Genomic DNA, 55,811 nt, shown 5'->3' with positions numbered 1-55,811 from the left:
CAACTGGCTCTCGCGCCCCACCCTCACCGGCCTCTGGCACACCCTCCTGCCGCAGCTGGCCACCCCCAAGGCGCTGACGCAGCTTCAGGCCGCCGGCACGGAAGCCGTCATCAACGCGACCGGGCCCGCCCCCGCACAGCCCGCCGCCCACGCGTCCGGCGGCTGAGGACCGACAGCAGAACCGGGCGGCGGAGCGCCGCCGCCCTCGGGCCCGCAAGCTTCTTGCGGGCCTTTGCCATGCCCGGGAACCCGGCGCTGGAATCGCCCCTTCCATCCCGCCCGGCAGAGCATCCACCCTGGTGACGCGTGTATGGAAAGTCGTTCACCCTTGACAAACAGGATATCCGGTTTGTTAGCGTCCTGGCATCGGATCACGGAGGATCCGTCGCCACGAGCGGCGGCCTCCGGACAGCTTTCCGATGCCGTGCAGGGGTGACGAGGGGGGCTCGTGGCCCGTTGGCGCCGTGCGCCCGCAGCGGCATCGGCCGGACACTCAGGGGGAAATCGTGGACGCCAGCAGGCAGCGGTCCTGTCCAGCCCGCCGCCCGGACATCCTCCGCGCGCCCGGCGTCGCAGCCGGGACGCGCGCGGTGCGTCAGCCGGAGGCCGCGGCCTCCGCCTCTTCGCGCTGGACCCGGTGCGCCCGCCAGACCCGTGCACCGCGGTCGGGGGCGGTGTCCAGCATCCGCAGGGCGCCCGGCACCGCGACGCTCGGCAGGAACGTGTCGTACAGCAGCGCGATCCGCTCCTCCAGGGAGTCGCCCTCGGGGTGCGCCGTCGCCAGGATCTCGACGCCCGTCCAGGCGCTCACGAACAGCATCGCCGTCCGCTCCGCGTCCACATGGGGCAGCAGTTCCCCCTGCTCCTTGGCCGCGGTCAGCTGCCCCGCGATGAACTCGATCCACCCGGGCCAGGACGTGCCGAACAGGTCCCGCGCCTTGCGGTCGGCCGACAGCCGGATCGCGGCGCTCAGCAGGGGCTCCGCGGGCAGCCGGTGCGCCAGCACCATGCCGACGTCCACCCACTCCTGCAGGCGCGACTCCTGGGGCAGCACGCCCTCCGTCGTCAGCGCCTCGCTCAGGACCCCGCGCGCCAGCTCCTCCTTCGACGCGAAGTGGAAGTACAGCGCACCCTTGGTGACACCCGCACGCCCGAGGATCTCCGCGATCGTCGCCGACTCGTATCCGAACTCGTCGAAGACCTCACCCGCCGCCTCGAGAATCAGGCGACGCGTGTGAATCGCCCGCGCCTGCTTCGCCATTGACTACCTCCCGTTCACCGGCAACACGCCGATACGAACGCCCGGCCGGCCACGGCCGCCGGGTGCGCCCCGCCGGACGCACCGGGCGGGCCCCGGAATCGACGGCCAGGGCAAGCACGAGCGACAACCCTAAAGCAAACCGGATAGTCCGTATCTTATCACCGGGCCGGTTAACAACCGGGACGCACGAATCCACTCCGAGGAGAGACGTGTCTCAGATCCTGCTCCGCCCCGCAGCCGACGCCGCCCACAGCGCCCCGCGGCAGTTCGCCGACCACGTCACCGAGTACCGGCTCGTCCGGCTGGAGGCCGACGGAACCAATGCGTCCGGCGGGCTGCAGGTCTCGCCCCCAGACCTTAGCGCCCGCGGCGCACACCCCACGCACAACGGCGACGCCACCGGCGCCGGAACCCACGAAGGAACCGCCGGCGGGCCCGCCGCCAAGGAGCTCGTGCACCTGAGCTTCGAGGACGCCGTGTTCGTGACCCGCTGGGAGCAGCAGGACCCCACGCACTACACCGTCACCGGATGCTGGCCCGCCCACACGACGCACCACGTGCCCGGCCACGGCACGCACTACGAGACCCTCACGGTCGCCCAGACGATACGCCAGGCCGGTCTCCTCCTCGCCCACACCGCGTTCGAGGCCCCCCTCAGCCACGCCACGCTCCTCCACACCTTCAACTACACCCTCAACCCCGGCGCGGACCTCGACACCGAGCGGGCCACCCCGCTGCACATCGACGTCACCGCCACCCCCACGACCGTGCGCAACAAGCGCGTCACCGCCCTCCACCTCAGCATCACGGTCACCGCCGCGAAGCCCGGCACGAGGCCTGCGGCCGCTGACGGCCGGGCCTCCGGCCCGGTCCTCGTGACCGCCGAGACCACCTTCGAGTGGATTCCCCCGGCGGTCTACCGGCGGCTGCGCGGAGCGCACCATCAGCCCCCCTCGGAGCTGCCGCCCCTCACCCCGCACCTCCCGCCGGCGAGCGTCGGCCGGGACAGGGCGGACGAGGTCCTGCTCGGCCCCGCGGACCAGCCCGGCGGGTGGCAGCTGCGCCACCCCTTCGGCAACACGGTCTTCTACGACCACGCCGTCGACCACGTCCCCGGCCTCGTGCTGATCGAGGCCGCCAACCAGGCCGCGTTCACCGCGACCGGTCCCGTGGACGGCGCAGGCGCCGGCTCCTGCGCCTGCTACCCGGCGGCGGGCTCCGGCTACCGCCCGCAGCCGGCCACCACGCACACCACGTTCCACCGGTACGCCGAGTTCGACGCCCCCATCGGCATCACCACCGAGCGTCACACGACGGCGCGCACGACGACCCACACCACCGTCGGGCTCCAGAACGGCGAAGCCGTCTTCACCACCACGCACACCGGTCCGGCGGCCTGACGCGTGGGCCCGGCGGCCGTGCTCCGGCCGCCGGGCCCTCTCCCCCTGCGCGTCACGCCGCCCGAAGGCGCCGTCACACCATCGTGAAGCCGCCGTCCACCGGCAGGACCGCGCCCGTCACGAACGAGGCCCGGTCGCTGCACAGCCACGCGGCGGCCTCCGCGATCTCCGCCGGCTCGGCCGTACGGGCCTGCGGCGTCAAGCGGTGCAGCTCCGGCTCGATGTGCGGGTTCCGCTCGAACCAGCCGGCGATGATCTCGCTCCGCGTCGTGCCGGGGGCGACCGTGTTCACCCGGATGCCGTGCGGCGCGTACTCCGCCGCCGCGGCCTTGGTCAGGCCGATCACGGCGTGCTTCGAGGCGACGTACGGAGCGGCCGCGGGTATGGCCAGCATGCCGGCGACGCTGCTGTTGTTGACGACGGAGCCGCCCGTCCCCGACGCCACCATGGCCGCGAGTTCGTGGCGCATGACGTTCCAGACGCCCCGTACGTTCGTGTCCATGATGGCGTCGTAGGCGTCGTCCTTCATCAGGTGCATCGGCTCCTGGTCCCAGCCGATGCCCGCGTTGTTGAAGGCGGCGTCGAGGCGCCCGTGCCGCTCCACCGCGCACTCCACCGCCCGCCGCGCGTCGTCCGCCACGCGCATGTCCCCGACGACGTACGCGGCGTCGCCTCCGCTCCCCCGGATCTCCTCGCACAGCGCCTCCAGGCGCTCGCCCCGGCGCGCCGTCAGCACCACCGCGGCGCCCTCGCGCGCGAACACCTTCGCCGCGGCAGCGCCGATACCGCTGCTCGCCCCCGTAATCAGCACACTCTTGCCGGCGAGAAATCCCTGATGATCAGTCATGGCCGAATCCTGCCATCCCGAACCGGCCGTTCTTGCCCGCCCCCCGTGCCCCGAGTGGCGCAGCGGTGGCTGACCGGGCGGCGGGAAGGGGAAGGAGGCCGACGTGCCCGTGCTTCGTGACCCCCTGACGATGCTGGTGAGGCGCGGCCGGGAACCGGCGGTCGTGCAGACGGTGCGGTCCACCGCAGCCGCGGTGATCTCCTATGTCGTGGCGCTGCGGCTGAGCAACGAACCGGCCCCGCTGACCGCCCCGCTCACCGCGCTCCTGGTCGTCCAGGTCACCCTCTACTCCACGCTCACCACGAGCGTGCGCCGGGTCAACTCCGTCGTGGTCGGCGTCCTGATCGCGATCGGCTTCAGCGTGCTCGTGGGGCTGACGTGGTGGAGCCTCGGGCTGATCATCCTCGCCTCCCTCGTCATCGGGCGGTTCGCGAAGGCGGGCGAGTTCGTCCCGGAGGTCGCGATCAGCGCGATGCTCGTGCTGGGGGTGACGCGGGTCGCGGAGACCGCCTGGGACCGCGTGCTGGAGACCCTGATCGGCGCGGTCGTCGGGCTGCTGTTCAACGTCCTGCTCGTCCCACCGGTGTGGGTGCAGCCCGCGGGCGAGGCGATCGAGGACCTCGCGCGCCGGATGCGGCGCCTCCTGCAGGACGTCGGGGAGGAGATCACCGGTCACACGCCCGTGGAGGAGGCCGCGGCCCGGCTGCACGCGGCACGGCGGCTCGACCACGACATCGTCGAGGTGGACGCCTCGCTCCGGCAGGCCGAGGACAGCCTCCGGCTCAATCCGCGCGTCAAGGAGGGGCTCCTCTACCGGGTCGTGCTGCGCACGGGCCTCGACGCCCTGGAGATCACGGCCGTCGTGCTGCGCGTGATCTGCCGGACCCTCACCGACCTGGCCGTGCACCGCGCGCAGGAGCCGCTCTTCCCCGGGGACACCGCCGCCGCCCTCGAAGAGCTCTTCGGGCACATGGCCCTGGCCGTGGAGAACTTCGCCGTCGTCATCACCACGCACGTCACCACCAGCGCCGAGCACGCCGAGGAACACCTCACGCGGGAGCTCGACGCCGCCCGCCGCACCCGCGGCCGGGCCGCCGACCTGCTGCTCCACCAGGTCCAGCAGCACCCCCGGCAGTGGCAGCTGCACGGGGCGCTGCTCGCGGAGATCGACCGCATCCTCGACGAGCTCGACGTGGAGAAGCGCACCGAACGGCTCACGGAGGAACTCGACCGCCGCGCCCGGGAACAGCGCGAGCGCTACCCGCGTCTCCACCGCGTCGTGCAGCGCCTCCGCAAGAGTCGCTACGGCCGCCGCAGCACCCTCGGCTAGCCCGCGGTCCCCTCCCGCCCCCTCCATGGACCGCGACGTTCCGCAACCCTGGCGTGACAGCGCGCGGCGATCTACGATCGCAGGCGGCCGGGCACATGTGCGAGGGGGGCTCGTGGTACTGCCATTGACCGCCTTGGGGGCCGCCGTGCGGACCGGGGGACCGCGATGACCCGGCGCCGATACCGGGTCATGTGCCCGCCCGTTCCTACGACTGCGGGAGAAACGACTGAGATGCACTGGAGGCATCTGCGCCGCCGATGCCAGAAGGTGATCGGCGGGATTCCTGTGCCCGACCCTTTCTCCGCACAGGACCTGTGCGACCGCCTTGCCGCCGAGCGCGGCCGTCCGCTGCGCCTGCTGGCCCTGCCCACCCCGACCGTCCCCGGGACGCCCTCCGGGATGCTGCTGTCCGTCGAGACCGAGGACTTCATCCTCTACGACGGGCAGACCAGCCCGCTGCACCAGGAGCACATCATCGTCCACGAGATCGGGCACCTGGTGTGCAACCACCGCTCCGCCCTCGACGACACCCGGCTGTACCGCCACCTCGACATCACCGATCCCACGTCGGTGCGCCGGGTGCTGCCGCGGATCCGCTACGGCGACGAGCAGGAGCAGGAGGCGGAGATGATCGCCACGCTGATCCTGGAGGCGGCCGGGCGGGTGCCCGCCCCGACGCTGCTGTCGGGGATGCTCGGCGGGCTGGAATCGGCGATGGGGCTGCGGGTGGGCCGGCCGACGGGAGCGTCGTGCTCACCTGGATAGAGAAGCTCGCCTGGATCGAGAACGCGGGGATCGCGGCCCTGTGGTCGGCGGCGCTCGTACGGGCCCCGCAGGCGGTCCGCCACCGTGAGCAGCGGCCGCTGTGGTTCGCCGTCGTCATGATCGCCCTGGCGATGTCGATGCACCTCGAACCCGTCACGGCCGTGCTGGCCCGGCTGGTGCCCGGGGCGCACTGGGTGGATCTGACGACCCATCTGTTCAGCATCGTCGACGCGGCGGCCGTCCTGTGGTTCATCCACGGCGCGGCCGGCCGCCACCGCCGCACCGGGGTGGTCTTCGGCACCGCCGCGGCCGTCATGGTCGCGCTCGTCCTGCTGGACGTGCTCGGGCCGGTGCACGAGAGGAACCGGATCGCGCCGTCCCGGGCCACGCCGAGCGTGCCGGACGCCTACTGGTGGGTGTTCTTCGCCTTCCACCTCACGGCCGACACGGTCTGCGGCCTCGTGTGCTGGAGCCACGGCCGCCACGACGCGCCGCGCCTGCTGCGCTACGGGCTGCGCCTGTTCGGCTCCGGCATCCTGCTGGCCTCGGTGCTGTGGCTGCTCAAGCTCGTCTACCTGTACACGCGGTCGCCGGTGTTCGCCCCGCTGTTCTCGCCGGTCACCGGTGTCGAGGCCGTGTGCATGGCGCTCGGGGTGGCCCTCCCGGTGTTCGCCCGGGTCCGGACCCACCTGCAGTACCGCAGGTCGTACCACGGCCTGGAACGGCTGTGGCAGGACCTCACCTCGCACACCCCGGACGTCGTGCTGCGCCCGGCCAACCGCATCGGCGCCGCCGCCGTCCCCCTCCAGCTACGGCTCTACCGGCGGGTCATCGAGATCCGCGACGCGATGATCGTCCTGCGCAACTACATCCCGCCCGCCACGCTCGACTCCATCCAGCAGAGCGTGAACGGGCGGTCCCTGCCGGCCCACCTGATGGACGCGCACATCACCGCGTGCTGGCTCACGGCGGCGCTGCGCAACAAGCGCGAGGGCCTGAAGCCCCACGCCCAGACGGTGAACCTCACCGGGCCCGGCGACGAGGACGGGCCTTCGGATCACAGTCTGACCCACGAGATCGACCACCTCCTGCTGGTCGCGGCCGCCTACCGCGCCGGCACCACGACCGCCCCGCCACGCGCGGGGAAGTAGAGAAGAGGAAGGACGGCGGAACCACCGTGCTCATCGCCTTCACCCTGACGCCCGTCGGCGTCGGAGAGAGCTTCCCCGACGAGATAGCCGACGCCGTGGAAATCATCCGGGCGTCCGGACTGCCGTACCGCTCGGACTCCATGTACACGATGATCGAGGGAGAGTGGGACGAGGTCATGGACGTCGTCCGGCGGGCGACGGAGGCGGTGGCCGCGCGGGCGCCACGGGTCCAGCTGGTGCTGAAGGCCGACGTGTGGCCCGGGAGGCCCGGCCTGCTGGACGGGAAGATCAGCGCGTTCGAGCGGCACATGGACGACCGCGGACAGTGAACGTGTGCGCATGGCGTCGGGTGGACATCCGTGTTGCGATGGAGGAAGGAAGAACCTGCCACGACGGGAGGAGCGATCATGGCACGGAACAAGCCGCTCAAGGCCCGCGACATCATGACGGCGGGCGCGAAGTGCGTCGGCGAGCACGAATCGCTGCTGGACGCGGCGAAGATGATGCGCGAGCTGCACGTGGGCGCGCTGCCCATCTGCGGTGACGACGACAGGCTCCAGGGCTTGGTCACCGACCGGGACATCGTCATCCGGTGCGTGGCCGACGGCGTGGACCCGGCGAGTGTGGAGGCGGGTTCGCTCGGCGGGGAGCTGCACTGGATCGACGCGGACGCGTCCGCGACGGACGCCCTGGCCGCCATGGAGCAGCACCAGATCAAGCGGCTGCCGGTGATCGACGTGCAGAACGGCCACCGCCTCTGCGGCATGATCTCGGAGGCGAACCTCGCGCAGAACCTCTCCGACAAGCAGATCGCGGAGTTCGCGTCGAAGGTGTACGCGGGCGCGCACTGATGCGGCGGGTGGTCCGCGGCGCGGAAGCCGCGGCCCCGGGCATCAGAGGCGGGCACCCGCCGGCGGGGCGGGTGCCGCCGCTGTCCTGAGGTGGGACATGGCCCTCTCGCACAGGTCCGCCGCGTCCGGGTCGGTGGAGGTGACGCTGAAGAACAGCCTGCCGCCGAAGCCGATCAGGATGACCAGCGGGGCACCGGAGAGGCTGGTGTGGGCCGCGCCGTGAAAGGCGGTCAGGCGCAGGTCGCCGTACGTGTCCGGGATGGACGTGAGGAAGTTGCTCAGGGACACGTCGAAGCGTGCTCCCTTGTTCTCGCTGCGGCGCAGGAGCCGTGTGATCATCCCGTCGGGCAGGGGCATCAGGCGGAACCCCGCGACGAGCGGGCGCAGTTCCTCCGGCCTCAGGCGCCGGTGGAGGCGCTCCCTGAGCTCTCGTGCCCCGTTCCAGAGGTCGTCGTGGGGGCGGCCCGGCGGCACGGACAGCAGGAAGCTGGCCGCGTAGAGGCCGACGGACTCCTCGGGCACGGGCGCCAGGATGCGGCGCAGGTCCGCCGCGACGGCGATGCGGGCGGGTCCGGGGGTCCGGCGGGCGCGCGCGAAGGCCGTGCAGAGGGCGGCGTGCACGGTGGTCCGCTCGGCGCGGCAGCGGTCGAGCAGCGCGGTGGTCTCCGCCTCGTCCAGCGTCCAGGTGCGGCAGGTCAGGTCGGTGGCGGGGCCCGTCGGCAGGGCCGGGGCGCCGGCCTGGCGGGGAAGGCGCAGGGAGCGGGAGAGCTTGACGAGGTCGGCGGGGCGGACGCGGGGGCCGGGCAGCAGACCGTCCGCGGGCGGGGCGGCGACGGCGGGCCCCCGGCCGGTGGGGGCGGCCAGGTGCTGGAGGACGTCGCGGAACACGACGGCCGCGGAGTGTCCGTCCGCCACGAGGTGGTGGAAGACGGCGACCAGGTCGAAGGAGTCCCCGCCGTCGACGAGGACGAACCGGGCCAGGGGCCCGTCGGCGGTGGCGAAGGGGCGTCGGAGCTCCTCCTCCAGCACGCGGGCGATCGTGCGGCCGGCGACGGGGTACTCCACGCGCAGGGGCGTCTCGGGTACGCCCCGGGTGGTGAACCAGGCGCGCCAGGGGCCGCCGCGCTCGACGCGGGAGCCGAGGAGGGGGTGCCGGGCGCGGACGGCGGCGATGGCGTCCCGCAGGCGGCCGGGGGTCGTGGCGCCTTCGACGTGCACGGCGCCCGCGACGGTGGCGGGCAGCGCTTCGCCGGCCGCCCACACGGCGCGTTCGTACGGGGAGAGGGGTCGGCGCACGGTCATGTGCTGCTCCGGATGTCGAGGAGGGCGGGGCTCGGGGTGGTGCGGAGCCCGTCGGGCCAGGTGATGCGCGGGGTGAACGCGGGGAGGGTGCCGGGGGCGGTGGTCCAGGAGGGGTGGCGGGCCTCGCCGATCTTGTCGGGGTTGAGCATGCCGGTGCGGCCCAGGGTGCGGGCGGCGGCCAGGGCCAGGGGTGCGGGGAGGTGGACCACGCGGGGCGGGCGTCTGCCCAGGGCGGCGGCGACGGCCGCGCCGATGTCGCTCCAGAGGTGTTCGACGCCGTCGCCGACGTGGTGGACGGCGCCGGGCCGGCCGTGCCGGGCGGCGGCGAGCAGGGCCCGGCACAGGTCGTCGACGTGGAGGAGGGAGTAGCGGCGGGGGCCGCGGGGGCCGACGGCGGGGAGCAGGCCGGTCCGGGCGGCAGCGGCGAGGCGGGGCAGGAAGTGGCGGTCGCCCGGTCCGTAGACGATGGGGGGCCGGACGGTGACGGCCGGGAGCCGGGGGCCGGCGCGGCGCAGGGCGTCCTCGCCGCCGAGTTTGCTGCGGCCGTAGGCGGAGACGGGGGCGGGGGTGTCGTCCTCGTGGCGCAGCCGGCCGGGGCCGCTGGCGGCGAGTGAGGAGCAGTACACCAGCCGGGGCGGGCGGGGCTGGGCGGCGAGTGCGGCGGCCAGCCGGCGGGTGCCGCCGGTGTTGACGGTGGCGAGGGCCCGGGGGTCGGCGGCGTGGGTGAGGGCGGCGAGGTGGACGACGACGTCGGCGTCGGCGGTGGCCTCGCGCAGCCCGGCCCCGGTGACGAGGTCGACGACCGCGGTGCGGGTGCCGGGCACGGGGCGGCGGGGGTCGCGGACGAGGGCGGTGACGTCGTGGCCGAGCGCGGTGAGGTGCGCGACGAGGTGGGTGCCGACGAATCCGGTGGCGCCGGTGACGGCGTACCTCATGAGGCGGCCGGGGCGGGGCCGAGGGGGCGGTGGTAGAGGCGGTGGGTGCGGGTGTGGACGGCGCCCATGGCCCGGGCGTGGCGGGCCGCGTCGCGGTTGTCCTCCAGGATCCAGGAGAACTCGTTCTCGGTGTATCCGAGGCGGGCGGCGGCCTGCTGGGCCTTGCAGAAGAGGGCGGCCATCAGGCCGCGGCCGCGGTGTTCCTTGGTGACGCCGGAGGTGGAGGCGCGGGTGCGGGTGATGCGGCGGCGCGCCGCCGTGATGCGGGCGAAGCCGATCGGCAGGCCCCAGGTGGTGAGGCGGCCGCGGGCCGGGGCCAGGGCCTGGTTGGCGTCGGGGAGCCAGAGGGTGAAGCCGGCGGGTTCGCCGCCGACTTCGGCGATCTGCAGCAGGCCGGGGACGAGGAGCGGTTTGAGGCTGCGGCTCAGGTGCCGGAACTCGGCGTCGGTGAAGGGCACGGAGGCGTAGTTCTCCGCCCAGGCGTCGTCGTAGATGCGCCGGACGGCGGCGAGGTCGGCGTCGTAGCGGCGGGGGTCGAGGGGGCGGATGCGGATGGCGGGATCGGCCAGGGCGCGCTGTGCGGCGCGGCGGATGACGGCGGGGGTTTCGCCGTCGGCGGGCACGGGGCCGGTGAAGGTGTGGAGGTCCTTGGCCTTGGTGAAGCCGCAGGCGGTGAACAGGTCGGCGTAGTAAGGGGGGTTGTGCGGCATGCGGACGGTGGGCGGGCCGTCGAAGCCGTCGACGAGCAGGCCGCATTCGTCGTTGGTGGTGAAGCTCAGGGGCCCGAGGACGCGGTCGGCGCCGCGGTCCGCGAGCCACCGGTCGGCGGCGGCGAACAAGGCCCCGGCGACGGCCGGGTCGTCGGTGCACTCGAAGAAGCCGATGTGGCCGGTGCGTTCCTGGTGGCGCTGCTGGTAGCGGGGGTCGATGTGGGCGGCGATGCGGCCGAGGGGGGTGGTGCCGCGGCGGGCGAGGAAGAGCTGGGCGGTGCCGGTGGCGTGGAAGGGGTTGCGGCGGGGGTCGAGGCAGGCGCGCAGCTCGTGTTCGAGGGGGGCGACCCAGTGGGGGTCGTGGCGGTGGAGCGCGTGGGGCAGCCGGATGAAGGCGGTGGTGGCGGCGCGCCCGCGCACCGGGGTGACGGTCACGTCGGTCATCGGGCGGTCTCCGGGGCGAGGGGCTGACGGGGGCGGGCGAGCACGGGGGCGGCGGGCGGCGGGGTCCGCCGGGCGGTCGCGAAGGCTTCGGCGATGCGGTCGACGTGGGCGTCGGTGTGGGTGGCCTGGAGGGTCACGCGGATGATGCTGGAGCCTTCGGGGACGGCCGGCGGGCCGACGGGGTTGGTGTAGACGCCCGCGTCGAGCAGGTGCTGCCACAGCCGGACGCAGTCGGCCGGGTCCCCGGTGCGCACGGCGATGACCGGCCCCGGGGGCGGGGGCGCGCCGGGTGGGGCGGGGTCGGCGTGCGCGGGGCCGGTGTCGTAGCCGAGGGCGGTGAGCCGGGTGCGCAGGCGGGAGGCGAGGTCCAGGACGCGGTGGCGGCGCCAGGGCTCGTCGATGCTGATCTCCAGGGCGCTCATGGCCGCGGCGAGGGCGGGCGGCGGCATGGAGGCGGAGAAGAGGATGGCGCGGGCGGCGTAGCGCAGGTGGGTGATGACGCGGGCGGGTCCGGCGAGGAACCCGCCGGTGGAGCCGAAGCACTTGGAGAACGTGCCGGTGAACAGGTCGACCTGCTCGTGGACGCCGAGGAGCTCGGCGGCGCCGCGGCCCGAGGGCCCCAGCAGCCCGATGTCGTGGGCGCCGTCGACGAGGGTGCGGGCGCCGTGGCGGCGGGCGGCGGCGGTCAGGGCGGGCAGCGGTGCGAGGGCGCCGTCCATGGAGAACATGCCGTCGGTGACGACGGCCTTGGCCGCGGCGGGGTCGGCGTCGGCGAGGAGCCGGTCGAGGTGGGCGGGGTCGGCGTGGCGGTAGCGCAGGCGGTGCGCGGCGCCGAGGCGGATGCCGTCGATGAGGGAGGCGTGGTTGGCGCTGTCGCTGAAGACGGCGTCGCCGGGGCCGAAGAGCGCGGCGAGGGCGAGGTTGGCCTGGAAGCCGGTGGTGACCACGGCGGCGTCCTCGGTGCCGAGGAAGTCGGCGACGGCGGCTTCGAGTTCGCCGTGGAGCGGGAGGGTGCCGTTGAGCGTGCGGGCGCCCGAGCAGGAGCTCCCGTACGTCTGGAGGGCGGTTGCGGCCGCGGCGGTGACCCGGGGGTCGGTGGCCAGGCCGAGGTAGTCGTTGCAGCCCGCCATCACGACCTTGCGCCCGTCGACGACCGCCTCGCCGTCGCGTGCCCGCAGGGGGCGGTAGTAGGGCCGTACGGGCGTGGCGTGGACGGCGCGCAGGAAGGGGGAGGCCGGGGCCTTGTCGAAGAGGTCGGGGCGGGGATTGCTGTCGGGCATGAGGTGAGGAGGCTCTTCCGTCGGCGGAGTTGAGCGGGAAGGTACACAGGGCGGGGCGGTGTGGAAGGAGCGCGGTGGTGCGCCTGGCAGCCTGCCCTGCGGGGGCGTGCGGGGCCAGGACGTGGGGGCTGCTTTCACTCACGCGTGGTCGTCATTGGCTTTTCCGCTTTTCCCTCTATACGATCGCCCGCCCACCGGGCCCGGTCCGGGCGGGACGCTGCCGCGGGGCCTCCTGATGGGGCTTCGGCTGATCGGCGCAAAGCCCCGGGCGAACGAATTGCGGGGTGCCGGGGGCGGGCGCAAGGTGACCGTAACGATCGCCCGTCCTGACGATCGCCCGTCCTGCCCGAAGGAGTTCGTTCATGGGTGCTTCCCGCAGAACCGCTCTCATGGTCTCCGGCGCCCTGTGCGGTGCGCTGGCCCTTGGTGCGGCCGGCACCGCCGGCGCGTCGGCCGGTTTCCCGCCCCCGAAGCCGCCCACGTCCCCCGCGGCGTCCAAGGCGCCGGCACCCTCGCCCGAGTCGCTGCGCGAGGCCGCCTCCGGCGGGGCCCGGGCCATCGACCGCAACGTGGTCGGACAGCGGGCCGCGGAGGCGCTCAAGGCCTGCCGGACGGCCGGGCAGGGTGCGGCGGAGGCTGCTGGTGAGGCGCGGCGGGGCCCGTCGTGCGCGCAGGTCGAGGAGCATCTGGACGGCCTGAACCGGGCCCGGGCGGTGCTGGCCGAGGAGGCCGCGGCCGCGCACCCTGACCTGGAGAGGATGACGACGGCCGCCACGGACGCGGCCGCGGCCACGGCGCACCTGGCGAAGGACGGGGTCGAGGTGTCCAAGCGGGGCCCGAGTCCCGGGCACGGGCATGGGCACGGGCACGAGCGGTACGACGGCGGGGGCCCGGGACTGCTGGCGCTGGTGACGAACGTGCTGGGCGGCCTGGTGGGCGCGCTCGGCGGCGTCGTCGGCGGGCTCACGGGGCTGATCGGCGGAGTGCTGGGAGGCATTCTGGGCTGAGCGCGGATCCGCCGGCGCGGGCGGCACGGGCCTTACGGGGGCCCGGGCCGCCCTCTCGTGCGCGCCGGGCTCCCTCGCTCTCCGGGGCTTCGTGTGCGGCATGCTCTTCGTTTCTCTTGACACCTCAACAGTTGTCATGGACATTCTCTTCGCTTGGTCCGGTCCAACCCCCCCACCGCGCACACCGTGCCCGTCCGGAGGAGCCATGAAGAGAGCCCGCCCGGCCGACGCGCCGTGGTCCGAGGCGAGCCCGCAGGGCCGCGACTTCCTCTGCCCGCCCCTGAAGTTCCTCCAGGCAGGCGCCAACGACCACTGGACCGTCCACCAATAGCGACGCACAGTAATCAACCCGCCAGAACTCCTGAGCGGATGACACAGAAAACCGAAGGTGCGCCAGGGGAAGAGGACTACCCGGCCCCGGCCGCCATTACACGCTGCGTCACCGGAGCGAGGGAGACATCCACCGATCCGCCCTCCCCGGCCCCGCGCGTCCCCCGAGAGTTACCCCCATGAGCCTCACCACCGCAGGCAAAACCCCGGGCCCCGTCCGCTTCTACCTCGCGTGCGACCACCACGGCTGCACCACGCACACGACCTTCGACCTCGTCATCACCGACCCCGGCCCCTCGCGCGACGACGACCTGTGGGGGCACCTCCTGCACCACACGCACACCGCCTCGCCCCACATCGAGGAGCTGGGCTGGTCCTACGTCCACGGCAACGGCTACACCTGCCCCACGCACCGGGTACCGGCCCTGCCCAGCGCCTCCTGACGTCCCGTCGGAGCGCCCCCCGGCTCCGGCCCCGCCCAGGGGCCGGGCCCGGGCCGGCAGCGCCGTCCGCGCCCCCGCTCCCGGCGGGCCGCCCGGTGGTGGCATGCTGACGGCGTGAGCAGACCGGAAATCCACGTCACCCTCGCCCCTGAGCTGCGGCTCTTCGTCAACTCCGAGCTGCGCCGGAAGCGGGCGCCCGTCGCGGTCGACGCGTCCTCCTCCCTGGGGCACGTCGTCGAATCGCTCGGCGTTCCGCTGACCGAGGCCGGCACGCTGCTCGTGGACGGCCGCGCGGTGCCGGTGTCCCACGTCCCCTCCGCGGGGGAATCCGTCGAGGTGCGCGCGGTCGTACGCCCGCAGCGGGTGCCCGGCGCGCCGCTGCGCTTCCTCCTCGACGTGCACCTGGGGACGCTCGCGCGCCGGCTGCGGCTGCTGGGCGTGGACGCCGCCTACGAGAGCGAGGACATCGGCGACCCCGCCCTGGCCGCGCTGTCCGCGGCGGAGCGCCGGGTGCTGCTCAGCCGCGACCGGGGGCTGCTGCGGCGGCGCGAGATATGGGCCGGCGCCTACGTCTACAGCGACCGGCCCGACGAGCAACTGCGGGACGTCCTGAGCCGGTTCGCCCCCGCGCTGGCCCCGTGGACGCGCTGCACCGCCTGCAACGGGCGGCTCGCGGACGCCGAGAAGGACACGGTCGCGGAGCGGCTGGAGCACGGGACGCGGCGCACGTACGACGTGTTCGCCCAGTGCACCGCCTGCGGGCGCGTGTACTGGCGCGGGGCGCACCACGCACGGCTGGAGGCGATCGTCGAGGACGCCGTGCGGGAATTCGGCGGCTCCGCCGCCTGAGGGCGGCCCTTGCGCGTGCCGTACCGCTGAGGACCGCTTGACGGAATGTAGCGTGCTGTGCGGAGGACGGTCATGCTCAAAGGATTCAAGAACTTCGTCATGCGCGGCGACATCGTCACCGTCGCCGTCGGCCTGATCATCGCACTGGCGCTCAGTACGCTCATCAAGGCGTTCACCGACTTCGTCATCAACCCGATCATCGCCCGGTTCCAGGGCGGTCATTCGATGGGGCTGGGGTGGCAGCTGGGCCGGGCGGGCAACAAGAACACCTACCTGGACCTGGGTTCGTTCCTCTCGGCGGCCGTCTACTTCCTCGTCTTCATGGCGGTGGTGTACTTCCTGATCGTCGTCCCGTACAAGCACGTGCAGGCGCGGCGCGGGGTGGTCGTCTTCGAGGAGCCCGGCCCGCTCAAGACCTGCCCGGCGTGTCTGTCGGAGGATCTCCCGGCGGCAGCGCTCAAGTGCCTGCACTGCGGCAGCGACCAGCCCTCTGCCGCCGCGCCCGCCGGGGGCACGGCGCCCACGGGCCGCTGAGGCCCGGGGCGTTCGGGACGACTCGGGGCGCTCAGGGCCAGGTGCGTTTGCGGGCCTGGGCGCGGGCGCGGCGCTCCTCGGTGCGGATGCGGCGCTCCTCCGCGGCCCGCCGCACCCCCTCGGCCCGCCGCTCCGCATAGCCGTTGGGCTCCACGACGTGGAAGCACTGGCCGCAGACGTAGCCGCCTTCGGGGCCCTCGATAACCGGATTCAGACAGTCCTTACACAGCATCACGACAGCATTCGGCCGGGAAACAATGACATGACCCATTATTCCGCCCGCCACCCGAGGCGGCGGCACAATCCGTTACCTTCAGCCACCCGGAGTAATCGGCGCGGGGAAGATACGACGAAGAGGGCGGCCGGTGGAGGCTGCCCTCTTCGTCGGTGACGGCGTCTCAGCCCATGGCGGCACGGGTGGCCGGGGCGTTGTCCAGGGGGGTGCGGTCGACGTCTCTGCACAGCGGGACGGCGCCGGCGCCGGCGTTGCCGACGTAGGCCGCCGAGACCCAGGTGTTGCGGTTGCGCAGCAGGTACCAGATGTTGTTGCCGCCGATGGTCTGGGCGCGGACCTTGCACTTCAGGGTGATCTTGGCGCCGCGGGCCACGGTGCCGCGCACCGCCGAGTCCGTGCTGGGGTACATGCGTTCGTTGACGCCCGAGGCGCTGACGATCTTGCCGGCGGGCTGCTGGGGGACGGGTGGGACGCCGGGGCCCGAGGCCGCCTGGGCCGAGCCGGCGACCAGCAGCGAGCCCGCCAAGGCGGCCGCAGCGATGGCATCCGTCGAGAACTTCTTGCTGCGGACTGCGAATGTCCTGGGCATGGGGGGCTCCCTGGTCTGCGGAGTGAATGACGCAATGCCGTCGTACCACGCCGCAATCTTCGATAAACCAGGGCAATTCGCCCTCACTCTTTCGTGTCTGCGGACCCCTCGTCCGGCCCCTTCCGGGCCCGGCTGGGCTGGACGCGCTTCGGCTCGCCCTTCATCTTCGGGTGCTCCGGCGGGTACGGCAGATCGCCCAGGCCGTGCTCGCGCTCGTCCCGGTCGGCCAGCTCCAGGGCGTACTCCAGGCCGCACGGCCCGTCCTCCATGCCCGCGTGCACGTCGCCCACGGCCTCGAACCGGGCCGGCATGGTCGCCAGGTCGAAGTCCTCGGGCACCGCTCCGCCGGTCACCTCGTCCCACGTCAGCGGCGCGGACACCGGGGCGTGCGGGCGGGGCCGCACCGAGTAGGCGCTGGCGATGGTGCGGTCACGGGCCGTCTGGTTGTAGTCGACGAACACCTTGGCGCCCCGCTCCTCCTTCCACCACGCCGTGGTGACCTCCTGCGGCATCCGCCGCTCCAGCTCCCGGGCGACGGCGATGGCGGCCCTGCGCACCTGCACGAAGGTCCACCGCGGCGCGATGGGCACGAAGACGTGCAGCCCCCGGCCCCCCGACGTCTTGGGCCAGCCGGTCAGCCCCAGGCCGTCGAGGACGTCGCGGAGTTCGACGGCGGCCCGGACCGCGTCGGCGTACCCGGTGCCCGGCTGCGGGTCGAGGTCGATGCGCAGCTCGTCGGGGTGCTCGGTGTCCGTCCGGCGCACCGGCCAGGGGTGGAAGGTCACGCAGCCGAGGTTCGCGGCCCACACCACGGCCGCCGCCTCGCCCGGGCAGATCTCGTCGGCGTAGCGGCCGCTGGGGAAGGCGATGCGCCCGGTCGGGATCCACTCGGGGAGGTTCTTCGGCGCCCGCTTCTGGAAGAAGGACTCCCCCCGCACCCCGTCCGGGTAGCGCTCCATCGTGGTCGGACGGTCCTTCAGGGCCCGGACGATGCCGTCGGCGACGGCGAGGTAGTAGCGGGCGAGGTCGTACTTGGTGTAGCCGCGCTCGGGGAAGTAGACCTTGTCCGGGTGCGACAGCCGTACCGTCCGCTCCCCCACGGTGAGCTCCAGCGCCTCCTGTGCCATGTCCTCACGCTAGGCGGCCGCGCCGGGCCGCGCCCGCGGGCGGCTCCGCGGAGAGGCGGCCGGAGCCCGGCGCCCGCACAATCGCGGTCATGGATCTCCCCGTGATGCCGCCGCTGCAGCCGATGCTCGCGAAGTCCGTCGCGGCCATCCCGCCCGGCATGCTGTACGAGGCGAAGTGGGACGGCTTCCGGGCGATCGTCTTCCGCGACGGCGACGACGTCGAGCTGGGCAGCCGCTCCAGCAAGCCCCTCACGCGCTACTTCCCGGAGCTGGTGGAGGTCTTCCGCGCACAGCTGCCGCCCCGCTGCGTGCTCGACGGGGAGATCGTCATCACCCGTGGCGGGCGCCTGGACTTCGACGCCCTGCTCGAACGCATCCACCCCGCCGCCTCGCGCGTCCGCCATCTGGCCGAGGTCACCCCGGCGAGCTTCATCGCCTTCGACCTGCTCGCCCTCGGCGAGGAGTCCCTGCTCGCGACCCCGCAGCGGGACCGGCGCGACGCCCTGACCACGGCGCTGCGGGGAGTCTCGGCCCCGGTGTACGTCGCGCCGGCCACGTACGACCTGGAGACGGCGCACGCGTGGTTCGAGCAGTTCGAGGGGGCCGGGCTCGACGGGGTCGTCGCCAAGCCGCCCGGCTCCCCGTACCGGCCCGGCGAGCGTGCCATGGCCAAGGTCAAGCACGAGCGGACGGCCGACTGCGTCGTCGCCGGGCTGCGCCCGCACAAGAGCGGGCCCGTCGTGGGCTCGCTGCTGCTCGGCCTCTACGACCCGGCCGGGCGCCTGCAGCACGTCGGCGTCTGCGCCTCGTTCCCCATGCGCCGGCGCCAGGAGCTCATGACCGAGCTGGAGCCGCTGCGGATGCCCACGGCCGAGGGGCACCCGTGGCAGGAGTGGACCAGCGAGGAGGCGCAGGCGGCCGGCCGGCTGCCGGGCGGCCCCAGCCGGTGGACCGGCACCAAGGACCTGTCCTGGGTGCCGCTGCGGCCCGAGCGGGTGTGCGAGGTCGCCTACGACCACCTGCAGGGCGACCGCTTCCGGCACACCACGCAGTTCCGCCGCTGGCGCCCCGACCGCGAACCGCACCAGTGCACGTACGCCCAGTTGGAGGAGCCGGCGGACTACAAGCTCGCCGACGTCCTCGCGCTGTGACGGACGGCGGCCCGCCGGACGGCGGCCCGCGCTCAGAGCGTGCGCAGGGCGGGGAGCAGCTCCTTCCTGGCCCACTCCAGGTACGGCTCCTGGTGCCCACCGCCGATCTGCACGAGCGCGACCTCGGTGAACCCCGCGTCGGTGAACGCCCGTACGGCCTCCACGAAGCGGTCCACGTTGGAGCCGCAGGGGATCCCCTCGGCGACCTGTTCCTTCGTGACGGAGGCGGACGCGGAGGCGAAGGAGGCGTCGTGCGGCAGCTCGGCGTTGACCTTCCAGCCCAGCCCGAACCAGCGGAACTGCTCGTGGGCCCGCTCGACCGCCGCGCCGTGGTCGGTGTCGTAGCAGACGGGAAGCTGCCCGATCCGGGGCTTCCCGGCGCCGCCGTGCCGGTCGAAGGCCTCCAGCAGCTCGCGCTTCGGCTCCGTCGCGATGACCAGGTCCGCCGCGCCCCCGGCCAGCCGGCAGGAGTGTTCGCCCGAGACGGCGATCCCGATGGGCGGGGCGGGCACGGGGACGTCCCACAGCCTCGCGTGGTCGACGTCGTAGTGGGTGCCGTGGTGGTTGACGAGGTCCCCCGCGAAGAGGGCCCGGATGATGAACACGGCTTCTTCGAGCATCTCGTGGCGGACGCTGACTCCGGGCCAGCCGTGGCCCACGACGTGCTCGTTGAGGTTCTCGCCGGAGCCGAGCCCGAGCCGGAACCGCCCCTGGGACAGCAACTGGAGGGTGGCCGCCTGCTGGGCGACGACCACCGGGTGATAGCGCGTCGTCGGACAGGTGACGTAGGTCATGAGCGGGATCCGGGACGTCGCCTGCGCCGCGGCGCCCAGGACGGCCCACGCGTTGGGCGAATGGCCCTGCGAGGCGAGCCAGGGGAAGTAGTGGTCGGAGGTGACGGAGAAGTCGAACCCCGCCTCCTCCGCGCCCACCACGTGCGCGACGAGGTCCCGGGGGCCCGCCTGCTCGGTCATCATCGTGTAGCCGATCTGCACCATGCGGCTCGGCTTCCCGGGGACGGCACGCACGTAACTGACGATGTGTCGACAGAGCGATTCGCGGCGTCCCGTTCGGCGTAACCCGACGTGTCTGACGGACCGGCACCTGCCACCGTGTCTGAAATGGACCGATCAGCCAATATGAAGTGCGGGGGATCGATGCCATATGACGCTCGGCGGCCCGGAGCCCGGCCCCACCAGGACCGGGCGCCCGCGGCCGGAAGGAAGAAGGCGCTGCGGTACGGAGCGGCCCTCGTGGCGGCCGCCTGCGCGTGCGCCGCGGCGATGTCCCTGGCCTGGCCGGCCAAGGGGGCGCTGACGGACGACGAGGAGAGCCTCGACGCCGCGTCCCCCTTCTGGGTCGAGCCACGGGGGCCCGCCGCCCGCCAGGTGGAGGTGTGGCGGGAGCGGGGGCGCGAGGACGACGCGCGGGTCCTGCAGCGCATCGCGCGCGAACCGGTGGCGGTCTGGCTGACCGGCGACGACCCCAAGGCGCAGGCCGAGAACGTCACCCGTCAGGCCGAGCGCGCCGGGGTCATCCCCGTCCTGGTGGCCTACAACATCCCGCAGCGCGACTGCGGTCAGTACTCGTCCGGCGGCGCCCCCGACGCCGCCCACTACCGCACGTGGGCCTCGCGGGCGGCGGCCGGGATCGGCGCGCGCCGGGCCTGGATCGTCCTCGAACCGGACGCGCTCGCCCAGTGGGCGTCCGGCTGCGTGCCCGCCCCGGCGGCCAAGCAGCGGACGGCGCTGATCGCCCAGGCCGTGCGGACCTTCAAGGCCCGGCCCGGGGTCTCGGTCTACATCGACGCCGGCAACCCCGGCTGGATCAAGGACCAGAACCTGATGGTGACGGCGCTCACCGAAGCGGGGATCGCGGAGGCGGACGGCTTCGCGCTCAACGTCTCCAACTTCCACACGACGCCGGTCACACGCGCCTACGGCGACCACCTCTCGGCGCTGCTCGGCGGCGCTCATTACGTCATCGACACGAGCCGCAACGGCAACGGGCCGCTGCCCGAGCCGCCTCACAAAGACAAGGGCAAGGAAAAGGGCAGGGAAAAGAAGAAGGACGACCGGCCGAAGGGCGGCCCGTCCAAGAAGCGGCCGTCCAAGGGCCGGCCGCACGCCCCCGCGGCCGAAGCCCGGCGCGCGGCGGGGAGGGTGGACCCCGACGAGGAGCTGGAGGAGCTGGAGGACCTGCGGGAGCTGGAGGAACTGGACGGCGCCGAGGAGGCGGAAGCCGGCGTGACGGAAGGCGACGAAGGCGAGCAGGAGCCCGAGGGCGAGGGCGAGCCGGAGGCCGGGCACCAGGCGGTGCACGAGGCCGAGCCCCAGCACGCGCAGGAGGGCGAGCACGAGCCCGAGTCCTGGTGCAACCCGCCCGGGCGCGCCCTCGGCACTCCTCCCACGACCGCCACCGGGAACCCGCGCATCGACGCGTTCCTGTGGGTCAAACGGCCCGGCGAGTCCGACGGCGCCTGCCGCGGCGCGCCGCCGGCCGGCCGCTGGTGGGCGGAGTACGCGCTCGAACTCGCCCGCGCCACGCCGGGGCGGCCCACGCGCCCGTCGCTGGAGCCCGGGGAGCCGGAAGTGCCGATCACACCGCCGGCCGCGCCTCCCGGGACCGCTGCCGGGCTCCCGCCCGCCGAGGACGCTTCGGCGCCCCCGGCCGCCTCCGGCCCCGCGACGGCGCCCGCACCGGTGGCTCCCGCTCCCGTGCCCCCGGCTCCTGTACCGGCCCCGCCGACCGCAGCGCCGTCATCCGGACCGGGCAGCGGGCAAGGCGGTGGCCCGGGCAGTGGGCCGGCACCCGCCGGGCCGCCCGTGGACCCGCCCGACGGGTGATCCGGGGGCCCTCGGCGGGGCCGGCCCAAACGGAGGGGGCCGGACCGGCCGGGCTCAGTAGTGCCAGCGCGGCTTGCCGCTGCCGCCGCAGCTCATGAGCCGGCCCTGTGCGTCGTGCGTGCTCGCCCCCACGTCGGCCGTGCGGCAGTACTGGCCCGCCTTGTAGCAGTTGCCCGCGCTGGAGCGGAGCTCGCACGTCGTACCGGCCTCGCGCGGGGCCTGCGTGTGCTCCGACGAGCCGGCCGCGCCCGTGTGCCCGGCGGCCGGCGGCGTCGCGGGCTTGCGGGACGGCTTCGGCAGGACCGGCGACGGCGCACCGCCGCGGGACGGCAGCGCGGTCGGGGACGCCGAAGGCGCCTGCGAAGGCGACGGCGAGGAGGGGGCCGCGGACGCCGGTGCGGAGACGGAGGGCGAGGGCTTCTTCGCCGGTGACGCATCCTCGTCGCCCCCGGTGCAGCCGGCCAGCGCCAGAACGCCGGCGAGGGCGACGGCACAGGCGACGGCCCGGCGGCGGCGAAAGGCCGGGAGGGATATGCGGGAAGACATGCTCGGGCAACTCCACGATCGGAACGGTCAGGAAGGAAGCCGCACTTCGAAATCCGTGACTCCGCTTTTCCGCGGGCACGCAGTTCGCTGCCGACACGTGGGGGGAACTGCCTAGGCGGGCCCACATTAGCGGGATGTCCCCGGCGAGTGAACCAAGATCGCAGGAAATCGGGCCGGAGAAGCGGAGGGGCCGGCAGCGCCCTGAAGAGTGCATTCGTCGGCAAAGCACAACAACCGGGCGCTGCCGGGGTTCTGGAATGATGGGCCCGTGGACGAAGAAGTCATCCCGGTGCTTTATGTCGAGGACGCGAGGACGGCGGTCGCCTGGTACGCGCGCCTGGGATTCGCCGAGCAGTGGGAGCACCGCTTCGAACCGGGCCTTCCGGCCTTCGTCGAGGTGGCCCGCGGGCCGGTGCGGCTGTTCCTGTCGGAGCACGAGGGCGACGCCCGGCCCGGCACGCTGGTCTATCTGCGGGTGCGCGATGTCGACGCGGTCGCCGCCGAGTTCGGCGTTCCCCCGCAAAACGCCCCATGGGCCCGGGAGATCGAGCTGCGGGACCCCGACGGCAACCGGCTGCGGGTGGGCACTCCGACCGCCCGTTGACCGAATATCGACGTTTCGGCCCGGCGCGCCCCGTCCGGGGCTCCTCCCGACTTGGAGCTGTTGATCAATGGCACTAGCATCGAACTGGTTGCCTAAGTCAACTGCTGGCAATCGCCTTGCCGCATCAGGAGGAATGACGCATGACCGCCACGGCGCAGCAGTTCCGCACATACGTGGAGCGGAACCTCGACATCCTGGGAGCCGACCCCACCAGGACAGCCGTCGTCCACCACGACCGTCGCGTCACCGCCGGTGAACTCCGCGACCTCGTCCACCGGATGGCACGCGCGTTGCGCGCCCGGGGCGTGCAGCCCGGGCAGGTCGTCACCCTGCTCAGCGGCAACCTGCCCGAGACGATCGCCGCCCGCTACGCGGCCAACCTGATCGGCTGCGCGGTCAACCACCTCTACAACAAGCTGTCGGCCGACGTCCAGGCCACCATCATGCGCGACGTCGAGACCCGCGCCCTCATAGCCGACCCCGCTTATGCCGGACGAGCGGCCGAGCTGGCGGAGCTGACCGGCGTCCAGGACGTGCTCCTGCTCGGTCCGGGCACGGAGGGCACCGACCTGCTGGAGCTGGCCGCCGGGCAGCCGGCCGAGCCGCTCTCGGGCCTCGCCCGCCCCCAGGACATCTGCATGATCCGCCACACCGGCGGCACCACGGGCCACCCCAAGGCCATCTGCACCGCCTTCGAGCGGCTGCCCGGCTTCCAGGACGACGTCGACGAGATCCTGGAGCCGGAGGGCCGCAGCGACGACGGAATGCGGCAGCTGGTCTGCACGACGCTCGCCCACGCCGCCGGCCTGCTGGCCGACGTCACCCTCCGCACGGACGGCGGCACGGTCGTCCTCCTCGACGACTTCGACGCGGCGGAGGCCCTCGCGACCATCGAGCGCGAGCGCATCACCCACATGTTCCTGCTGCCGCCCCTGCTGTACCAGCTGATGGACCACCCGGACGCGGACCGCACCGACACCTCCAGCCTCCGCAACGTCACCTACGGCGGCTGCCAGTCCTCCCCGGCCCGCCTCGCCTCGGCCGTGCGGCGCTTCGGGCACGTCCTGACCCAGTTCTACGGGCAGAACGAGGCCGGCGGCATCAGCGTGCTCGGCCCGGAGGACCACGATCCGGACAACCCGGCCCGGCTGCGCACCGCGGGCAAGGCCATGAACGGCGTCGAGATCGCGATACGCGACGAGTCCGGCCGCGACCTGCCCGCCGGCGAGCACGGCGAGGTCTGCGTGCGCTCGGAGCACATCATGACCGGGTACTGGAAGCAGCCCGAACTGACCGCCGAGGTCCTGCGGGACGGCTGGCTGCACACCGGTGACATCGGCTTCCTCGACGAGGAGGGCTACCTGACCATCGTCGACCGGATCAAGGACATGATCGTCGTGGTCGGCGGCCACGTGTACACCACCGAACTGGAGGACCTGCTCAACACCCACCCGCAGGTGCTGCAGAGCGCGGTCTTCGGCGTCCCGGACGCCAACCGCATGGAGCAGGTGTACGCGGCCGTCGTGCGGACCCCCGGCAGTGAACTCGACGAGAAGGAGCTCCGCGAGTTCGTCGGCAACGAGCGCGGCGCGATGTACGAGCCCGCCCACGTCTCGTTCATCGACGCCCTCCCGCTCACGGATGCCGGAAAGCCGGACAAGAAGCTGCTCCGGCGCGAGGCGGAGGCCGCGGCGGCGACGCGCTGACGAAGCGCTGACCACGGCGGTCGGATGCGCGGGGGCCGTGCGGCCGGCCCCCGCGCAAAAACAATTGGGCCGTACCGCTCCCCGTGAGCAAGAATCCCCTGACCACGGATCAGCTCCGACCCTCCCGCCGGAAAGCCGCAGTTCGCTCCGATGCAGTTTCAGCCAACCGATGTCGTCGCCCGCGTCACGCTCCGGACTTCCTCAGCGGATTGCGCGGACGCGGCCTTGAGGGAATTCCGCCCGCTCGCGGACGAGCTCCGGCCGCTGGCCGCCGACGCCTGGGCCACCGACCCCGACGATGCCGGTGAGGGATTCACCGTCGAATTCCTCCTGGTGCTTCCCGCGCCGGAGAGCGACGACGTCGACGAGGTGCTGCGCACCGCTGCCGCCCCGCTGCTCGAACGGCTGGGGTTCGACGCCGGGAGTCTCGACGTGGACGTCGAGGACCGGGACGCCGTCGTGTGGGCCGACGACGGCGGCCGGCCGGACGCCGTGACGGTGTGCGGGGCGTCCGGGGTCTGCATCCGGATCGGACGCGATCCCGACGAGCCCCGCGGATTGGCCGTCGACCAGTCGTCCGTCCTGACGGACGACGAAGCCCTGGAGCTCATGGAGACCATGGCTTCCCTGTTCGGCCTCGTGGTCGTCCTCCATGCGGAGGTGGCCGGGCTCGACGCCGCATCAGCACGGGAGCTCGTACGGGAACAAGCCCGGCGGCTGCGGGTGCGGTTCCCCCGTCCGGGTGTGCCGGAAAGCGGCATTCAGGTGGTGGACGCTCCCACTGGCGGAGAGGCGCTCCGGTTTTCCGTCGCCGTCGTCCCCGGAGACGAGGATCCCGAGCGGCCGGCGGCCGCCGTGGCGGTCATGACGGCCGCCCAGGACGCCCTCGGCGGCCGGAACTGGGAGCCGGTGGCCACGCTGGTCTCCCGCTCCGGGCCCTGTCTGACGTCCGGCCGCCGGCCCGCCGTCCCGCCCCGCGCGGGAATCACCGGCATGCGGCTGTTCGTGGCGCAGGGCCTGGTCATGTCGGAGCTCGCGGAGGAGCAGCCCTCGGGCGGGTGAGTCGCCCCGGACGGGTGGTTACGGCGCAGGATCCGGCGCCGGCGCCTCCCCGCCCTGCTCGGCCCGCAGCTGGGCGGCCACCGTGTCGGTCCGGGCCCGCAGTGCGAGCACCCGCTCGCCGGTCTTCGTGCCGTGCAGCGGGGGCTCGGCGGGGAGGACGGGGACGCCCTTGGCCTGTGCGGTGAGGACGAGGCTGTGCATGACCTCGGCCTGCTGGGCCAGCAGGGCCGTGCTGAACATGTTGGCGCGCAGCGTCTTCTTCATGCCGAGCGCGCCGCGGTAGGTGATCTCGCAGGCGACGTCGACGGTCTCCAGCCGCTTTTCGCCGGCCTGTTCCAGCGCGGCGAGCATGACGGACGCGAGGCCTTCGACGACCTTGGTGACGACCCACTTGCGCCCGGGGAGCATGGGCAGCAGGTCCCGGATCCGGTCGATCTCGGCGTCGAGCGCCTCCGTGGTCATGGCGCTGAACGCGTCGTGCAGCTGGAGGTGGACGACCTTGTCCCAGGGGATGTCCTCGCCGTCGAAGCCGACCGAGTCGGGTCCGAAGCGCAGGGCGCCGATGCCGTCCAGCGGACGCAGCGCCTTGGCGGTGACGGCGGGGACCTTGGGGTGGCGGCAGATCAGGGCGCCGAGGGAGAACTCCCACTCCACGGGCGTGGGCGCGGCGGGGGCGGGCAGTGAGCGCAGGACGGAGAGGACCCAGTCGCCGGAGGCGTTCGTGCCGGTGCGCCCGGCGTCGACGCCGCGCTGGACGGCGTGGGCGACGTCCTTGCCGAAGGCGGTCGCCGCCGTTCCCACCTGGTCGCCCAGGTTCTTCACCCGGTTGAGTATGCCCATGCTCTGACCCCGTTTCACCTGCGATGTTTCGTACGGCGGCGACACTTTACCCAGTGATCGGGGGGCAGGTTACCCAGTGACCGAACCCGCGGTTCGGCACGGTCCCGATGGGGCGGGGCACACGTACGGACCCGCGCTACGGGGCGGCCGTGCTCACCTGCGCCAGGGGTCTCGACTAGCCTGTGGGCACAATGAACCGTTTGATGACGCCGTGGGGCGAGCTGGTCCTGACCCGTTTCCCCGAGGACCCGCGCGACCAGCTCCGCGCCTGGGACGCCGCCGATGAGTACCTGCTCCAGCACCTGGCGGGGAGCGCGGAGAGCGCCGACGGCCCCACGGACCTGTCCGGCACCGTGGCCGTCCTGGGCGACCGGTGGGGCGCGCTGACCACCGCCCTCGCCCGGCAGGGCGCCCGGCCCGTGCAGATCACCGACTCGTTCCTGGCCCGGCAGGCCACGCTGCGGAACCTGGAGCGCAACGGCGTCGACGCCGGAGCCGTCACGCTCCTGTCGACCAGGGACACCCCGCCGGACCGCATCGACGTCCTGCTGGTCCGGGTGCCCAAGAGCCTCGCGCTCCTGGAGGACCAGCTGCACCGGCTCGCGCCCCGGCTCCACGCCGGGAGCGTCGTCGCCGGCGCGGGCAAGGTGACCGAGATCCACACCTCGACGCTCAAGCTGTTCGAGCGGATCGCCGGTCCCACCCGCACCTCGCTGGCCGTGAAGAAGGCCCGGCTCATCTTCTGCTCGCCGGACCCCGCGATCCCGCGGTCCGGGAGCCCTTGGCCGCACCGCTACGCCCTGCCCCTGGGCATCGGGCCGGCCTCCGGGCTGACGGTCGCCAACCACGCCGGCATCTTCTGCGCCGACCGCCTCGACATCGGCACCCGGTTCTTCCTGCGCAACCTGCCGCAGCGGCGCGGCCCGGAGCGCGTCGTGGACCTCGGCTGCGGCAACGGCATCGTCGGGACGGCCGCGGCACTGGCCAACCCGCAGGCCGAGGTGATGTTCGTCGACGAGTCCTACCAGGCGGTGGCGTCCGCCGAGGCCACGTTCCGGGAGAACGCGGGCCCGCGGGCGAAGGCCGAGTTCCGGGTGGGTGACGGCCTGGCGGGCGTGCCCGCCGAGTCCGTGGACCTGGTGCTGAACAACCCGCCCTTCCACTCCCACCAGTCGACCACCGACGCGACGGCCTGGCGCATGTTCACCGGGTCGCGCGCCGCGCTGCGCCGCGGCGGCGAGCTGTGGGTCATCGGCAACCGGCACCTGGGCTACCACGTGAAGCTGCGCAAGCTCTTCGGCAACTGCGAGACCGTGGCGAGCGACCCGAAGTTCGTCGTCCTCAAGGCGGTTAAAAACTAAACGACTTGGAGCCGGACGACCCCACTGGCGGGCAGTGACTCAGATCACTGCCCGCCAGTGGTTTAGGGCTTCTGAGGGCCCCTGCGACCATGGCATGATCATGCTGTTACCGGCGGGTAGCCGTCCGGTTTCCCGCCCATGCCGTGTGATGCGGGCCGAGGTGTCGACCCCTTCGGCCCGCCCCCACCTCACGCCCTCAAGGATCGAATTTGCGCAAGTCCGCACGATTCATGGCTTTACCCGCCATCACCGCTGCCTCCCTGCTCGCCACCGGGTGCTCCGCGGCCTCCGGGCCGTCCGGCAGTGACCCCGGCTCCGGCACCGAGAAGGCAGCAGCCGCCCGTCCGCCCGCCGCGGAACCCCAGCTCGCCGTCCGGGCCGCGCCCGAGGGCGCGGGCGCACCGAGCGCGGTGGCCCGTCCCTCCGGCTCCGGAAAGACGGCGCAGAAGTCCGCGCTGAAGGTCGCCTCATTCGACAAGAGCAGCGGACGCGCCGTCATCTCCGGCGCCGCGAAGCCCCCGAAGGGCCTGGCCCCCGGCCGCACCCCGGCTCCGTCCGGCTCGGCCGGTGCCGGAAGCAGCGCCGCGCCCGGCAAGAGCGACCAGGTGGACGTCGGCGACATCATCGCCAGCGCGCCCGCCCCCGGCGCCCCCGACGGTGTCCTCGCCAAGGTCACCAAGGTGCTCGGCAAGACCGAGCAGGGCACCGAGGTCAACACCGCTCCCGCCACCCTGGGCGCCCTGCTGGGCGACTCCCAGGCCAAGGGCTCGGTGCCCGTCGACCCGTCCACGGTCGAGGTCGAGCCGCTCGTCAAGGGCGTCAAGGCCTCGTGGACGAAGACGGGCAACGTGCACTTCGGGCCCAAGGGTGCGAAGGTGCCGCTGGGCAACCTGCGGCTCGACGTCGGCACGTCCATAGCCACCGCCAAGGACGCCCCGGTGTCCGCCGCGGCGTCGGCCTCCGGCTTCGTCCAGCTGGCTCCGGAGGTCGACTTCGCCTACGACGGCGGTGGTGCGGGCTTCGGCGGCGCGCCGGCCAGCGCCTCGGTCTCGCTGTCGGGCGACTGGTCCTCCCAGTGGGAGCTCAAGGGCCAGGCGGCCGCCTCGACGGACGGCAAGCCGCTGCGCGTGCCGTTCGCCAAGCTGCACGCCTCGCCGGTCATCCAGGTCGGCCCGGTGCCGGTCGTGGTCAACCTCGGCCTCACCTGCTACCTGCAGGTGGACGCCGACGGCCACGTCAACGTCGACGTGAAGGAGGACCTCAAGGGAGGCTTCCGCGTCGGCGGCGCGTACAACCGCGGCAAGGGCTGGTCGCCGGTCAACACCTCCGACTTCTCGGCCACTTCGCCCCAGGCGTCCGTGACCGCGGCCGGCAAGGTGAAGGCGGCGCTCGGCGCCGAGGCGTCGGTGGGTCTGTACGGCGCGGTCGGCGTGAAGGCCGACGTCGCCCCGTATCTGCGGGCGGAAGCGGAAGGCAGCGCCACGGCGTCCGCCGACGGCAAGGCCTCGGCCACCGGCAAGTGGGGCGCCTACGGCGGGCTGGACCTCGCGGGAGCCCTCCAGCTCCAGCTGCAGATCTTCGGCACGCCGATCTTCGAGAAGCCGATCCCGCTGGGTTCGCTCCACAAGGAGTGGAAGCTGGCGGGCGGCGAGGGCCCCGGCTCGACGGGCTCCCGCCGCAAGTAGGTCCCCGCACACGGGGTGAGGGCACCGGTGCGCGCCGCGGAACGTGCGCGCACCGGTGCCCTGCTGTGTGAAGGCCCTATTGCTTGAAGGCTCTGTTGCTTGAAGGCCCGGTTATGCGGAGGCCCGGTTATGCGGAGGCCCGGTTATGCGGAGGCCCGCAGCGAGTACACCATCGGGAAGCGCGGGCGGCCCTCCGGGAGCCGGTAGACCGTGCTCTCGCCGCCCCGGCTGCCGCTGGTGTCCCGCGCCCGGACCATGCCGTCGAGGTACTCGAACAGCGTGAAGTCGTGCTCGTGCAGGAACTCCAGCCGCAGGCCCGCCGCGGTGACCGCGCTGACCACGTCGCCCAGGGAGTGCTGCCACTCCACCGAGCGGTTGTGCCGCGTCGCGGCGGTCAGGGCGGCGTACGAACCCGGCTCGTCGTACGTGAACGGCCCCCGGGTGAAGTAGTCCTCGGCGAAAGCGCTGCCGTCCTCGCCCAGGCACATGGCCACCGGATGGAACTCCGCCAGGTACAGGAAGCCGCCCGGCGCGACCAGCTCCGCCGCCGTGCGCGCCCACTGCGTCAGGTCGGGCAGCCAGCACAGGGCACCGAAGCCCGTGTAGACGATGTCGAAGGTCTCGCCCCGCAGCGCGGCCGGCGCGTCGTACACGTCGGCCTCGACGAACCGGGCCCGCTCCTCGCCCACCTCCGCCGCCAGCGCCCGCGCGGCCTTCACCGCCGGGCCGGAAAAATCCAGACCGGTCACCGAGGCGCCCCTGCGGGCCCAGGACAAGGTGTCGGTGCCGATGTGGCACTGCAGATGGAGCAGGCGCTTGCCGGCGACGTCACCGACCTCGTCCGCCTCGAACCCGCGCAGATCGTTGCGGCCGGCCTTGAAGCCGGCCACGTCGTAGAAGGCGCTCTCCGTATGGAGGGGCACCCTCTCGTCCCACAGCGCGCGATTGTCCTCGCGCCAGTTCGCGGCGGGGCCGCACCGCCCGCCGTCCGCCCGTTCGCCGGTCGTCGTCACGGGCGTGACGCTAGCGAGGCGGACCGCGGACGCGCGAACGATTTTCGAGGCCGTCCCGAAGGACGAGCGCGCAGGCTCAGCCCTTGCCGAAGACCTCCCGCTCGACATCGGTGGGGGTCTTGTAAGTGTCCTTGGAGTGTTCCTGCAGGCGTCTGACCACGTCGTTCGACGCATGATTGTCCTCGGCGACCCGGGCGAGGTCCTTGCCCCGGGCGGGGAAGTGCGCGCCCTTCAGGACTTCCTGCACGTTGATCGGGTTCTCGGCCATAACGGTTCCTCCCGATATATTGCGTTTCCTTCCGTTCGATTCTGACAACCCTGCCCCTGGACCGCTACCCGGCCCGGAGCCGACAGGGCACACCCTCAACGCGAAAGGGGGCCCCGTCCCGGGCCCCCTTATCACTTGCGGACGGGCCGCCGGCCCCGGGCGCGGGCGCACCCCCAAGTGCGTGCGCCCGGGTGCCGTGCGGTGGCACGGCTCCGGTCCGGCTGACGTCCACGCCCGCGCGCTGATCGGCGGGCGTGGACGGGCTCGCCGGGTGGTCGGGCCGGCGGCACCGTTCCCCCGTGGAACCGGCGCTGGGCGGCGCCGGTTCCGCTTACGTTATGCGCGGGCGGCCGGGACCGGACACGTCACGGGTGCACGGTCGGGCGCCGCCGGCTGTCACCCGTGCACGGTCGCCGCGCACGGCACGCGGCCCGGCCCGGACCCGAGCTCCACCTCGGCCAGGGCGGCGCAGGCGAGGACCACCTCGTAGAGGTCGCCGCCGCCGGGGACGAGCCGGCGGCCCAGCAGGTGTTCGGCGCCGCGCAGGTGCTCGCGCACGGTGCGGGGGTGGATGCCCAGGCGGGCCGCCGCGCCCTCGACCGCCGCGTTCTCCGCGATCCAGACGCGCAGGGTCCGGCGCAGGTCGCGGTCGTCGGCGGTGAGCCGCCCGAGGAGTTCCCCCGCCCAGGCGCGGAGGCCGTCGGACGCGAGCAGCCGCCCCAGGCCCGCGGGCGGGGGCGCCTCGCCGGGCGCCGGGCAGGGCGCCGGAGCGGTGGCGTGCAGGTGCAGCGCCAAGTGGAGCACGGCCCGGGCGCGTACGTCGGCGAGGTCGGCGCCGAGCAGGGTGGCGGCCCTGTCCATGCGGGCGCGGACGGTGTTGCGGCTGACGCCGAGGATCTTGGCGGCGTTGACGGCCGTGAACTCCAGGCCGAGGCCGACGGTCGCGAGCAGCGGGGTGCGCGCGTGGTACGGCAGCGCGCCGAGCGGCTTCAGGACGCGGGCGGCCCAGGCGCGCGAGGCGGCGGGGTCGAGGAGCTCGGCGAGCCTGGTCTGTGTGCTGTGCTCGGCGACCCGGTCGGGCCGGAAGCGTGCCACGGCCAGGGCGCGGGCCGCCTCGCCGTACGCCTCGCCGACCTGGGAGAGGGGGTGGAGGGAGCTGGCGCCGAGGAAGACGCCGGGCCGGCCGGCCGTGATCCGGCGCAGCGCGGCGGCGGGTGCGGTGCCGCCGCCGTCTCCCGGTGTGCCGCGGTCCGTCGTGGGGGCGACGACGATGACCTGGGTGTCGTAGGCGGCGCAGCGCACCGTCAGGGCCCGGCCTCCGGTGGCTTCTTCGCAGGCGCGCAGGAGGGCGTCGCGCCGGTGCCCCTGTTGTTCGAGGACGATGACGCGGGCCGTGTCGGCGTCGAGGAGGCCGGGGGCGAGGCCTGCGGCGGTGCGCTGGGCGAGGGTGACCTCGCCGCCCATGAGGAGCTGGAACACGGCGAGCCGCAGGCAGGCCATGGCGTGTTCGGCGCTGCGGCGGTGCTCGGCGGCCTCGCGGGCCCGGAGCAGCGGGGCGAGGACTCCGGCGGCGTGGGTGAGGAGGGCCGCGGCCTGCTCGTCGAACGGGCCCGGCAGGCCGGCGGCGAGGACGGGGTGCGGGGCGCCGCGCCCGACGGCGACGAGGCGCAGCTGCCCGTGCCGGTCGTCGGCCGCCGCGGCGTGGAGCCGGCCGCCGGCCACGTGGTGCAGCAGCTTCCCGGCGCGTTCCTCGACGGCCGCGTGGGCGGCGGTGCCGGCGAGGGGTTCGCCGTTCCGGCCGGTCAGGGTGACGGTGCCGCCGAGGGTGCCGGCGAGCCAGGTGACGAGGCGGCGCAGGGCCGTGTCGTCGCCGTTCTCGCCCGCGCGGGCGAAGTCCAGCAGCCGGGTCAGCCGCGCCGCGTGTTCCCGTGCCTGCCGCAGCCGTTCGCCGCTGTCGTCGTCCGTGGCCACGCTTCCACCCCTTTCCCCGTTTTTCACCCTTCTTTTCCCCAAGGCTACTTGAGGGAAAGAAGGGTGCTCGCGCCGCTGCGGTGAGGCGCGTTGGCCGCGCGCGCGCCGGGGGGTGCGTGCCGTGGCGCGGCAGGCCGCGCGCACTGCGGGAGAGGCGTACGCGGCAGCGGTTCGCGCGTTGTGCTGGGTAGGGAGGAGCAGCACGTCATGGAAGTCACGGGCGTGACTGCGGGAGAGGGGTGGTATGGGAGGGAAGGCACGTTGATCCGTCTGGCGCGGGGCGCTACGGGATTCCGGGGGCCGCACGAGGCCCCTCTGCCGCGGACCGAGGCGGCGCTGTTCCGGGCCGCCTGTTTCACCGCGGCCATGGAGGCCCGGGGGCGGGCCGGCGAGGTGGTCCCCGGCGAGGTGCAGACGTTCCGCCGGGCGACGCTCAGCGACGGGTACGGCCGTGTGTTCACCGCCCTGGGCCACGTCCATCTGCCCGTGGTGGCCTTCACGACGGACGCGGTCCGCGAGGGCGAGCCGGTGCCCGGGTTCGCGGACCCGCCGCTGTGGGCGCAGGTCTTCGAGACGGCGGGGCTGCGGGTGATGGGGGTCAAGGAGCTGATGACCCCCTTGGAGGAGGTCGACGTCTCGGAGCTGTCGCCGGCCGAGCTCACGGAGATCCGCTACTGGAAGCCCGGGTGCCTGGGCGACGTCCTGTTCAACTGGTGGGACTGAGCGGGGCCGGGTCCTGCCGGCCCGTCCACGAGCGGCGCGGTGTACGGTCGGGTGTCGCCCGCAGGGGCGACGGCCCGGGCCGAGCGCGAGAAGAACAAGAGGTGGCGTCACGATGAGTCCCCGCCGGAGTGCTGCCCCCGGCGAGCCGACCTTCACGGAGCGGGCGCGCCGGCAGCAGATCGTCGAGAGCACGATCGACCTGATCTCCACGCGGGGGTACCCGGCGGCGTCCCTGTCGGCGATCGCGGAGGCGGCGGGCATCTCCAAGGCCGCGGTCCTCTACCACTTCTCGTCGAAGGACAACCTCACGCGCACGGCGCTGACGCAGGTGCTGGAGCAGTTCACCGCGTACGTCACCGAGCGCGTGGAGCGGGAGCCGGACCCGCTCGACGCGCTCGTCGCCTACGTCCGGGCCATGGTCGGCTACCAGCAGGCCAACCGGCGCCACGTGCGCGTGATCATCGAGATGCTCCTCGACGACGAGGGCGGCACGCGGCTGAAGACACCGGGCCGGCACCAGACCGGCGGCCGCCTGCAGGGCCTGATGGAGCTGCTGGCGGCGGGGCAGGCGGCGGGCCGGCTGCGCGCGTTCGACACGCGGGTGACCGCCCTCGCGATCGGCGGTGCGATCGACGGGGTGGTCTCCCACTGGCTCGCCGACCCGGGGATGGACCTCGACGCGGCGGCCGACGAGCTGGTGACGTTCACGCTGAACGCGGTGCGGGCCCGGGACTGAGCCCGTACGTCCGGGGCCGCCTCCTACGCCCTCGCGAAGGCGGGCGCGCGCTCGGGCCGTATCCCGATCCCGCCGAGGAACGCGGTGGCGGTGCGCAGGGGACGGGCCCGGCGCAGCAGTCTCATCGGCAGGGGCAGGGTGCCGGGGCGCAGGGTGCCGTCGAGGGCGCTGCGGATCAGGCGGTGTTCGCCCTGCTGCGACTGCTGCACGAGGGCCGTGGGGAGCGTGCGGCGCTTCTGCACCCGTTCGAGGTCGTGGCCGCAGACCGTGCCCTCGCGCAGCGGCCGGGCGAGGATGCGGGCGGCCGCGGCGGCGTCCTGGACCGCGAGGTTGACGCCCGCGCCGCCGACGGGCGACATGGTGTGGGCCGCGTCGCCGATGCAGAGCACGCCGTTGCCGTACCAGCGCGGGAGCCGCCCCATGGACACGTCGAGCAGTTTGACGTCGTCCCAGGAGCCGATGGCGGCGGTCACGCCGGCGTCCCAGCCGAAGAGGCCGCCGAGCCGGTCGCGGAACCACTGGATGTCGTGGGAGCGCAGTTCGGCGTCCCGGCCCTTGGCGATGAGGTAGGAGGTCTGGAAGTACGTGCCGCGGTCCATGGTGACGGCGGCCTGGCCGTCGCCGAAGCGGGCGAAGACGCGGCCGTCCTTGATGCCGCCGCGGGGTGCCTCCACGCGGACCTGCCACACGTCCATGGGGACGTCGAACTCCTCCGGGACCAGCCCGGCCTCCCTGCGGACGACGGAGCGGCGGCCGTCGCAGCCGACGGTGAGGTCCGCGGCGATTTCGCCGGGGGTGCCGTCCCCGGCGGTGTAGCGCACGCCGGTCACCCGGCCGCCTTCCCTGCGCAGGCCGGTGACCTCGGTGCACATGCGCAGGGTGAAGGAGGGTTCGGCCGCGGCGGCGCTCGCCAGCAGGTCGAGGAAGTCCCACTGGGGGACCATGGCGATGTACTTGTGGCGGCCGGGGATGCGGCGGAAGTCGGCCGCGACGACGGTGGTGCCGGCGATCTCCATGCGCATCTCCTCCAGCTTGGGGAAGGGGAGTTCCGCGAACCGCTCGCCGAGGCCGAGTTCGTCGAGCAGGCGCAGGGTGGAGGGGTGGACGGTGTCGCCGCGGAAGTCGCGCAGGAAGTCGCGGTGCTTCTCCAGGACGGTCACGCGGATCCCGGCCCTGGCCAGCAGCAGTCCCAGCATCATCCCTGCGGGGCCTCCGCCCACCACACAGCACGTCGTGCGTTCCATGCGTCCCGCCTCTCGTCGAGCATGACTCTGACCGATCGGTCAGTAATCTAACCGATCGGTCAGTCGCTGTCTCGCGAGGGCCGGAAGAGCCGTCAGGAACGGCGTCGCAGCGCCCCTTTCACGCCGTCAGCACTTCACGCTCCTCCGCGTCGGCGCCCGCCGCGGCAGCGGCCGCCAGCTCCTCCATGGGCAGGCCCAGCACGGAGGCCAGCGCCGCGATCGTGAAGAAGGCGGGGGTGGGCGCGCGGCCGGTCTCGATCTTGCGGAGCGTCTCCACGGACAAGCCCGCGGCGGCGGCGATCTCCACCATGCTGCGCTCGCCGCGCGCCTGGCGGAGCAGGGCGCCGAGCCGCTCGCCGCGCCGCCGCTCCCAGGGGGTCAAGGGGGTCCTCACCATGGGGCGGATTCTAGACCGTGATACTAATACCGGTATAAGAATTGGTGACGAGCCAGGGGAGTTCCGGAACCATGGTGGAGATCAAGACCGACGGCGAGCTGGACGCCATGCGCGAGGCGGGCCGCATCGTGGCCAACGCGCTGGCCGCCGTCCGCGACACGGCGAAGACGGGCGTGACGCTGAGGGAGCTGGACGAGGCGGCGCACGCCGTCATCAAGGACGCCGGGGCGAGCTCCCCCTTCCTGGGCTACAAGCCCGACTTCGCCCCCACCCCGTTCCCCGGGGTGATCTGCGCGTCCGTCAACGACGTCATCGTGCACGGCATCCCGAGCGACTACGCGCTGCGCGACGGCGACCTGGTCAGCATCGACTGCGGTGCCAAGCTCGACGGCTGGACGGGCGACGCCGCCATCAGCTTCGTCGTCGGCACGCCGCGCCCGGCCGACACCGCCCTGATCGACGCCACCCAGCGGGCGCTGGACGCCGCCATCGCCGCGGCCGTCCCCGGCAACCGCATCGGGGACATCTCCCACGCCGTCGGCAGCGTCGCCCGCTCCGGGGGCTACGGCATGCCCGCGGACTTCGGCGGCCACGGCATCGGCCGGGAGATGCACGAGGACCCGCACGTGCCCAACCGGGGCCGTCCGCGCCGGGGCATGACGCTGCGGCACGGCCTGGTGCTCGCGCTGGAGCCGATGCTCATGGCGGGCGGCAGCAACGCCTACCGCACGGACGCCGACGGGTGGACGATACGCACCGCCGACGGCAGCCGTGCCGCGCACATCGAGCACTCGGTCGCCATCACCAAGGACGGCCCGCGGGTGCTGACGCTGCCGTAGGTCATCTCCCGGATGACTCCCCGTAGGGTCCGCCGCCCGGCTCAGGCGGAGAACTGCCGCATCAGCCGTACGCCCTGGGCCGCCGTCATGTGCGGCAGGTACGCCTTGCCGATGGCGCGGGTGATGGCGGGCAGGGCGGCCGGGTCGGGGTAGGCCATGTACAGGGGGTGGTACTCCGGCTGGAACTTGGACTTGAAGTTCAGCAGCGACCGGAAGCCGTAGACCGGTTCGAGGACCTTGCCCCCGTAGTCGAGGATCCGCTGCAGGGCCGCCGGGGGTTCCTCGGTGGCCTTGCGGGCGAGCGGGGCGCCCGAGAGGCCGAGGAAGCGGGCGCCCTCCTCCTGGAAGCCGAGCGCGGCCGAGGCGATGAGGAACTCCATGGAGCCGCGGAAGCCGGCGGCCCGGCGCCGCATGAAGTCCAGCGTCCAGCCGGCCGGCCGGCCCGCTTCGTACACCGGCATCCAGCTGGTGATCCCGTGCACGGTGCGGTCGCCGTCCACGGCGATGAGGCAGCGCACGGCCGGGTCGTCGAGCTCCTCCAGGCCGCCGAGGGTGAAGCCCATCTCCGGCAGGCCCTTGTCGGCGACCCATTCCTCGGAGATGGACCGGATCTGGTCGGTGAGGGCGACCGGCGCCTCGGGGTAGGACCACCACTCGGCGGTGATGCCCTCCTTCTTGGCCTTGTTGAGCGCGGTCCGCACGTCCTGCCACTTCTTGCCCGTGAAGGCGAGGCCGGGCAGGGGGACGACGGTGTCCTCGGCGACCTGCACCGAGCGCCAGCCGAGCGCCTCCGCCGCGGCGCGGGCCTCCTCCCCCACGCTGTAGAAGCACGGCGTCCAGCCGCGCTCGTCGCAGTGGCGCGCGAAACCGCCGACGGCGGCCGCCCGCGCGTCCGGCGCGCCGAACGGCTCGCCGGTGGTCAGGGCCACGGTGGCGATCACCCGGTAGGCCACGGCGGAGCGACCGGCCGCGTCGAACCAGTAGTAGTTGCCGTCCCAGGTCGTCAGGAACGACAGCGTCGAGCCGCCGTGCGCGGTGAGGAGCTCGCGGGCGCGCACGGCGGCGTCGGCGTCGGTGTGCAGGCGCGGGCGGCGGAAGGTGACGAGCAGCGCGACGAGGGTGACGAGCCAGAAGACGAGTCCGCAGTAGTGGAAGAGGGCCTGGGCCGTACCGCCGACCGGGACCGGCCAGTCGGTGAAGGTGGCGAGCAGGGTGGGCGGCAGGAACTCCGACGCCAGCCCGGAGAAGAGCACCGAGGGCGTGGCCGCGGGGTCGTACTGGTCGCGCACGGCGTAGCCGATGCCCACGTACGCGGCGCAGGCCAGGACGAGGGAGCCGCCGGCGACGGCCGCGAGGCCGCGGGTCGCGGTACGCGGCAGCCGCAGGCCGAAGCGGGCGCGGGTGACGATCAGGAGGGCCACGATGAGGACGGGCAGCAGCATCTGTTCCGCGAAGGCCTGGGCGTACGTCGAGCGCTCGGCGGGCGCGGCCCAGCCGGCGGGGTGGCTGAGGAAGTCGTGCAGCCACCAGGAGAACAGGGCGGTCCAGGCGAGGTGGACCAGCACCGCCAGGCCCCAGGCGAGCCGCAGGCCGCGGCGCAGCCCTTCCGCGAGGACGAGCATCAGCGCGGGGACGAGGACGGCCATGACGGCGGCGGGCGAGTCGTAGAAGTTCCGCAGGGCGTGCACGAAGTGGCAGTCCTCGGCGGAGGCGGCGCAGGCGTCGGCGACCTCCTGCCCGGTGGGCTGGACGGAGACGTAGATCTGGAAGGAGTTCAGGGGCCCGTAGGCGTCCCGGTAGAGGATCGCGACCATGGGGCCGATGGCGGCGGCGGCCACGACGAGCGCGACGAGGACGCGGGCCTCGGCGTGGGAGGAGTGCCGCAGGCGCAGCGGCCCGGCCCGGCGGTACAGGACCGCGCCGAGGAGGAGGCCGACGGCGGCGCCGCCGAGGCGCAGGACGCCCTGGAGGTGGCCGACGTAGAGGGTCATGACGAGGGCGAAGGCGACGATGCCGAGGCGGGTGCGGCGGCGCCACAGGGCGGTGAGCCGGTAGCTGAGGACGCCGCCGACGGCGAGCGCGCCGACGGTCGGGGAGACGGCGAGGTAGCCGGCGAGCTCTTCCAGCCACCACTCCCCCGCGGCGTTGCCGAGCTGGACGATGCCGGTGCCGAGGAGCGTGCCGAGGATCTGGCCGCCGATGAGGACGGCTGCGGTGCGGGCGACGCCCAGGCGCCGCTCGGCCGGGGTGACGAGCAGCAGGATGATGGCGGTGGCGCCGAGGTAGCCGCCGAGCCCCGGGCACCACAGGAGGGAGCTGACGGGGGTCCACCAGCGGCCTTCGGCGAGGGCGGGGACGCCGACGCCGACGTGTTCCATGCGGTGCCGGCTCGGGCCGCTGCCGAGGCTGCCGGTGACCGCTCCGACGATCCACAGCACCGCGAGGAAGCCGAGGGTGAAGGGCGCGTGCCGGACGGGGACGAGCAGCCGGTCGAGGGTGACGCGCCAGGGGTGGGCGCTGTCGCCGGGGGTGGGCGCGGGCGGCGGGGCGGTGGTCTCGCTCATCGGACGGGCCCTGCCTCACGGGAGTCGCTCATCGGGTCAGCCCCGTCTCACGGGAGATCCAGGGGAGTTGGCGCTCCAGGCCGGGCCGCCAGACCTGCCAGCTGTGGCCGCCGGGGAGCAGGACCCACTCGGCCCGCATGCCGGCCTTGACGGCCGCTTCGTAGACCTTGCGCTGCTGGGGCCGGTAGGTGCTGTCGGTGCTGCCGGCGACGAAAGCGGCCTTGGTGCCGGGGAAGCGCTGCCGGGCCATCACGTCGAGGGGGTTGACGGCGGCGAAGGCCGCGGTGTCGCCGCCGAACGCCTTGTCGACGGTCTTCTGCCGGCTGCCGAGGGTGGGGGCCTCCTGGCCGGAGATGTCGTTGACGACGCCGTAGACCTGGGGCGCGTTGACGCCGAGCTGGATCGAGCAGGTGCCGCCGAAGGAGATGCCGGAGATGACCCAGGAGGTGCGGTCGGGGGCGACCTGGAGGTGGGAGCGGATCCAGTCGGGGACGTCGGTGGCGAGGTAGGTCTGGACGTTGCCCAGCCGGGAGTCGAGGCAGAGGGTGTTGGCGAACTGGGAGCCGAGCGGGTCCACGACGACGACCACGGGCGCGAGGCCGCGGTGCTCGCCGGCGAAGGCGTCCATCATGCCGACGAGGCGCCCGGAGTTGATCCAGTCGTCGGGCGATCCCGGCTGGCCGGCCATGAGGACGACGACCGGCAGGAGGGGGCGCGGCACGGCCCGGTAGGCGGGTGGGAGGTAGACGTAGGCGCTGCGGGCGTGGAAGCCGGATCTGGCGCCGGGGACGGGCGACTGGGAGAGGGTGCCGTGCTGGGCCATGCCGGCGGGCGGGCGCCAGACGTCGGCGACGGTCCTGCCGGCGGGGACGCGCAGGACGGGTTCGGTGCGCCCGGTGGCCTCGGTGATGCTCGTGGTCTTGGTGAGCCAGGAGTTGAGGGCGCTGCGGGCGGTGGGGTACTGGTCGAAGTGCCGGTTGATCTCGGAGGCGCCGAGGAGGACGACGAGGAGGCCGACGAGGACGGCACCGGCCCAGTACCGCGGGCGGAGCAGCGGGACGCGGAAGGCGGCGAGGCACACGCCGAGGACGGCGATCCCGGCCCAGACCACCACGCCGGTGGGCAGGGGGTCGGGGAAGGGCTGCCACCAGTCGTCGACGGCGGTGCGCAGGAGCCAGGTCGCGGCGGCGGCGAGCAGGACGGCCGCCGGGGCCCACCGGGTCCACCAGGTGCGGCGGCGGGAGAAGAGGAGCGCCGCGAGGGCGCACAGTCCCACGGCCAGGAGGGCGACCGGAATCCATCCGCTCACCAGGGACCAGTCCAGCGGGCCTGCGGAGATCTGCATCCATCGCACCTCCCTGAAAATGCTACATATCTCCATAAATGCAGCAACTCAGGAAGGTGTGCCGCGGCTCTTGTCAGCGGCCCGGCCCGGTGAGAGATTCTCGGATGGCCCGTCGGCCGGTTCCGCCGCATGCGTTTCCCGAAAAGGAGATGCCTCGTGCCCGCAGCGCCGAAAGTGAGCGGCAGACCGAGCGCACTCGATCTGCCCCAGGCTCCCGACGGATTCCGGAAGGTCGTGAAGGCGCTGCGCGCCCGGCCTCCGCTGCGCAGCGCCCGGCTGCCCGCGGAGCCGCCCTGGCGGAGCCGGTTCGTCGCGCCCCGCGCGGACGTGCCGCGGGTGTCGCTGCGGGAGTTCGGGTACCGCGACGGCGAACTCCTGCGGGCGCAGGGGCGCGTCGACGACACGGCCATCGCGGGGCCGTGGCGCCTCCTGACGGACGAAGGGCTGGAGCGGCTGACCGCGGTGTGCGAGCAGCTCGAAGCGGCGGCGCAGGACGCGGGGTTCACCGCGACGCGGCGGCTGCGCGCCGCCGATCTCCTCTCGCCGTTCATCGCCAACATGATCCGCGACCGCGAATTCCTCCTCACCTGTTCGCGGCTGGTCGGCATTCCGCTGATTCCGCATCCGCTGCGGCTGCCCACGGCTCAGATCAATTACGGCGAGGGCGAGGGCCGGCAGGGCGGCGTCCGCTGGCACCGCGACGGCATGGACTACGTCTTCACGATTCAGCTCAGCGGCTACGACGACTACGACGGCGGCCGCTTCACATACTTCCGGGGCCGCACGGACGAATTCCCCGGGCCGGTGGCGGACGATTCCCGATTCCGCGAGGCGGACCTCGGCGAGCGCGGCGCGACGCTCTTCCTCCACGGCAGCCGCATCTTCCACGCGGTCACGCCCGTGACGAAGGGCCACCGGGTGACGCTGGTGATCTCGCTGTTCTGCCCGTATTTCGCCCGCCAGGATTCCAATACGTTCTGGCACCTCGCGGCCGACGACGGCATTGCCGCCACCGTGCCCTGCTGGCTGCGCCTGAAGTGGCCCGTGCGGAACCCGGCCGTGGACTTCGGCCTGCGTTCCGCGAGCCCGGTCATCACCTGGGACGACCTGCGCTGACCGCCGCCCCGGCCGCTTCCCCCGTGCCCCCTCGGCCCTGCCGCGGGCCGCGCGAGCCTGCGGCAGGGCGCGCGCACGGGCACGCGGGGCGGCCCGCAGGCGCATTCCCGCCCTCCGGCGCGCTCCCTCGCGCACACGTCCGGCCGCGATGCCGCGGTCCGGGCGGAGCATCCGGCGGCATGGGAAAGGAGCGGGCCACAGATCGTCACGTGCGCCGGGCCCCTTCCCAGCCCGGTCCGTAACGGCCGGTGAGGTCCTGGCAATTGATCCATGCCATGCACATGCATATCCGGGAGGGGTTCCGGCGGCGGCACTTTCCGCATATTCCCTGGTGACGCCGGAAGCCCGCGATCCCCGCAGCGCCGGACGCATCGTTCTCGAACAGGAATCCATACCGTTCATGCGCTAATACCAGCAGTCCCGATCAAGTAATACGCTCCGAAAAAAGTGGCCGGAACGAATATCCCCCGGCCCGACCCGGCCATGATTCGCTGACCGCGTATGCACGCATACCGCCAGACCACGGCGAGGAGAGACTGATGGCCGAAGTCAAGAAGATGATCACTCCGACACCCACGGCGTCGTCCCGCCCTTGCGGGTTCGTCTCGCCCGACAAGGGCAACGCCCCGACGATCACGCCGGTACCGAAGGCGGAGTCGGTCTGTACGGACGTCTCCGAGACGAAGGAAACGGTCACCCCTGCGTAGCAGTCCCGGCGCACCGGTTCCGACGGGCCCGCCGCGATCCACGCCAGCGGCGGGCCCGTTCCACGGTCGCGCTCCCCCGGCCGGCGTCCCGGCCCCGTTCGGTCCGCACCACATCCAGGAGGAAGTCCACCGATGTCGGCTCCGGTTTACCAGTCCTCCCGCTACGTCCGTACGATGCGCACCGCCCGGGACCGCGACTTCTCGCGGTTCGGCGGCCGGCTCGACGCCTACGACGGCACCGAGCGCACGGTGGCCTTCCACTCCCTCTTCGGCAACGCCCGCCTGGTGGACCGCGACACGGTCGCACTGCTGCGCGAGGCCGCCGACGGCATCCCCCTGGACACGCTGCGCGCACGGGTGGGCAGCGAGACCGTGGACAGCCTCATCGAGGCGCAGTACCTGGTGGAGGCCGGCCACGACGAGGCGGCGCAGATCGACGAACTCCTCGCCGCCCGCGGCGAGGCGCTCAGCAGCGGCGTCTTCCACTCCTCGATCCAGCTCGTGCTGACCAACGCCTGCAACTTCTCCTGTCAGGGCTGTTTCGCCTACAACTTCGACGGCGGCGTCGAGGAGCGCAACACCTCCGGGGAGTCCGTCAAGCCCGGCCCCGTCCTCGTCCAGCTGCGCACGGCGCGCGGCGACAGCGGGCCGACGCTCGCCCGCGGCGACTGGAACGAGGGCACCGACGGCGCCCGCAACCCCTCGATGCACATGTCCCCGCAGGTCGCGGAGAAGACGCTGCGGGAGGCGGTGGCGCTGCGCAAGGCCAACGGCGGCGGCGAGCTCACGGTGTCGTTCTTCGGCGGCGAGCCGACGCTCGCCCGCAACACGATCCTGCACATCCTGCGCACCTTCGGGCACTTCCACGACGGCGTCGCCCTGTCGTACGACATGACGAGCAACGGCTCGCGCATCGACGACGAACTCCTCAAGGCGCTCGCCGACTACCGGGTCTCGACCACCGTCTCGATCGACTACCTCGTCCCCGAGACCGGGGAGTTCCGCGGCGGGCAGCAGCAGCGCACGCCGTGGCCCGTGGTCCGCAAGGCCATCCTCGACATGAAGGCCGCGGGCGTGCCCGTGAGCATCACCACGGTCCTGTCGCAGTACACCTGGGACAAGTGGGGCACCCCGCTGATCGACTTCGTCGCCGAGGCCGGCCTGGACTCCCTGGACGTGATCGTCTCCTTCCAGGCCCGGGAGTTCTTCGAACAGCACAGCCCGCACGACGTGGCGCAGAAGCTGCTGGCCGCCGTCGACTACGGGCGCGAGCGCGGGGTGCAGCTCAGCGGCTACTGGTACCAGACGTTCCAGATGATCGCCGACGAGGCGAAGTGGGCGGCCCAGGCGGACTACAAGACGTGCCCGGCCGTGGGCCGGCAGCTGTCCATCGAGCCCAACGGCAGCGTGTTCGCCTGCAAGGCGACGGCGCGCAAGCTCGGCACCATCGACGACTGGCGGGGCGTGTTCAACTCGGCGGCCTACCGCGACTACGGCATGCGCGCCTACACCAACGGCCCCGGCTGCCAGGGCTGCGAGCTGCAGGGCACCTGCTCGGGCGGGTCCGCGGGCGCGCTGGAGGAGGAGAACGGGTCGATCCAGGTGATGTCGCCGGGCTACTGCGCGTACATGCGCGAGGTCGTGCAAGGGCTGCTGGAGCGCCACCACGCCCAGGTCTGCACGGGCGTCTGACGGGGCCCGGGCAGATGCCGACGATCGGTCTGAACTTCGGGCACGACGGGGGCGCGGCCCTGGCCCAGCCGACGGGCGTCCACGTCATCGAGGGCGAGCGCCAGGTGGGGCTGCGCCACGTGTGCGGCGGCAACGCCGGTTTCGCGGCGTCGGTCGGCGACTGGGTGAACCGGCTGCACGCGCTGGCGCGCGGCCCGGTCACCGCGGTCGCCGTCGCCGACTGGTACACGCCGGCGTGCCGGATCCTGCCCGGCGGGCTCGTGGAGCTCGTCTCCGAGGACATCACGTGGAGCCGCCCGGGCGACGCGCTGGCCACGTCCGTCCTGCGCCCGGTCAAGTCCGTGGACTGGCCGCTCGCCGACGGCCCGGCCGGCCCGCTGCCCGTGATCGCCGTGCGCCACCACTACGCGCACGCCGCCCTGGCCTACTACACGTCCGGGGCGGACAAGGCGATCGCCCTCGCCCTGGACGGGACGGGCAACTACGCCGAGTGCGGCATGGTCTGCCTGGGCGACGGCACGTCGCTGACCCCCGTCCTGTCGTTCAGCAACCGCACGGGGCCGCGCTTCGGGCTGGTCTACGAGGCGCTGGCCCGCCGGGTGCACGGCGGCCAGTTCGACACGGGCAAGCTGCTGGGCCTGGCCGCCACCGGCACCGTGGACGCCGACCTCCTGCCCGTGCTGCGCACGATGCTCGCCGGGGAGCGGGCCCGGTGCCACGCGCCCGACCTGCTCGCCCCCCTCGGCGGCGAGGCGCCCGCCGGCAGCGCCCTGCGCTACGAGGACACCTGGTACCCGTACGACGAGGACGCGGGCGGCTATCTGGACGGCCTGCTGGGCGACGCCACCGACGACGACGTGGTCCACTCCTACGGCGGGGTGTTCCCCGACGAGATCCGCACGCCGCGCGGGCACCGCTTCCTCGTCGGGCACAGCCCCGGCGACCCGGTCTGCCGGAACCTCGCCGCGACGCTCCAGGCTGCCGTCGAGGAGGACCTCACCCACCTCGTCGCCGGGCTGCACGCCCGCTGGCCCGGCCACCCCGTGCTCTGCTACGCCGGGGGCTGCGCCCTGAACATCACGGCGAACACCCGGATCGCGGAGAGCGGGCTGTTCTCCCGGGTGCACATCCCCACCTGCTGCGACGACTCCGGGATCGCGCTGGGCGCGGCGCTGGCCGTGGCCGCACCGCAGGACCGTCCCGCGGCGGGCGGGCGGCCGGGTGCGGAGCTGGCCTACGGCGGTCCGCCGCTCACGGCGCGCGGCCCGGTGCGCACCGGTCACACCCGTACGACCCTCGCGAGCGACGCCGCCCTGGCCGAGCACGTGGCCGGCATGCTCGCCGGGCGCAAGTGCGTGGCCTGGCTGGGCGGCGGGATGGAGACCGGGCCGCGTGCCCTGGGGCACCGGTCGCTGCTCGTCTCGCCGCACTGGGCCGGCGCCCGGCGCCACGTCTCGCAGACCATCAAACGGCGCGAGTGGTTCCGGCCGGTGGCACCGCTGTGCCCGGCGGAGGTGGCCGGCGCGTACTTCACCGGTCCGCTCGACCACACCGACACCATGCTGTTCGCGGTACGCGTCCGCGAGGAGCACGCCGAGCGGCTCGCCGAGGTGCGGCACATCGACGGCACGGCACGGCTGCAGACCCTGCACGCCGACCGGCACCCGCTGCTGCACCGCTTGTGCCACGCGGTGGCGCGCCGCACGGGGCTGCCGATCCTCATCAACACCAGCGCCAACGGCGGCGGCCGGCCCATCCTCAACGACCTCGGGGAGGCCCTGGAGCTGCTGGACGGCACGGCTCTGGACGCGGTCGTCCTGGCCGACGAGCGGACCGTCATCACCTGACCAGGAACCGACCCGGAAGCGAGGAGCACCGACCATGGCGAGGACCCAGCTCAGGGACATCCGCAAGAAGCTGCCGCTGCGCGTGCTGTCCCCCGAGGACTGGGAGCACTGGACCACCCGCGGGTACGTCGTCGTCCGGCAGGCCGTGCCCGCGGACAACGTCGAGCGGCTGACGCGGGCGCTGTGGGAGTTCGAGGACATGGCGCCCGGCGACCCCGCGACCTGGTACGCGGACCGCACCGACAACCAGCGGCTGCCGGGCCACAGCGGGCTGGTGGAGATCTACAACCACCAGGCCATGTGGGACAACCGGCAGACGCAGCGGGTGTACGACGCGTTCGTCGACATCTGGGACACCACCGGCCTGTGGGTCGTGATCGACTTCGCCAACGTCAACCCGCCGAACCGCGGCACCCGTGCGTTCGAGGGCTTCGTCCACTGGGACGTCGACACCTCCCGGCGGCCGCTGCCCATCAGCTGCCAGGGGGTGCTCTCGCTCAGCGAGGGCAACGAGGAGATCGGCGGCTTCCAGTGCGTGCCGGGCATCTTCGAGAAGCTGGACGCCTGGCTGGAGGAACAGCCCCCCGACCGCGACCCGATGACGCCCGACATCACCGGGTACGCGATCGAGACGCTGCGCGTCGACCCCGGAGACCTGATCATCTTCAACAGCCTGCTGCCGCACGGGGTGCGCCCGAACCGCTCCGCGGACCGGGTGCGTATGGCACAGTACATCTCCATGGCGCCCGCCCTGGAGGACGACGCCGCGCTCCGGGACAGCCGCGTACGGTTCTGGCGGGACCGCATCCCGCCGCACGAGCACGAGCACCACGGAAGCCCTCGCAAGAAGGAGCGCGAGCTGTACGGGCGCGCCGAGCTCACCCCGCTGGGCGAGCGGCTTCTGGGGCTCACGAGTTGGCCGTGACCGGGCCGGGCGGCGGGGCGGCGGTGCGCGGCCGGACGCGGAGTGAAGTCCCTTGACCGAGACCGGGGCACCCGCCCGTACGCCCGTGCTGGGCAGCCGCTTCCGCTGGCTGTGGTCGTCGTCCGTGGCGTCCAACGCCGGGGACGGCGTCACCCGCACCCTGCTGCCGCTGCTGGTGGTCGCGAGCCACCCGCAGCCGCTGGTGGTGGCCGGGCTCACGGCGGTGAACATGCTGCCGTGGCTGCTGTTCGCGCTGCCCGCGGGCGTCCTGGCGGACCGTCACGACCGGCGGCGGATCCTGCTCTTCAGCAATCTCACGCGGGCCGCCGCGCTGCTGGCGGCCGTCGGGGCGTTCGCTGCGGGCACGTCGCTGGCCGTGCTGTTCGCGCTCTCGTTCGTCCTCGGCATCGCCGAGACGCTGGCGGAGACCGCGGCGCCCGCGATGCTGCCCGACATCGTGGCCTCCGAGCACCTGGAGCACGCCAACGGCCGGCTCTTCGCGCCGCAGGTCATCCTCAACGAGATGGCGGGCCCGCCGCTGGCCGGTCTGCTGGTCGGCGTCGGCGCGACGCTGGCACTGGCGACCGGCGGCGCGCTGTACGGGCTCGCCGCGGTGCTGCTGCTGGGGCTGGCCGGCGTCACGGCGGCCCCGCGCACCGCTCCCCCGCCCGGCACGTCCGCGGCCCGCTCCATGTGGCAGGACCTGCGCACGGGCGTCTCCTTCGTGCTCACGCGGGCGGCGCTCACCCGCACGCTGGCCGCCAGCGCGCTCTACGGCCTGGTGTACTCGGCGACGTTCTCGATGCTGGTGCTGCTGGCCTACCGGACCCTGCACCTGCACGCCACCGGCTACGGCCTGCTGCTGACCGTCGGCTCCGTCGGCTCGATCGCCGGGACGTGGCTCGCGCCGCGGCTCTCCCGGCGGCTGCCCACGCTCGTCATGGCGCAGTGGTCGCTGATCCTGTCGGGCGCGGCCTACGTGGGGCTGGGCCTGGCGGGGCACGTCGTGGCCGCCGGCGCCGCGATCTTCTGCAACGGCGTCTTCATGATGAGCTGGAACATCCCGGTGCTGTCGCTGCGCCAGCGGTTCGCGCCGCCGGAGCTGCAGGGCCGCGTGATGAGCGTGTCACGCCTGTGCTCGTGGGGAACGATGCCGATCGGGGCGGCCCTCGGCGGGCTGCTCGCCCGCACCACGTCCGTCACCACCGTCTTCGTCTCGTCCGGGGCCGTCCTGATCCTGGGATCCGTCGCCCTGCTCGCACCGCTGCGCCAGGACGTGCTCACCGGCGAACAGCCGGAGGCCTCCCGCGTGCCGCGGCAGCACACCGACACCGAAAGAGGAGAGCATGACCGCGGAACTGTATGACACCGTGATCGTCGGCGGCGGCCCGGCGGGCCTGGGCGCGGCCCTGTACCTGGGCCGTTCGCGCCGGCGCGTCGCGCTCGTCGACTCGGGCGACGCCCGGAACATGGCCGCGGGCGTCATGCACAACATGCTCACCAACGACGGGGTGACCATCGCGGACTTCCGCGCCCGCGCCCGCGCCGAGATCGCCCGCTACGGCGTGGAGTTCGTGGACGACGAGGTGATCTCCGTGGCCCCCGAGGACGACCGCCTGGTGACCGTGGCCAAGGAGTCCGGGGCGTACGCGAGCCGGACGGTGGTGTACGCGGCGGGCGTGCGCTCGAAGGTGCCGGACGTGCCGGGGCTCGCCGCGCTGTGGGGCAAGGGCGTGTTCGAGTGCCCGTACTGCCACGCCTACGAGGTCCGGGACGGGCGCTTCGGCGTGTACGGCGGCGCGGTGCCCGGCGAGTGCCTCGCCGCGACCCTGACCGCGTGGACGTCCTCGCTCACCTATCTGTCGGACCGGCGGGAGCTGCCCGAGGAGGAGCGGGGCTTCCTGGCCGCCTCCGGGGTCGCCACCGTCCCCGACAAGATCACGAGCGTGTCGGCGCACCCCGACGGGGTCGCCGTCGACCTGGCGGACGGGCGCTCGCTCACCTTCACGGCGCTGTTCCTGCACATGGACACCGAGCCGCGCGTGGAACCGCTGCGGCCCTGGCTCCAGGCCGCCGACCTCACGGAGGTCCAGACCGACGAGCGCGGCCGCACCTCGCTCCCCCGCCTGTACGTGGCCGGCGACCTGGGCAAGAACATGCAGCAGGCCGCCATGGCCGCGGCCAGCGGCGGCCTCGCCGCCATGGCCGTCAACGCCGACCTGATCCGCGAGGACCGGCCCGGCGCGCTCTACGACCTGCCACCCGCCGCCCACTGACGCGACCGTCCGGAGACCCGAGGAGAGCCCTGCCCCATGAAGTCCCCGCGCGCCGAACTCGTCCCCCACATGGAGCACTACACCTTCGTCCTGGAGGACCAGCCGTACATCGGCTTCTTCCAGTACGGCAACGAGCGCACGCCGGTGTACTCCACCGACTCGTGCGGCTTCCGGGTCACCCACACGGCGGACGGCACGGCGACGGTCGCCGACGGGCGCCCGCCGGGGCCCGTCCGGCTGCTGGCCGGCAGCTCCGCCGTGTTCGGCGTGGGGGCGAGCGGGGACCACGCCACGATCGCCTCGCGCCTGGGCAGCCGGCACGCGCCCGGGAGGCCCTGGCTCAACTTCTCGGGGCAGAGCCTGAACTCGGCGCAGGAGCTGATGCTGCTGACGCTCTTCCAGCACCTGCTGCCCGAGGTCGCGGAGATCGTCCTGTTCTCCGGCGTCAACAACCTCGTGCTCAGCCGGCTGCCGGCGGCGCGGCACGGCCGGCACGGCGCCTTCTTCGAGTGCGGCCCCGCGCCCGACGCGTCCGCGGTGCCGGCCCCGGCCGAGCGCATCGCGCACGCGACGGCCCTGACGGTGCGGCACCTCGGCGGGTGGCGGCTGCTGGCCCGGGCGCTCGGGGCGCGGCTGACGTTCGTCCTGCAGCCGCTCGCGCCCTGGGTGCGGGAGGAGCCGGCGCCCCAGGAGAAGGCGCTGTTCGACGAGCTGGACGACGTCTCCAACTGGCGCCGCCTGCACAACGACATCGCCTCGATGGAGGTCGGGCGTGCCTACGCGGCCGCCCTGCGCGAGGGCTGTGCGGCGCTGGGGGTGCCCTTCGTCGACATGAACGCGGAGCTCGGCGCGGCGACCGGGCCCGGGGACTGGCTGTTCGTGGACCGGGTGCACTGCGTCGACGCCGGGTACGACGCCGTCGCCCGGGTCCTCGCCGACCGCCTCGGCACCGCCTGAGACCGGAAGGGGGAGGCTCGCATGGCACTGCTCCGCAGAGTCCTGGCCCGGCTGCTGCACCTGCGCCTGCGCCGCAAGCGGGCGCTGAAGCCGCAGCCGGCGGACGACGCGTCCATCTATCCCATGTTCTGATCCGGGGGCGCCGCGTGACGCAGCTGGTTCTGGGTTTGTCGGCCTTCTACCACGACAGTGCGGCCGCGCTGGTCGCCGACGGCGTCCCGGTCGCGGCCGCACAGGAGGAGCGGTTCAGCCGGAGACGGCACGACCCGTCGTTCCCGCGCGGGGCGGTCGCCTACTGCCTGCGGGAGGCGGGCGCGGAGCTCGGCGACGTGTCCGCGATCGCGTACTACGAGGATCCCGCGCTGAAGTTCCGGCGGGTGCTCGCGACGTACGCGGGGGCGGCGCCGCACGGCCTCGCCTCCTTCGTCGAGGGGCTGCCGGCCTGGCTCGGCTGGAAGCGGTCCGCCACGCGGGCCGTGCGCGAGCACCTGGCCGGGCCCGGGGGGCGGGCGGCGGTGCCGGAGGTCGTGGCGCGGCGCCACCACGAGTCCCACGCGGCGTCGGCGTTCTTCGCGAGCCCCTACCCGTCGGCCGCCGTGCTGTGCGTCGACGGCGTCGGGGAGTGGGCGACGACCACGCTGTGGCAGGGCGCGGGGACCCGGCTGCGCCACCTCGCCGAGCTGCGGTTCCCGCACTCGCTGGGGCTGCTGTACTCGGCGTTCACGTACTTCTGCGGCTTCAAGGTCGACTCGGGCGAGTACAAGCTGATGGGGCTCGCCCCGTACGGCACGCCCCGCTTCGCGCCGCTGATCCGGGAGCGGCTGATCGACGTCAAGCCGGACGGCTCGTTCCGGCTCGACCTGCGCTGGTTCGAGTTCCTGCGGGGCCGGGTGATGACCGGCGCGGGCTTCGAGCAGCTCTTCGGCGGGCCGCGGCGGCAGCCGGAAGGGCCGCTGACCGAGCGGGAGTTCGACCTCGCGGCGTCGGTGCAGCAGGTGACCGAGGAGGTGATGGTCAAGCTGGCGCGCACCGCGCGGCGGCTGACCGGGGAGCCGCGGCTGTGCCTCGCCGGCGGCGTCGCCCTGAACTGCGTCGCGAACGGCAGGCTCCTGGAGGACGCGGGCCCGGCGGAGCTGTGGGTGCAGCCCGCGGCCGGGGACGCCGGGGGCGCCCTCGGTGCGGCGCTCGCCGAGGCGTACGGGCGGGGCGCGCCGCGGGTGCACCCCGCCGCCGGGCGCGACGCGATGGCGGGCGCGCTGCTGGGCCCGGAGTACTCGGACGAGGAGATCGGCGCGTACCTGGACGCGCACGGCATCCCCTACGAGCGCCCGGGGTTCGAAGGCGTGGCGCGGCGGGTGGCCGGCGCGCTGGCCGGCGGGGCGATCGTGGGCTGGTTCCAGGGCCGGATGGAGTTCGGGCCGCGGGCGCTCGGGTCGCGGTCCATCCTCGCCGACCCGCGCGACCCGGGCATGCAGTCGGCGCTCAACCTGCGGACGAAGTTCCGCGAGTCGTTCCGGCCGTTCGCGCCCGCGGTGCTCGCCGAGGACGCGAAGGACTGGTTCGACCTGCGTCAGGAGAGCCCGTACATGCTGATCGTCGGCAAGGTCGCGGAGGCGCAGCGGCTCGCCGCGGACGTCCCCGGCGGGGTGAGCGGGCTCGACCTGCTGCACCTGCCCCGCTCGACGGTCCCGGCCGTCACCCACGTCGACGGCTCGGCGCGGGTGCAGACCGTCGACGGGCGCCACCCGCGGCTGCGGCGGCTGCTGCTCGCGTTCAAGGAGCGCACCGGGTGCCCGGTGCTGGTGAACACGTCGTTCAACGTCCGCGGCGAGCCGATCGTGAACACGCCGGGCGAGGCGTACGCCTGCTTCATGCGGACCAACATCGATCTGCTGGCGCTGGGCGGCTTCCTGCTGCGCAAGCAGGGGCAGCCGCCGTGGCAGGAGGAGCGGGACTGGCGTGCCGGGATCCCGATGGACTGACTGCCGGGGAAGGAGGTGTGACGCCGTGCGGACGGTCCTGCTGACGGCGGTGTACTACCTGGCCGTCACCCCGTGGGGGTGGTGCCGGCGCAGGGTGCGCGACCCGCTGGCGCGGCGCTGGCGGCCGCGGGCGGAGACGTACTGGCACTTCGTGCCCGGAGGCGGGGCCGGGGAGCGCTGAGCCCGCGGTTGCGGGCGGGGCGGGTGTGGCTGATGGTGGACATCAATCATGACGCACGCCACCGGCCCGGACGGTCAGCTCCAGGCGCCGCGCCTGCCGCACCGCGCGCGGCTCCTCGTCGTGGCGGCGTACGTCCTGCTGTCCGCCGCCGTCGCGATGGACCTGGCGCAGAGCCCGGAGTGGACGGTGTCCCCCGTCCTGGCCACCGCGCCGGTGCTCGCCAGCATCGGCACGCGGCGGCCCCGGGTCCCGCTGCTCGTCGGCCTGGGCGCGCTCGCCCTGGTCGCCCCGCTGGCGCTCGCCGACGACCAGGTGCCCCTGCTCGTCCACCTGACGTCCGCGTTCACCGTGCTGGCGATCACGTCGGTCAGCACCGCGAACGTGGTGCTCGTCGCCACGCGCGAACGGGAGCTGCTGGAGTCGCGGTCCGTGGCGGAGGCGGCCCAGCACACGCTGCTGCGGCCGCCGCCCGAACGGCTGGACGGGCTGCGGGTCGCGGTGCGCTACCTGGCCGCCGCGGCCGAGGCGCGGGTCGGCGGCGACCTGTACGAAACGCTCGTCACGCCCTTCGGGACGCGGCTGCTGATGGGCGACGTGCGGGGCAAGGGACTCGCCGCGATCGACACGGCGGCGGCCGTGCTGGGCACGTTCCGGGAAGCCGCGCAGGTCGAGCCCTCGCTCGCGGCGGTCGCGGGGCGCCTCGACGCGGCGATGGGGCGGCGGCAGCCGGGCGAGGAGTTCGTGACCGCGGCCCTGGTGCAGGTGACCGGTCCGGGCCGGGCCGAACTGGTGAACTGCGGCCACCTGCCGCCCCTGCGGTGCCGGCCGGGGCGGGCGGGCGGCATGGACGTGGACGAGGTGCCCACCCCCGACCCCCAGCCGCCGCTGGCGCTCCTCGGCATGGCGGGCGGCACGTACCGGGGACGGACCTTCGCGTTCGAGCGGGGCGACCTCCTGCTGCTGTACACCGACGGGGTGACGGAGGCGCGGGACGCGGCGGGCCGCTTCTACCCTTTGACGGAGCGGCTCGCGGCCATGCCGGACGCGTCCCCGGCCGCGCTCCTGGACCGCGTCGTCGCCGACCTCCTCGCGTATGCGGGCGGCGAACTCTCGGACGACGCGGCGCTGCTCGCCGTCCGGCGGGAAGATTGACGTACGGGGTGAGGTGGTCGGGCACCGCCGGACAGGCCGTCCGTGGCTGATCGCCGCCGCGGCGGGGGAAGCATGGCGGCCCCCGCCGGAACGCGGGGCCGCTTCGCCCAGGCCAAGGATGCCGCGCATCCTTGAGACCGCCGCGGCGGCGATCAGCCACCACGGCGGTACCCGGCGGTGCCGAACCCACCGCACGCCGGAACGGCACCGCCGGACACCTCGCCGGTGGCTGGTCGCCGTCGCGGCGGAAGACGACGGGTGGGCCCGGCCGTAGCGGCACAGGCACGTCGGGGCAGCGGCGCCGTCAACTTAACGGTGCCATCTGCCTCTTGGCGGTTCCGCCTACGGTGCATAGCGTCGATGGCATGCAGACGATCACCTTAGGTGGCGTGGACGTCACCCGTGTCGTGGAATGGCACTCCCCGGTCGCCCCCACCCCCGCGATCTTTCCCTCCAGCACCCCCCGGATGTGGAAGGAGAACGAGTCGTGGCTGGCGCCGGACTTCTGGCGGCCGGCGACCGACCAGCTGGTGTGCAACGTGCAGACGTGGGTGCTGCGCGGCGAGGGCCGCACCGTCCTCGTGGACACGGGGCTGGGCAACGACAAGGACCGGCCGCACATGCCGGACTGGTCGCACTTGAGGACCGGCTACCTGGAGCGGCTCGCCGCCGCCGGGGTCCGCCCGGAGGACGTGGATGTCGTCGTCAACACCCACCTGCACTCGGACCACATCGGCTGGAACACCCGCCTGCGGGACGGTGCGTGGCTGCCGACGTTCCCGAACGCGACGTACTACGTCGCGAAGGCCGACTTCGTGTACTGGGACCCGGCCGGGCCGCACACGCCGCGCGGGGTCCTCGGGGACCTGAGCCTGGCGGAGGGCGTCGGCACGGTGTTCGAGGACAGTGTCCTCCCGGTGCACCGGGCGGGCCAGATGGTGCTGTGGGAGGGGGACACGTGCCGCATCGGCGCGGGCCTGACGCTGGAGGCCGCTCCCGGGCACACGCCGGGCTCGTCCGTCGTGCGGCTGGAGTCGGGCGCGGACCGCGCCCTGTTCATCGGCGACCTGGTGCACAGCCCGCTGCAGATAGCCGAGCCGGACTGCGACACGTGCCTGAGCGAGGACCAGGCGCAGGCGACCCGTTCGCGGCGGCGGATCCTGGAGGAGGCCGCCGACACCCGCGCCCTCGTGTTCCCGGCGCATTTCCCGGGCCACGGGGCCGCCGAAGTGCGCCGGGAGGGCTCGAAGTTCGCCCTGCAGCGCTGGGCGGCGTTCGACCGTACGGAGGACGGTGACCCGGGCCCGGCCTGACGGGGGGGCGGGTACGCCGACGGGCCGGCCCGGAAGGGGCCGGCCCGTCGATCGGGGACCGCTCGCTAGCGGATCGCGAAGGGCAGTTCCTGGTGGTGGAAGGACAGGTCGCCGTTGCCGACCGTCACCCCGGCGTCCGCCTGCGACACGTCGCGGGGGGCCGACCCGGCGACGGCGATCCGCAGCCGGTAGGAGGCGGTGGCGCCGGGCGCCAGCGGACCCTTGATGACCGGCAGGAGCGCCGCGCTCATGCCGGGGTCGCAGCCGCCGGCGACGAGCGGGACGCGCTCCCAGCCGTGGCCGGGCCGGTACTGCTGCAGGACGAGGTCCTTGGGGGCCAGGGCGTGGCTCTTGCCGGCGCCGTAGGCGGAGTAGGAGGCGTACAGGGCGGGGTAGGGCCGGTCGGTGGTGTTCTTGACCGTGACCGTGAAGGGTGCGCTGGGCGCGCCGCCGCGGTCGAGCCGTTCGCCGCCGCGCCAGCCGCTGACCGAGACGTCGGGCCGGGTGGTGGCGGCGGTGCGGGCGGGGGCGCGGTAGGTGCGGCCCTTGCCGTCGTCGACGGAGGCGGTGACGGTGAGGGTGCCCGGCCGGTCGAGGTCCTGGATGCGCAGCGCCACGCTGTGCGGGTGGGCCGCGCTCGCGTCGGCCGTGACCGGGAAGGTGAAGACGCCGTGGGTGTCCGAGCCGGTCGAGCGGCTCTTGAGGTCCGTCCACTTGTGCGTCTTGGGCACGTAGCGCTGGACGGTGAGGGAGTCGGTGCCGAAGCCGCGGCTGCGGACGTCGAGCCGGACGGTGCCCTTGGTGACGGGTGTGCGGAGCGTGACGCCGGAGCGCGACCACATGCCGATGGGCAGCTGGGACGGCAGGCTGTAGGAGATCTTCTCCGCGGCGGTGCCGGTCGCGGCGGCCGGCGGCTCGGCCGTGGCGGCGCGGGCCGCGGCGGCCGCGGCGGCGGACGGCTGTTTCGCCTCCTGGTCGCTGCCGCAGCCCACGGCCGTGGCCCGCGCGCCGCCGGCCGGTATGGCGGCGGCCGTTCCGGCCGTCCCCGCGACGAGGACCAGGCCGGCCGCGAGGGCGGCCACCGATCCCATGACGCCCCGCACCGCCGGCAACCGCCGCTGCGCGACTCTTCGTGACATGTACCGCCCCCTGCTTCCGGGTTCGTACGCACGCTCGTGCGTCTCCGACGTACGAGATTGTCTTCCGTAGCTGATGGTTCCCTGTGGCACCGGAAATACCGCGGAATCTCGTAGTTGTGCCGCGCATGGGTCCGGCGGGACGCCCCGGATGCCGCAGGACCGGGTGCGGCGGGGGGGGGGGGGGGGGGGGGGGGGGGGGGGGCGCGCGCGGGGCGCCGCGGCGCGCGCGGGGG

53 protein-coding genes and 1 pseudogene (1 of these 54 cut by a window edge) are annotated in these 55,811 nt (G+C 73.6%); 34 read left to right on the top strand and 20 right to left on the bottom strand.

What is annotated here, in order from left to right; genetic code table 11:
• Positions 1–166: the end of a ScbR family autoregulator-binding transcription factor gene (locus tag ACOTKD_RS15070; RefSeq protein ID WP_424889443.1), read on the top strand. Its footprint begins 509 nt before the window's first position; only the last 166 of its 675 coding nucleotides appear in the window; its start codon lies off the left edge, out of view; it ends in the stop codon at positions 164–166.
• Positions 167–595: 429 nt separating this feature from the next.
• On the opposite strand, the gene ACOTKD_RS15065 is transcribed toward ACOTKD_RS15070, so the two are convergent.
• A complete protein-coding gene (locus ACOTKD_RS15065; protein WP_424889442.1) occupies positions 596–1,261 on the bottom strand; it encodes a ScbR family autoregulator-binding transcription factor in 666 nt (221 codons plus the stop codon).
• A gap of 209 nt (positions 1,262–1,470) precedes the next feature.
• On the opposite strand from ACOTKD_RS15065, the gene ACOTKD_RS15060 reads away from it, so the two are divergent.
• On the top strand, positions 1,471–2,661 hold the full coding sequence (locus ACOTKD_RS15060) for a ScbA/BarX family gamma-butyrolactone biosynthesis protein (protein WP_424889441.1): 1,191 nt from the start codon (positions 1,471–1,473) through the stop codon (positions 2,659–2,661).
• Positions 2,662–2,734: 73 nt separating this feature from the next.
• Here ACOTKD_RS15060 and ACOTKD_RS15055 read toward each other — a convergent pair whose 3' ends face one another.
• On the bottom strand, positions 2,735–3,508 hold the full coding sequence (locus ACOTKD_RS15055; protein WP_424889440.1) for an SDR family NAD(P)-dependent oxidoreductase: 774 nt from the start codon (positions 3,506–3,508) through the stop codon (positions 2,735–2,737).
• Positions 3,509–3,638: 130 nt separating this feature from the next.
• Here ACOTKD_RS15055 and ACOTKD_RS15050 point away from each other — a divergent pair, with 130 nt between their 5' ends.
• From ACOTKD_RS15050 to ACOTKD_RS15030, 5 genes are all read left to right on the top strand, one after another.
• Positions 3,639–4,838, top strand: coding sequence for an FUSC family protein (locus ACOTKD_RS15050; protein WP_424889477.1), 1,200 nt, complete (start codon positions 3,639–3,641; stop codon positions 4,836–4,838).
• Positions 4,839–5,123: 285 nt separating this feature from the next.
• Positions 5,124–5,603 (top strand): hypothetical protein, encoded by a 480-nt coding sequence (locus tag ACOTKD_RS15045; protein ID WP_424889439.1) that lies wholly within the window; start codon positions 5,124–5,126, stop codon positions 5,601–5,603.
• Positions 5,588–6,754 carry an MAB_1171c family putative transporter gene (locus tag ACOTKD_RS15040; RefSeq protein ID WP_424889438.1) on the top strand — a complete coding sequence of 389 codons (1,167 nt, stop codon included), beginning with the start codon at positions 5,588–5,590 and terminating at the stop codon, positions 6,752–6,754. The genes ACOTKD_RS15045 and ACOTKD_RS15040 overlap by 16 nt, the downstream gene beginning before the upstream one ends.
• 26 nt (positions 6,755–6,780) lie before the next feature.
• Positions 6,781–7,083 carry a thiamine-binding protein gene (locus ACOTKD_RS15035; RefSeq protein WP_424889437.1) on the top strand — a complete coding sequence of 101 codons (303 nt, stop codon included), beginning with the start codon at positions 6,781–6,783 and terminating at the stop codon, positions 7,081–7,083.
• A gap of 78 nt (positions 7,084–7,161) precedes the next feature.
• Positions 7,162–7,605 carry a CBS domain-containing protein gene (locus tag ACOTKD_RS15030; RefSeq protein WP_424889436.1) on the top strand — a complete coding sequence of 148 codons (444 nt, stop codon included), beginning with the start codon at positions 7,162–7,164 and terminating at the stop codon, positions 7,603–7,605.
• A 42-nt stretch (positions 7,606–7,647) separates the two neighbouring features.
• On the opposite strand, the gene ACOTKD_RS15025 is transcribed toward ACOTKD_RS15030, so the two are convergent.
• From ACOTKD_RS15025 to ACOTKD_RS15010, 4 genes are read right to left on the bottom strand one after another with little or no spacing between them, the layout of a single operon-like run.
• Positions 7,648–8,907, bottom strand: coding sequence for a condensation domain-containing protein (locus ACOTKD_RS15025; RefSeq protein WP_424889435.1), 1,260 nt, complete (start codon positions 8,905–8,907; stop codon positions 7,648–7,650).
• A complete protein-coding gene (locus ACOTKD_RS15020) occupies positions 8,904–9,842 on the bottom strand; it encodes an NAD-dependent epimerase/dehydratase family protein (protein ID WP_424889434.1) in 939 nt (312 codons plus the stop codon). The genes ACOTKD_RS15025 and ACOTKD_RS15020 overlap by 4 nt, the downstream gene beginning before the upstream one ends.
• Positions 9,839–10,996, bottom strand: coding sequence for an N-acetyltransferase family protein (locus ACOTKD_RS15015; protein ID WP_424889433.1), 1,158 nt, complete (start codon positions 10,994–10,996; stop codon positions 9,839–9,841). The genes ACOTKD_RS15020 and ACOTKD_RS15015 overlap by 4 nt, the downstream gene beginning before the upstream one ends.
• Entirely contained in the window at positions 10,993–12,276 is a 1,284-nt protein-coding gene (locus ACOTKD_RS15010; RefSeq protein WP_424889432.1) for an aminotransferase class I/II-fold pyridoxal phosphate-dependent enzyme, read from the bottom strand. Before ACOTKD_RS15010 ends, ACOTKD_RS15015 begins: the two co-directional genes overlap by 4 nt.
• A 362-nt stretch (positions 12,277–12,638) precedes the next feature.
• Here ACOTKD_RS15010 and ACOTKD_RS15005 point away from each other — a divergent pair, with 362 nt between their 5' ends.
• The 5 genes from ACOTKD_RS15005 (at position 12,639) to ACOTKD_RS14985 (ending at position 15,439) form a co-directional block, all read left to right on the top strand.
• Complete coding sequence (locus ACOTKD_RS15005) at positions 12,639–13,283, top strand: hypothetical protein (protein ID WP_424889431.1); 645 nt, start codon at positions 12,639–12,641, stop codon at positions 13,281–13,283.
• Positions 13,284–13,488: 205 nt separating this feature from the next.
• Positions 13,489–13,614: a hypothetical protein gene (locus ACOTKD_RS15000; RefSeq protein ID WP_424889430.1), complete on the top strand. Its 126-nt coding sequence runs from the start codon at positions 13,489–13,491 to the stop codon at positions 13,612–13,614.
• A gap of 178 nt (positions 13,615–13,792) precedes the next feature.
• Positions 13,793–14,056, top strand: coding sequence for a hypothetical protein (locus ACOTKD_RS14995; protein WP_424889429.1), 264 nt, complete (start codon positions 13,793–13,795; stop codon positions 14,054–14,056).
• 114 nt (positions 14,057–14,170) lie between these two features.
• Positions 14,171–14,905, top strand: coding sequence for a Mut7-C RNAse domain-containing protein (locus ACOTKD_RS14990; RefSeq protein WP_424889428.1), 735 nt, complete (start codon positions 14,171–14,173; stop codon positions 14,903–14,905).
• Between the two features lie 72 nt (positions 14,906–14,977).
• Entirely contained in the window at positions 14,978–15,439 is a 462-nt protein-coding gene (locus tag ACOTKD_RS14985; RefSeq protein WP_424889427.1) for an MscL family protein, read from the top strand.
• 31 nt (positions 15,440–15,470) lie between these two features.
• Here the strand turns inward: ACOTKD_RS14985 and ACOTKD_RS14980 are convergent, their stop codons facing one another.
• From ACOTKD_RS14980 to ligD, 3 genes are all read right to left on the bottom strand, one after another.
• The gene (locus tag ACOTKD_RS14980; protein WP_424889426.1) at positions 15,471–15,671 is read right to left on the bottom strand and encodes a hypothetical protein; all 201 of its coding nucleotides are present in this window, start codon (positions 15,669–15,671) and stop codon (positions 15,471–15,473) included.
• 166 nt (positions 15,672–15,837) lie between these two features.
• Positions 15,838–16,263 carry an SH3 domain-containing protein gene (locus tag ACOTKD_RS14975; protein ID WP_106680914.1) on the bottom strand — a complete coding sequence of 142 codons (426 nt, stop codon included), beginning with the start codon at positions 16,261–16,263 and terminating at the stop codon, positions 15,838–15,840.
• Between the two features lie 83 nt (positions 16,264–16,346).
• A complete protein-coding gene (gene ligD / locus ACOTKD_RS14970) occupies positions 16,347–17,390 on the bottom strand; it encodes a non-homologous end-joining DNA ligase (RefSeq protein WP_424889425.1) in 1,044 nt (347 codons plus the stop codon).
• 89 nt (positions 17,391–17,479) lie between these two features.
• On the opposite strand from ligD, the gene ACOTKD_RS14965 reads away from it, so the two are divergent.
• The gene (locus ACOTKD_RS14965) at positions 17,480–18,541 is read left to right on the top strand and encodes an ATP-dependent DNA ligase (protein WP_424889424.1); all 1,062 of its coding nucleotides are present in this window, start codon (positions 17,480–17,482) and stop codon (positions 18,539–18,541) included.
• A gap of 32 nt (positions 18,542–18,573) precedes the next feature.
• Here ACOTKD_RS14965 and ACOTKD_RS14960 read toward each other — a convergent pair whose 3' ends face one another.
• Positions 18,574–19,539 (bottom strand): TIGR03557 family F420-dependent LLM class oxidoreductase, encoded by a 966-nt coding sequence (locus ACOTKD_RS14960; protein WP_424889476.1) that lies wholly within the window; start codon positions 19,537–19,539, stop codon positions 18,574–18,576.
• Positions 19,540–19,662: 123 nt separating this feature from the next.
• Between ACOTKD_RS14960 and ACOTKD_RS14955 the strand changes: the two are divergent.
• Positions 19,663–21,054 (top strand): annotated as a pseudogene (locus ACOTKD_RS14955) (glycoside hydrolase family 6 protein); the annotation flags it as partial.
• Positions 21,055–21,441: 387 nt separating this feature from the next.
• On the opposite strand, the gene ACOTKD_RS14950 reads toward ACOTKD_RS14955, so the two are convergent.
• Positions 21,442–21,933 carry a hypothetical protein gene (locus tag ACOTKD_RS14950; protein ID WP_424889423.1) on the bottom strand — a complete coding sequence of 164 codons (492 nt, stop codon included), beginning with the start codon at positions 21,931–21,933 and terminating at the stop codon, positions 21,442–21,444.
• A 268-nt stretch (positions 21,934–22,201) separates the two neighbouring features.
• Between ACOTKD_RS14950 and ACOTKD_RS14945 the strand changes: the two genes are divergently transcribed.
• From ACOTKD_RS14945 to ACOTKD_RS14935, 3 genes are all read left to right on the top strand, one after another.
• Complete coding sequence (locus ACOTKD_RS14945) at positions 22,202–22,537, top strand: glyoxalase superfamily protein (protein WP_424889422.1); 336 nt, start codon at positions 22,202–22,204, stop codon at positions 22,535–22,537.
• A 140-nt stretch (positions 22,538–22,677) separates the two neighbouring features.
• Positions 22,678–24,243: an AMP-binding protein gene (locus ACOTKD_RS14940; RefSeq protein ID WP_424889421.1), complete on the top strand. Its 1,566-nt coding sequence runs from the start codon at positions 22,678–22,680 to the stop codon at positions 24,241–24,243.
• A gap of 225 nt (positions 24,244–24,468) precedes the next feature.
• Positions 24,469–25,305 carry a hypothetical protein gene (locus ACOTKD_RS14935; protein WP_424889420.1) on the top strand — a complete coding sequence of 279 codons (837 nt, stop codon included), beginning with the start codon at positions 24,469–24,471 and terminating at the stop codon, positions 25,303–25,305.
• Between the two features lie 18 nt (positions 25,306–25,323).
• Here the strand turns inward: ACOTKD_RS14935 and ACOTKD_RS14930 are convergent, their stop codons facing one another.
• Positions 25,324–26,145 (bottom strand): hypothetical protein, encoded by an 822-nt coding sequence (locus tag ACOTKD_RS14930; protein WP_424889419.1) that lies wholly within the window; start codon positions 26,143–26,145, stop codon positions 25,324–25,326.
• 191 nt (positions 26,146–26,336) lie between these two features.
• On the opposite strand from ACOTKD_RS14930, the gene ACOTKD_RS14925 reads away from it, so the two are divergent.
• Positions 26,337–27,506: a methyltransferase gene (locus tag ACOTKD_RS14925; RefSeq protein ID WP_424889418.1), complete on the top strand. Its 1,170-nt coding sequence runs from the start codon at positions 26,337–26,339 to the stop codon at positions 27,504–27,506.
• A gap of 230 nt (positions 27,507–27,736) precedes the next feature.
• Positions 27,737–29,191: a hypothetical protein gene (locus tag ACOTKD_RS14920; RefSeq protein WP_424889417.1), complete on the top strand. Its 1,455-nt coding sequence runs from the start codon at positions 27,737–27,739 to the stop codon at positions 29,189–29,191.
• A gap of 143 nt (positions 29,192–29,334) precedes the next feature.
• On the opposite strand, the gene ACOTKD_RS14915 is transcribed toward ACOTKD_RS14920, so the two are convergent.
• The 3 genes from ACOTKD_RS14915 to ACOTKD_RS14905 all read right to left on the bottom strand — a co-directional run bounded on the left by ACOTKD_RS14915 (position 29,335) and on the right by ACOTKD_RS14905 (position 32,443).
• Positions 29,335–30,204, bottom strand: coding sequence for a class I SAM-dependent methyltransferase (locus tag ACOTKD_RS14915; RefSeq protein ID WP_424889416.1), 870 nt, complete (start codon positions 30,202–30,204; stop codon positions 29,335–29,337).
• Between the two features lie 76 nt (positions 30,205–30,280).
• A complete protein-coding gene (locus tag ACOTKD_RS14910; protein WP_424889415.1) occupies positions 30,281–30,472 on the bottom strand; it encodes a DUF2795 domain-containing protein in 192 nt (63 codons plus the stop codon).
• Positions 30,473–30,868: 396 nt separating this feature from the next.
• Positions 30,869–32,443, bottom strand: a complete 1,575-nt coding sequence (locus tag ACOTKD_RS14905; protein WP_424889414.1) for a helix-turn-helix domain-containing protein — start codon at positions 32,441–32,443, stop codon at positions 30,869–30,871.
• A 261-nt stretch (positions 32,444–32,704) separates the two neighbouring features.
• Here ACOTKD_RS14905 and ACOTKD_RS14900 point away from each other — a divergent pair, with 261 nt between their 5' ends.
• Both ACOTKD_RS14900 and ACOTKD_RS14895 read left to right on the top strand, forming a co-directional pair.
• A complete protein-coding gene (locus tag ACOTKD_RS14900; RefSeq protein ID WP_030365714.1) occupies positions 32,705–33,166 on the top strand; it encodes a hypothetical protein in 462 nt (153 codons plus the stop codon).
• A 112-nt stretch (positions 33,167–33,278) separates the two neighbouring features.
• Positions 33,279–33,902: a TetR/AcrR family transcriptional regulator gene (locus ACOTKD_RS14895; protein WP_424889413.1), complete on the top strand. Its 624-nt coding sequence runs from the start codon at positions 33,279–33,281 to the stop codon at positions 33,900–33,902.
• 23 nt (positions 33,903–33,925) lie between these two features.
• On the opposite strand, the gene ACOTKD_RS14890 is transcribed toward ACOTKD_RS14895, so the two are convergent.
• Both ACOTKD_RS14890 and ACOTKD_RS14885 read right to left on the bottom strand, forming a co-directional pair.
• Complete coding sequence (locus ACOTKD_RS14890; protein WP_424889412.1) at positions 33,926–35,146, bottom strand: FAD-dependent oxidoreductase; 1,221 nt, start codon at positions 35,144–35,146, stop codon at positions 33,926–33,928.
• Positions 35,147–35,264: 118 nt separating this feature from the next.
• Positions 35,265–35,543 (bottom strand): helix-turn-helix domain-containing protein, encoded by a 279-nt coding sequence (locus ACOTKD_RS14885; protein WP_424889411.1) that lies wholly within the window; start codon positions 35,541–35,543, stop codon positions 35,265–35,267.
• A gap of 71 nt (positions 35,544–35,614) precedes the next feature.
• On the opposite strand from ACOTKD_RS14885, the gene map reads away from it, so the two are divergent.
• The gene (gene map / locus ACOTKD_RS14880; protein ID WP_424889410.1) at positions 35,615–36,382 is read left to right on the top strand and encodes a type I methionyl aminopeptidase; all 768 of its coding nucleotides are present in this window, start codon (positions 35,615–35,617) and stop codon (positions 36,380–36,382) included.
• Between the two features lie 41 nt (positions 36,383–36,423).
• Here map and ACOTKD_RS14875 read toward each other — a convergent pair whose 3' ends face one another.
• Entirely contained in the window at positions 36,424–38,946 is a 2,523-nt protein-coding gene (locus tag ACOTKD_RS14875) for a bifunctional lysylphosphatidylglycerol flippase/synthetase MprF (RefSeq protein ID WP_424889409.1), read from the bottom strand.
• 28 nt (positions 38,947–38,974) lie between these two features.
• On the bottom strand, positions 38,975–40,291 hold the full coding sequence (locus ACOTKD_RS14870; RefSeq protein ID WP_424889408.1) for an alpha/beta hydrolase: 1,317 nt from the start codon (positions 40,289–40,291) through the stop codon (positions 38,975–38,977).
• Between the two features lie 156 nt (positions 40,292–40,447).
• Between ACOTKD_RS14870 and ACOTKD_RS14865 the strand changes: the two genes are divergently transcribed.
• From ACOTKD_RS14865 to ACOTKD_RS14810, 12 genes are all read left to right on the top strand, one after another.
• Entirely contained in the window at positions 40,448–41,407 is a 960-nt protein-coding gene (locus ACOTKD_RS14865) for a 2OG-Fe(II) oxygenase (protein WP_424889407.1), read from the top strand.
• Positions 41,408–41,946: 539 nt separating this feature from the next.
• Positions 41,947–42,114: a hypothetical protein gene (locus ACOTKD_RS14860; protein ID WP_189382812.1), complete on the top strand. Its 168-nt coding sequence runs from the start codon at positions 41,947–41,949 to the stop codon at positions 42,112–42,114.
• A 132-nt stretch (positions 42,115–42,246) separates the two neighbouring features.
• On the top strand, positions 42,247–43,806 hold the full coding sequence (locus ACOTKD_RS14855) for a radical SAM protein (RefSeq protein WP_424889406.1): 1,560 nt from the start codon (positions 42,247–42,249) through the stop codon (positions 43,804–43,806).
• 14 nt (positions 43,807–43,820) lie between these two features.
• The gene (locus ACOTKD_RS14850) at positions 43,821–45,653 is read left to right on the top strand and encodes a carbamoyltransferase C-terminal domain-containing protein (RefSeq protein ID WP_424889405.1); all 1,833 of its coding nucleotides are present in this window, start codon (positions 43,821–43,823) and stop codon (positions 45,651–45,653) included.
• A 34-nt stretch (positions 45,654–45,687) separates the two neighbouring features.
• Positions 45,688–46,578 (top strand): phytanoyl-CoA dioxygenase family protein, encoded by an 891-nt coding sequence (locus ACOTKD_RS14845; protein ID WP_424889404.1) that lies wholly within the window; start codon positions 45,688–45,690, stop codon positions 46,576–46,578.
• Between the two features lie 52 nt (positions 46,579–46,630).
• Complete coding sequence (locus ACOTKD_RS14840; RefSeq protein WP_424889403.1) at positions 46,631–47,944, top strand: MFS transporter; 1,314 nt, start codon at positions 46,631–46,633, stop codon at positions 47,942–47,944.
• Positions 47,925–48,854 carry an NAD(P)/FAD-dependent oxidoreductase gene (locus tag ACOTKD_RS14835; RefSeq protein WP_424889402.1) on the top strand — a complete coding sequence of 310 codons (930 nt, stop codon included), beginning with the start codon at positions 47,925–47,927 and terminating at the stop codon, positions 48,852–48,854. The genes ACOTKD_RS14840 and ACOTKD_RS14835 overlap by 20 nt, the downstream gene beginning before the upstream one ends.
• Before the next feature lie 36 nt (positions 48,855–48,890).
• On the top strand, positions 48,891–49,811 hold the full coding sequence (locus ACOTKD_RS14830; RefSeq protein ID WP_424889401.1) for an SGNH/GDSL hydrolase family protein: 921 nt from the start codon (positions 48,891–48,893) through the stop codon (positions 49,809–49,811).
• 146 nt (positions 49,812–49,957) lie between these two features.
• Entirely contained in the window at positions 49,958–51,793 is a 1,836-nt protein-coding gene (locus tag ACOTKD_RS14825) for a carbamoyltransferase family protein (RefSeq protein WP_424889400.1), read from the top strand.
• Positions 51,794–51,818: 25 nt separating this feature from the next.
• Complete coding sequence (locus tag ACOTKD_RS14820) at positions 51,819–51,974, top strand: hypothetical protein (protein WP_424889399.1); 156 nt, start codon at positions 51,819–51,821, stop codon at positions 51,972–51,974.
• Positions 51,975–52,022: 48 nt separating this feature from the next.
• Positions 52,023–53,126, top strand: coding sequence for a PP2C family protein-serine/threonine phosphatase (locus ACOTKD_RS14815; RefSeq protein WP_424889398.1), 1,104 nt, complete (start codon positions 52,023–52,025; stop codon positions 53,124–53,126).
• A 365-nt stretch (positions 53,127–53,491) separates the two neighbouring features.
• Positions 53,492–54,439, top strand: coding sequence for an MBL fold metallo-hydrolase (locus ACOTKD_RS14810; protein WP_424889397.1), 948 nt, complete (start codon positions 53,492–53,494; stop codon positions 54,437–54,439).
• 65 nt (positions 54,440–54,504) lie between these two features.
• Here the strand turns inward: ACOTKD_RS14810 and ACOTKD_RS14805 are convergent, their stop codons facing one another.
• Positions 54,505–55,578 (bottom strand): hypothetical protein, encoded by a 1,074-nt coding sequence (locus tag ACOTKD_RS14805; protein WP_424889396.1) that lies wholly within the window; start codon positions 55,576–55,578, stop codon positions 54,505–54,507.
• Positions 55,579–55,811: the final 233 nt, after the last annotated feature.

The sequence above is a fragment of the Streptomyces sp. XH2 genome (assembly GCF_049725035.1).
GTDB classification, from domain to species: Bacteria; Actinomycetota; Actinomycetes; order Streptomycetales; family Streptomycetaceae; genus Streptomyces; species Streptomyces roseoverticillatus.
This window is presented reverse-complemented; position numbering and strand designations above follow the sequence as displayed.

Bases quoted from the DNA above. Each gene is read 5' to 3' on its own strand.
- ACOTKD_RS14885 (WP_424889411.1), bottom strand. From the start codon at position 35,543: ATGGTGAGGACCCCCTTGACCCCCTGGGAGCGGCGGCGCGGCGAGCGG.
- ACOTKD_RS14845 (WP_424889404.1), top strand. From the start codon at position 45,688: ATGGCGAGGACCCAGCTCAGGGACATCCGCAAGAAGCTGCCGCTGCGC.
- ligD (WP_424889425.1), bottom strand. From the start codon at position 17,390: ATGGCACAGGAGGCGCTGGAGCTCACCGTGGGGGAGCGGACGGTACGG.
- ACOTKD_RS14985 (WP_424889427.1), top strand. From the start codon at position 14,978: ATGCTCAAAGGATTCAAGAACTTCGTCATGCGCGGCGACATCGTCACC.
- ACOTKD_RS15010 (WP_424889432.1), bottom strand. From the start codon at position 12,276: ATGCCCGACAGCAATCCCCGCCCCGACCTCTTCGACAAGGCCCCGGCC.
- ACOTKD_RS14870 (WP_424889408.1), bottom strand. From the start codon at position 40,291: ATGCAGATCTCCGCAGGCCCGCTGGACTGGTCCCTGGTGAGCGGATGG.
- ACOTKD_RS14995 (WP_424889429.1), top strand. From the start codon at position 13,793: ATGAGCCTCACCACCGCAGGCAAAACCCCGGGCCCCGTCCGCTTCTAC.
- ACOTKD_RS14890 (WP_424889412.1), bottom strand. From the start codon at position 35,146: ATGGAACGCACGACGTGCTGTGTGGTGGGCGGAGGCCCCGCAGGGATG.
- ACOTKD_RS14815 (WP_424889398.1), top strand. From the start codon at position 52,023: ATGACGCACGCCACCGGCCCGGACGGTCAGCTCCAGGCGCCGCGCCTG.
- ACOTKD_RS14965 (WP_424889424.1), top strand. From the start codon at position 17,480: ATGGATCTCCCCGTGATGCCGCCGCTGCAGCCGATGCTCGCGAAGTCC.
- ACOTKD_RS15015 (WP_424889433.1), bottom strand. From the start codon at position 10,996: ATGACCGACGTGACCGTCACCCCGGTGCGCGGGCGCGCCGCCACCACC.
- ACOTKD_RS15000 (WP_424889430.1), top strand. From the start codon at position 13,489: ATGAAGAGAGCCCGCCCGGCCGACGCGCCGTGGTCCGAGGCGAGCCCG.
- ACOTKD_RS14980 (WP_424889426.1), bottom strand. From the start codon at position 15,671: ATGCTGTGTAAGGACTGTCTGAATCCGGTTATCGAGGGCCCCGAAGGC.
- ACOTKD_RS15005 (WP_424889431.1), top strand. From the start codon at position 12,639: ATGGGTGCTTCCCGCAGAACCGCTCTCATGGTCTCCGGCGCCCTGTGC.
- ACOTKD_RS14975 (WP_106680914.1), bottom strand. From the start codon at position 16,263: ATGCCCAGGACATTCGCAGTCCGCAGCAAGAAGTTCTCGACGGATGCC.
- ACOTKD_RS14950 (WP_424889423.1), bottom strand. From the start codon at position 21,933: ATGTCTTCCCGCATATCCCTCCCGGCCTTTCGCCGCCGCCGGGCCGTC.
- ACOTKD_RS15055 (WP_424889440.1), bottom strand. From the start codon at position 3,508: ATGACTGATCATCAGGGATTTCTCGCCGGCAAGAGTGTGCTGATTACG.
- ACOTKD_RS14940 (WP_424889421.1), top strand. From the start codon at position 22,678: ATGACCGCCACGGCGCAGCAGTTCCGCACATACGTGGAGCGGAACCTC.
- ACOTKD_RS14910 (WP_424889415.1), bottom strand. From the start codon at position 30,472: ATGGCCGAGAACCCGATCAACGTGCAGGAAGTCCTGAAGGGCGCGCAC.
- ACOTKD_RS15065 (WP_424889442.1), bottom strand. From the start codon at position 1,261: ATGGCGAAGCAGGCGCGGGCGATTCACACGCGTCGCCTGATTCTCGAG.
- ACOTKD_RS14810 (WP_424889397.1), top strand. From the start codon at position 53,492: ATGCAGACGATCACCTTAGGTGGCGTGGACGTCACCCGTGTCGTGGAA.
- ACOTKD_RS14835 (WP_424889402.1), top strand. From the start codon at position 47,925: ATGACCGCGGAACTGTATGACACCGTGATCGTCGGCGGCGGCCCGGCG.
- ACOTKD_RS14895 (WP_424889413.1), top strand. From the start codon at position 33,279: ATGAGTCCCCGCCGGAGTGCTGCCCCCGGCGAGCCGACCTTCACGGAG.
- ACOTKD_RS14920 (WP_424889417.1), top strand. From the start codon at position 27,737: ATGGCTTTACCCGCCATCACCGCTGCCTCCCTGCTCGCCACCGGGTGC.
- map (WP_424889410.1), top strand. From the start codon at position 35,615: ATGGTGGAGATCAAGACCGACGGCGAGCTGGACGCCATGCGCGAGGCG.
- ACOTKD_RS15025 (WP_424889435.1), bottom strand. From the start codon at position 8,907: ATGACCGTGCGCCGACCCCTCTCCCCGTACGAACGCGCCGTGTGGGCG.
- ACOTKD_RS14860 (WP_189382812.1), top strand. From the start codon at position 41,947: ATGGCCGAAGTCAAGAAGATGATCACTCCGACACCCACGGCGTCGTCC.
- ACOTKD_RS14805 (WP_424889396.1), bottom strand. From the start codon at position 55,578: ATGTCACGAAGAGTCGCGCAGCGGCGGTTGCCGGCGGTGCGGGGCGTC.
- ACOTKD_RS14875 (WP_424889409.1), bottom strand. From the start codon at position 38,946: ATGAGCGAGACCACCGCCCCGCCGCCCGCGCCCACCCCCGGCGACAGC.
- ACOTKD_RS15050 (WP_424889477.1), top strand. From the start codon at position 3,639: ATGCTGGTGAGGCGCGGCCGGGAACCGGCGGTCGTGCAGACGGTGCGG.
- ACOTKD_RS14855 (WP_424889406.1), top strand. From the start codon at position 42,247: ATGTCGGCTCCGGTTTACCAGTCCTCCCGCTACGTCCGTACGATGCGC.
- ACOTKD_RS14960 (WP_424889476.1), bottom strand. From the start codon at position 19,539: ATGGTGCAGATCGGCTACACGATGATGACCGAGCAGGCGGGCCCCCGG.
- ACOTKD_RS14930 (WP_424889419.1), bottom strand. From the start codon at position 26,145: ATGGGCATACTCAACCGGGTGAAGAACCTGGGCGACCAGGTGGGAACG.
- ACOTKD_RS14850 (WP_424889405.1), top strand. From the start codon at position 43,821: ATGCCGACGATCGGTCTGAACTTCGGGCACGACGGGGGCGCGGCCCTG.
- ACOTKD_RS15020 (WP_424889434.1), bottom strand. From the start codon at position 9,842: ATGAGGTACGCCGTCACCGGCGCCACCGGATTCGTCGGCACCCACCTC.
- ACOTKD_RS14925 (WP_424889418.1), top strand. From the start codon at position 26,337: ATGAACCGTTTGATGACGCCGTGGGGCGAGCTGGTCCTGACCCGTTTC.
- ACOTKD_RS15030 (WP_424889436.1), top strand. From the start codon at position 7,162: ATGGCACGGAACAAGCCGCTCAAGGCCCGCGACATCATGACGGCGGGC.
- ACOTKD_RS14830 (WP_424889401.1), top strand. From the start codon at position 48,891: ATGAAGTCCCCGCGCGCCGAACTCGTCCCCCACATGGAGCACTACACC.